Genomic DNA, 55258 nt, shown 5'->3' with positions numbered 1-55258 from the left:
GAGGTGTCGATTTGAGGCAGCACCGTTCGACTTACTAACAAAGGGAAACAAGGGAGGTATACCCAGATCGTACTAAACGATAAAAATTTTTGGCGAGGTGTCGATTTGAGGCAGCACCGTTCGACTTACTAACAAAGGGAAACAAGGGAGGTATACCCAGATCGTACTAAACGATAAAAATTTTTGGCGGAGTGTCGATTTGAGTTAGCACCGTTCGACTTACTAACAAAGGGAAGTAACAACGGGAAATAAAGGAGGCAACCCGATGAAATATTTGCTGCTGATTTACCTGGAAGAAAATGCCCTGAGCCAAACCGAACGGGAACATTGTTATGTAGAATCCGCGCAACTGGCACAACAACTCAACTCGAAGGGGCAGTATCTCGCAACCGCCCCACTCCATCCTGTGGCAACTGCAACCAGCGTTCGGGTGCGCGACGGCAAACCACTAATAACTGACGGGCCGTTTGCAGAAACTCGCGAACAATTGGGCGGTTTTTTTCTGATTAATGCTCAGAATCTCGACGAAGCGATCGCGATCGCCGCGAGGATTCCAGGCGCGCACATCGGCACCGTTGAAATTCGGCCTGTGATTGAAGTTGCAGGCTTGCCAGAAAATTTGTAACTGCACTCAACCTCAACCCAAAAGGAGAAATTCCAATGACAACTAAAAGCGCGATCGCAACTAACGAAGGTCAGATTCGCCAACTAATTGCCGAGCAACAACGCGCTATCTGCGCCAAGGATGTTGAGCAAATCATGTCCCACTATGCCAACGAGATTATCGTCTTCGATGTTAAACCTCCTTTCCAAACCCAAGGGAAAGATGCTTGGCGTCAAGTGTGGAAAGAATGTTTGCCTTACTTCCCCGACACCTTTGAGATTGAAACACGAGACCTGAAGATTACCGTCAGCGAAGACTTAGCGGTTGCACATTGGCTATTTCGCTTCACAGGAACCCAAGACCATCCGGCAATGCAGACCTGGATGCGCGTCACCGCTGTCTGCCAGAAAAATCAAGGCGAATGGCAGATATTACACGAACATCTCTCGGTTCCATTCGATCCAGAGACCTCTCAAGCTGTATTCACGCTCAACCCATAGCCCAATCTACTGAGCCAACGCCATGAAACTCAATCCTTATCTGATGTTCAACGGCAACTGTGAGGCAGCGTTCAAGTTCTACGAACACTGTCTTGGCGGCAAAATTGTCATGATGATGACCCACGGAGATGCACCCTCAGCCGAGCATATACCTGCCGAATGGCATGACAAAATCATGCACGTCTGCCTCGATCTGGGCGATCGCCTCTTGATGGGGTCTGACAGTCCGCCTGGATATTTTGAAACACCCCAAGGCTTTTACGTGCAAATCAGCGTTGACGAGCCAGCGGAGGCAGAACGCATCTTTCATATCCTGGCAGAAAACGGAAAAGTGAAGATGCCGATCAATCAAACCTTTTGGTCTGTCCGCTTTGGTATGTTGGTCGATCAATTCGGTATTCCGTGGATGGTCAATTGCCAGAAAACTGCTTGATTTATGGGGAGGTGCTTATGGGCATCTTCCCTGTAAAACCTCAGCCCTTTTTCGCCGATCTTTGACTGTGAAATAATTCAAAAAAAGAACCCATGAGTACTCAAATTTTTGTTAATCTGCCAGTTAAAAACCTCAATCAATCGATCGAGTTCTTTACTCAACTCGGCTTTGAGTTTAATTCTCAATTTACTGACGAAACTGCCACCTGTATGATTGTGTCCGAAAACATTTTCGTTATGCTCTTGACCTATGAAAAGTTTAAGACGTTTACTCCCAAAGAAATTTGTGATGCCACAAAAAACACAGAAGTGCTTGTGTGTTTATCTTCTGATAGCCGAGAACAAGTTGATGAAATGATTCGCAAGGCTGTCGCCGCTGGTGGAACAACCTACAATGAACCGCAAGATCACGGTTTTATGTATGGACATGGATTTGCTGACTTAGATGGCCACATTTGGGAAATTATCTACATGGAGCCAAGCGCAATAAATCAAGGTTGATTGCAGACATTTAAATAATACTGCAAGGCAAAATCCAAAATTACAGCTATTTTCAAATAAACAGACCACGCGGTAGGGGCGCAAGGCCTTGCATTGGTGTCAACTTAACGTGAAAGCCAGCCTAGAACCAGTTTTTACATATTGTCTCGTTTGTCTCAGTCTCGTTCCCAGTCGGAGACTGGGAATGCTGTCCTAGAGGCTCCGCCTCCCTTGCTGGCGGCAGAGCCGCAATTGAAGTGCATTTCCAGCCCAGAGCCTGGAAACGAGATTTAAACTCTTTCCCCCTGCTCCCCTGCCGTTTCAATGATAAGTCTTTAACCGGACACGATATAAGGGGTAAAGGGGAAAGGATGTATTCAAAACCTTTCCCCTTTCCCCTTTCCCCTTTAACCGAACCGTATTGAAATCACTCCTACCTTCTTCAAATCACTCTTTGCCGCACATGTCGCCCATCAAACCCTTGCTTAATCCAATTCAGACATTCATATTCAGATTTGAATAACTTTGGAGCTGCAATATTATTTAATAACTCTGGTGGGTAATGGTCATAAAAGTATTTGTCTCCTTCTTGGAAGATAATAATCAAATTGTTCCGATAAACATAGCGAGACTTAAAACTATCCCCCCGATGAACAAACTCGGAATTTTTATCGATATGCTCTTTAGCAATATCAATGATGTTACTAACGTCACTTCCATAGATTTCTGCTGGATTTTCTGCTTTATGAAATTTGCTTTTGTGCCCAATTTCAGATAGCATTTTATACGAATAAATTTCGTAATTATCCGCCTTGCCAAAAACAAATGGAATGATGAGATATCCTTTATATGAGACTGAATTTTCATAAAGAAGACGACTCATCTCAACCTCCTTTGATGGAACTACTCTAAAAAATTTTCTTTAACAGAAAAGTATTACAACCCCAATTATCTACTAAATACGATCACCATAAACTGAGTTGATTGGGGGGATGCTCAAGGTTATTCCAAGGTAGGGGTGGAATTGGTGTACCACTCTGTTCCAATAGCTGTTGGAAGTGACGGGCTGTGCTGGGCGATCGCGCTTCTATTGGACAATGGACAAAGAAATAAATTCGCACTCCCATTTGTAACCATTGCTGAATCTGCCTTACCCACTCTTCCATAAATGGCTGATTCACTGATAAATTCGGATGAGAAATAAACCGAATCAGAGTAAAAGGTGCTGTCACACTCAATTGCAATGGTAATTTAGGTTTTCGCCGTTCCGATTGCAACTGAGGGTCATCATCTCCAGTGTAAATCGGGCGCGAGTCTAACAGTACTCGTCCGACACTTAACTTTTCTAAAAGCGCCGTCAAATTACTAGCATGGGGTTCCTTGAACCAGTCGGGATGCCGAACTTCCACCGCTAGGGGTGCTTCTGTACGCGGCCAAGCTTCCAGAAAGTTGGACAAATCGTCAAGTAATGCAGGTGCATAACTGGGTGGTAACTGGGCAAAAATTGGGCCAAGATGCTTACCTAAAGGGCGCATCCCCTCCAGAAATTTTAAAGCAGCTGGAATATAAGGTTTTAGCAACCCTTGATGGGTAATATCTCGCGGTAATTTTAGACAAAATTCGAAACCTGCTGGTGTTTCGGCAGCCCAACGAGTTACAGTTTCTTGGTTAGGCACGGCATAAAAGGTAGTGTTACCTTCTACAGTGGTGAAGCGACGACTGTAGAGATTCAGAAAATCGGCAGTGCGAGTGCCTTGGGGATAGAGTTCGCCTACCCAACCTTTATATGCCCAAACAGCACAACCGATAAAAAAGTTCACAATGCCTAAAAGCCTTGATGTATCATATTCAATTTTACACGCAGGTTGTAGGGATAGATAAAGCTAGGTCAGATTCCCGACTTGTAAAAAAAAAATACAGATTTTTTATCAAAATGCTTGATTGCTTTCTCATTTCAGTAGATTCAGCAAGCAAAAAGGCATATTGCTTTCTCAAAATGCTTGATTGCTTTCTCATTTCGGTAGATTCAGCAAGCAAAAAGGCATATTGCTTTCTCAAAATGCTTGATTGCTTTCTGATTTCAGTAGATTCAGCAAGCAAAAAGGCATATTGCTTTCTGATTTCGGTAGATTCAGCAAACAAAAAGGCATATTGCTTTCTCTTTTCAGTAGATCGCGTACTCATTGTAGTGTTTTAGGCAAGCAAACAGGCATATAGCAGTTTTCAAGTGGATTGTATAGGAGTGATTTATGCACCAATACGTTTCAGTTAAGGGTTATTAGTCTGGATAATTGGTTTTTTAAGACGCGATAAATCGCGTCTCTACATGAGGGTTTTGGTGTTATGGCGCAACCTCAGTTATTAGACTTCTTGCATAAGTCGGGAAAAGGGTAAGGGGGAAGGGGAAAAGGTTCTGTATTGTCCCCTTCCCCTTTAACCTTTACCCTTTTCCCCCTCTTGCAAAAAGCACTTTTGCAAGAGGTCTATTGATAAATTGAACCATCAGGCATAATTGCCCCTGCTAAGTTAGTCCCAACTAATTTAACCAAAAGACGCTCACCAGAGCGAATCCGCGCTCCCGTCAAGTCGGCTCCTCGCAAGTCGGCTCCACTGAGATCCGCTCCAATCAAATTAGCAGCGCGTAAATTCGCTTCCCTGAGATCGGCTAAAAGTAGATTTGCCCGAAATAAATTTGCTTCAGATAAATTTGCACCTCTGAGGTTGACTTTGTGCATAAAGGTATCGCTGAGATTAGCACCGCTCAAATTGGCATAACTTAGATTTCTGCCAGATAAGTCTTTATTGCTCAAATTTGCTCGACTGTAGTCTTTGCCACTCAAGTCTGAGTTTTGCTTTGGTGGTTTCTGGATTGTTTGAGATGGTTTTTCCTGTTGAGGTGGCGGTGAGTGATGTGTGGTTTGATGTTTGGTTTTTAGAGAACGCAACTTTTCACGAGCTTCATTTATGGCTTTCAGCTTGTCTTGTGCTTTCTGCTGTAAACGGAGATTGTCTTTGGGAATGCGATCGGGATGCCAAACAAAGACTAAATCTTTGTAAGCCTGGTTCACTTCTTCAAGTGTTGCTCCAGGCTCTAATTCCAAAACTCTATAGTACCGCTCCAGATCGCTCATACGATATTTTGGTGGACAATCAACTTAATTATGAGTGATGGAGTCATTTATACGCTGCATCATTTGTTATGGATTATGGGGCTTTGGGAAAGGGAGGGGGCAGCACTTCGGCTACGCTCAGTGAACCAAGGGGCAGGAGGGAGGGGGTAGCACTTCGGCTATGCTCAGTGGGCAGGGGGCTGAAGTTTTTAATTTTTAATTTTTAATTGATTTCTCATCTTCCCATCTCTCCATTTCTCCATCGAGCGATCGCTCTAAAATATGCTGCAACTGGAATCTGATAGACTTCAATATAAATCCAAACAATAATTGATAAATGTGATAGGAAGGTTAATATCGTCCAAATATATGGCATCCAGGTAATGGGTTCTTTCAGATTAGCAGGAAAATAGTAAGCTACTATGCCAATTAGAGTGGTGGGAAGAATTATAAAAACTGCTGCTGCTATTCCATAACCCCAACCTAGTTCCACACCTTCCAACTGGCCTTCTGTCCAACTAAACCCGTTCCAACGCCAAGTTAAAGGTGGTTGCCTAGAAGGCATCTTGATTTGCTGTTGCTCTAAGTTGACTGTAAAAATCTCTTGGCAAAAGTCACAAGCCATAGCTTCCATCAATGGCATGTGAGAAATCTTACCTATTCGACAGACTGGGCAGGGGTAAGCTCCATAATAGTCGAAAGATTGGGTTAAGATTTTGGAACTGGGCATAATGAGACTGATGATCCTAAAAAATTGATCTGGTCAATGAGGACTTGGGTAATAATGTATGGCGGTTGTCAATTCCTGCAATCAGCTTTCGCAAAATGAAATCATAAGTCAGGAGAATTATATATTTTAACTTCTCAATCCTGGCTTTTTCTTCTGAGGTTATATAACTATCGTCATGTCTAATCACAAGCCGCTTTTTTCGTCTACGCAAATAAGCAACTAGTAAAATCAGAACAGGGCGTGATTTTGAATTGTGCAAAGCGTTATTAGTCTTAATCCCCAGAGTTGTACTGAGTCTATCGCTTTTTTATAGTTTGTGCAGGTCTTGACAAAGCTGACTCTTCCTGCTAGGTTTACATTAGACAGGTATATTTTTTAATTTTCCAGCAAAAAGCCCGCAAATGCTTAACACAAATTCCTACTTTTATTTTTGGTTTAAGGTGGTTCACCGGGGGTGAATTAAGTTTCCTGATGGAAACCGCCCGGTGAACCGCAGAGCAAACTCTGCGGTTTTTGTTTTTTTAAGGAGAATTTCATTGTCATGACTTATTTCATTAGTTGGTTTTATGGCTTTTACTTTTGGCCCAGAATAAATTCCGGGTAAATAGCGTCATGCCAATGAATCAGAACGCGCCCGGAACTCTTGGTTTCGGGCTTTTTTGTTGTTATCGGAGGCTGAGGAGTGGAAAACACTCTTATCCCAATGCCCAATACTTAATTTTTCAGGAGAATATAACCATGATTAATGCCAAACTGGCTGCACAAGCCCATCTCAACCACCAGACAATCGTTAAAATCTCGAAAGAAGTCGCTTTCGGCGGTGAAGAATTGGTAATTATCGGCGGCCCCTGCACTGTTGAAAGCTTAGAACAAATGGAGATAGTCGCCCAAAGGCTATCTACTGCATCAGTACAGGGGTTGCGTGGCGGTGTCTACAAACCCCGCACATCTCCCTACGCTTTCCAAGGTATGGGAGAGTCAGGATTAGAGATTTTAGCTAGGGTGCGATCGCATTACAATATGCCAGTTGTCACGGAGGTAATGTCAATTTCCCAGATTGAAGTAGTCGCCGCTCACGCTGATATGCTGCAAGTTGGTAGCCGCAATATGCAAAACTTTGATTTGCTCAAAGCTTTGGGACAAGCTGGCAAACCAATACTACTCAAACGTGGTTTAGCAGCGACTATTGAAGAATTTGTCATGGCTGCTGAATATATCCTTAGCCACGGGAATCCTGATGTGGTGTTGTGCGAAAGAGGTATCCGCAGTTTCGACGATTACACCCGTAACGTCTTAGATTTAGGGGCAGTGGCGGCACTCAAGCAAATAACTCACTTACCTGTAATTGTAGATCCTTCCCATGCTGTCGGGAAACGGGAGTTGGTAGCACCTGTAGCTAGGGCTGCGATCGCTTGCGGTGCAGATGGATTAATTATTGAATGTCACCCAGAACCAGAAAAATCTGTTTCTGATGCCCGTCAAGCACTTTCTTTAGAAGATATGGTGCATTTAGTTGCTAGTTTAAAGCCTGTAGCAACAGCTGTTGGGCGTAGTATATCAAATGTTGGGGCGGGTTTGGAACCTGCCCCGATTTTTTGGGCTGCTTAAATTTCAGCTTCAAGCGATCGCTTCAATGTCTCAGTCAAAATATTTCTTTTGGCTTAAAGATAAATAGCGATCGCTTTTGTAAAATAAACTTGTTACTTCAGCTATTCCATTTGTTCTCATTCTATATATAAATCTAACTTATCCTTTTAACAAATAAGACTATTTGATTTTATTCTCCAAGTCGTTTTATCCTGAAATCAGTAGATATTTTAACTTTTGCTAAATCGTCTAAAGAAGTTTTAGTATACCGATCTTTCAACTCTGAGAATCTAAAGAAGGACAATAACTAAATGGTAGAGCAGCAGATTGATTGCCCCATCAAGCCTAAGACAAGTGCGATGATCATGAAACTTTTTCAAATCACTCTAGTGGTCTTAGTACTTTTGATCAACTTAGCAGTTGCTTTCCCCTCTTGGGCAGACAGCACGCCTTCTTTAACTAGCAATCCTAACAACTTTCAAGTTGGGCAAAAAGTGATTTGGCTTTACAAGCCGCGCACAGATTCTGGCGATGTCCAAAGAATTCCTGCCGAAATAGTCAAGTTAAGTTCCAAGCAAGTGCAAATCAAGGTTTACAAACATAACAACGAATTTGTCAACCGTTGGGTGAATCCAAACAAGCTTGAGAATTCGACAAAAATTAAATAGTCAGTAGTCATTTGTCCTTTGTCATTTGTGATTACAAAGGACAAATGACTAATGATAGCTAACAGAAAAATATTTCAGAAATTATTTAGGACTGCTATAGTTAAAACTCCCTTATGTGGCTTTCGTTTTCATAATTAGGATCTTCAGTACCAAGCAATTTGTCCCAGAACGTAAAATACAAACCGTAGTGTACTTTATACTTGCGATGATGTATGGAATGATGCATAGAACCAATAAGCCACCTTCCAATCCAGTAACTTTTAGATGAGGAGGGAAATAGCTCAAATCCGAGATGGGTAAACACTGCCCATACTGTCATAGTTATAAGTGCGGCAACTAAGGTGACGAAATGCAGCGGAACTATGAAGCTTACACCTACAAAAAAAAGTGCTTGTACGATCGCTTCTGGTAAGTCGAAGGCAGAGGAACTCCAGGGCGTTGGCTCTCCTGAACGATGGTGTCCATAATGCATCCATCTAAAAATTCGAGGGTGGTGAAAGATCCGATGGATAAAATAAAAGTAAGTATCCTGAAGAATTAGCACTGCAATAAAGCTAACTATTAAATACCACAGTCCGTATTTCCAGATGTCAGCATATAACAGTGTTGCTCCTAAATTATACTCTGAGATCATAAACGCTCCAGAAATAGCAAAAACTACTGTGGAGATTACTGATAATTCAATATCCTTTTTAATGGAACAACTCATCAACGGTTTCAAACGCAAACTTTTGTTGGCGAGAGACTTCCCTAAAACTAAATAAAAGAGCAAGTATGCTCCGCCAGCAATCAGAAAGTATCGGGCAAGAGTGATGCCGAAGAAGAAAAAGCAATAATACCAAAATGAGTGGTTCGTCAATTAGACCCATCCGTAATATTAATTTGGTGAAATGAAAATGCTGATTATGTCCAATTGTTTTGGTTTTCATTACCAAAAATAACCAAATTAAGATTTAATTTGTTAATCGACAAAATCCACTGTTTATTTTACAGCATCAAGTAGTTCAGATAATATATATTAAATTTTATTAATAAAATTTAAACTAATTTTATCGCATAGATATAAATATAAATTATGACTATTTATAAAAAAGGTTATCGCTCAATTTAAATTGTAGTAAATAGCTAAATTTTGGAACCAAGTTACAATTTCTTTAAGTCGTTCGTTTATATTCTATATTTCAACAACAATTGAATTTATTTTGACCCATTGTGTTCTTTAACACCTAAAAAAACTTTTAAATCACTTTTCTGTTAATACGCTTGGGTTAAGGGCTAATGGCAAAAATTTTGGGTTTTGGAGACGCGATAAATCGCCGTCTCTACAAGTGTTTTTGTCTTATCTGAACTGTATTGACTTTTCCCTATGTCTACTTTTTATAAATTAATTTGCTATGGATTTTGTTCTACTTTTCTAAACTCCAGCCTAACGCTACTGCTACTTCAGTAGCTAATTCTAGAGGATTGAATGGTTTAGCGATCGCACTAATCATTCCCATCTGATTATAGCGACGGCGATCGGAAGCCTGGATTTTAGCAGTTAACAAAATTACTGGAATCGCTTTGGTTAATGGATTGGCTTGTAACTTTTCAAAGGTTGTGATGCCATCCATCTCTGGCATCATCACATCTAGTAAAATTGCATCTGGTTGGTAAGTCTCAGCTTTAATTATGCCCTCTTGACCGGAACTTGCAGTCATTACTTTCCAGCCTGCGACTGTTTCCAAGCAAATCTTGGCAACTTCTTGAATATACTGCTCGTTATCAACCACTAGAATTTGCTTTGTTGTCATCACTGCTATCCTCTTGTTGGTTCAGGGTAATTCCCTGAAGTAACTTCATCAGCCGTTGTTCAAATTCCTTGGTAGTCACACGCCCGTTGCTCAAAAATTCTGTATCTGGACTTTGTTGGCTATTTGTAGTTTGCTCGTAACTATTATGAATCATGGAGATGTTGGAAGAGTCTTCTAAATCAGTATTTTGGAAAGCCCTAAATAATGGCAGAGTGATGTAAAAAGTGCTACCTTCACCTAATACACTTTCAGCCCAGATGCGTCCGCCGTGTTGTTGCATAATGCTCTTGCAAATTGCCAAACCTAAACCAGTCCCATCATGGTTACGTGAATCTGAAGAGTCAACTTGTTGAAAGCGCTCAAAGATACTCTCAAGTTTGTCTGTTGGAATACCGCGTCCGGTATCTTTGACTGTCAACAAAACTTCATTCCCTTGGTGTTGCGCCCCCAACCAAACCGTGGATCCAGCAGATGAGAATTTAATGGCGTTACTCAATAGATTGGTCAATGTTTGGACAATGCGATCGCAATCTGCCAATACTTGGCCAGATAGGGCAGAAACAGATACTTTCACTCCTGCTTTGTCAGCCAGAGGCTGCATGACATTTACTGCTTGAACGATCAAGTCAACAATGTTGCAGATTTCTGGTTCCATCTTCGCCTTACCCGACTCAATCCGCTCAATGTCTAGGATGTCGTTGATTAAACGTACTAGGCGTTCGCTGCTATCAGTCGCAATTTGCAGTAGGCGTTTTCCCTGCTCTGAGTCTGTCGGTAGCAAACCACTGGCTAGCATTCCTAGAGAGCCGTGAATCGAAGTTAAAGGTGTGCGGAGTTCATGACTAACAACAGAGACAAATTCATCTTTCATGCGTTCAATTTGTTTGCGCTCTGTGATATCTCGTAAAATAACCGTATAAAATATTTCCTCACTCATTTCTATTTTGGAGATGGAAGCCTCCGCTGGAAATTCAGTACCATCCTTGCGGCGTCCATAGATTTCACGCCGTTCTCCCATCCGACGGGCAACATTGGGAGATTGGCCAAAGTCAACCACATGTTGACGATGGGCTTGAAAAAAACGCTGCGGTAAGAGTAAATCAAGTCCTTGTCCAATCACTTCCTGGGCCGAGTAGCCGAAAATCTTCTCTGCTCCTTGATTAAACAAAGTGATGCTTTGGAACCCGTTAATGGAAATAATTGCATCATCAGCAATATCTAAAATTCGTGCAAATCGGGCTTGAGAGAACCGCAATTCTCCCTGTGTCCGTTGACGTTCATCAAGTTGTGACTGCAACTGTTGATTCACCCGAATTAACTCAGCAGTGCGCTCTGCTACTCGCAATTCCAGTTCGTTGATCGCTTGTAAATTGAGAGATGAGGGGAATGAGGGAGACAAGGGAGAATTTACTTCTTCTGCTCCCCCTGCTCCCCCTGCTTCTCTGCTCCTCTCCCCCCCTGCCCCTCTCCCTCCCTGCACGACACGCTGCCTCAATTTCATCCGTTCTAAACGATTGACGATCCGGGTTACTAGTTCTGGCCCCACAATGGGCTTACTTACAAAGTCATCAGCACCAACGCTAAAAACTTGATTTACCATTTCGGCATCGCTATGCACAGTGAGGAATAGAATGGGTAGCTCACACCAGCGCGAATCGTTGCGTACTAATTGGCAAAGTTCTATACCATTTGTATAAGGCAATTCCACATCCAGAATCAGCATATCTGGCGTAACTACTTCCAAGGTTTCCCAGAACTGACGCGGATCTTCAAGAGCGATCGCTTTTAGTCCCCAAGGACTAAGTAAGATTTGTAAAAATGCCTGAATTTGCGGATCGTCATCCACAACCAATATTTTTGTTTCTGCATGGAGGTCATTTTGCAGTGGTTGTGTAACTGCTTCTAAAACCTGTGGGGTTGGTGATGCAGATATTGCCGCAGCTTCGTTTCCGTCAATTTCTCGACGCAATAACTTTACCCAAATTTCGAGGTTGCTAATCTCAGATTGACTCAAGGTTTGATCGGAACTCAGTAACAGTTCGATATTGCGTGCCAATTTTGAGCCAAGAGGCAAGCTAAAAGTACCTAAAGATCCCGCCAAGGTGTGCGCCTCTTTGGCTGCAAGCGATCGCAAATCGAGATTTAAACTATTTTGATTTAAAGTTGCGATCGCTTCCTCTAGAACCCTCACCTGCTCATCTACCCGCCCTTGAAATCGTTGCCAAATTTCCGCAACTGCCATTAATGTTTGCTGTTGTGATTTGAGATTGGGAACCAAGGATTTTTCACGCCCCTCCGCCCCTCGGTCACTGAGCGTAGCCGTTGGCGTGGTCACTGAGCGTAGTCGAAGTGCAGCCTCTCGTAGAGAAGTGGTGCCCCTCTGCTCCTCGGTCACTGAGCGTAGCCGAAGTGCTGCCCCCCTGCCCTTCTCCTCCTCTGCCAGTAATTTCAGCCGATAGCCAATACCGTAAACTGTTTCAACCAAATCATTGGGCGCTCCTACAGCTTTGAGTTTGTGTCGTAACCCTTTGATATGGGTGCGAACAGCTTCTTCTTGTGGAGTGTCTTCATAACACCAAAGATGTTCTAAAATCATGCCGCAGCTAAACACTCGGCGAGTATTTCGCAAGAATAGTTCTAACAGAGCATACTCTTTGGGAGTAAGTGGCAGCAGATTTCCAGCATAGGTTGCTTCACAGCTACTAGGATCTAGCCGCAACCCACCATATTCCAGCACAGGTTGCGAGGTTACGCCTTTACGACGCAACAGTGCCCGAACACGAGCAATTAACTCTTCTGCATCAAAGGGTTTAACTACGTAGTCATCTGCGCCTGCATCTAATCCGATCGCTTTTTCATGACTACTATCGCACCCTGTAAGTAACAATATTGGCATTTGCAAACCACTAGACCGGATTTGACGACAAAGACTAATGCCATCCAGCTTGGGCAACACTACATCTAGGAGGATTAAATCATAATCGTAAGTTTGAATAAAATTCCAAGCAGTATCTCCATCAGTGGCAACTTCAACCGCATAGTTTTGGTTAGTTAAAACCGTGGTGAGTGAATATGCACTTAACTCGTCATCTTCGACAACTAAAATTTTCATGTTAAAATCTTTCCAACTTAAAATGGATATAACAGATAACAATTAATAAACTTAAATTGGCAAGTTTAAGATAATATCAGTATTTAATTTTAAAACATCTTCCAAAAGGTTTATATTTGCAGATCAAAATCATTAACAAATATCAATATTGATTAATTTTAATTGGATTTTCTAGCTATCTGCTAAAGAGCAGATGGTATGGAGAAAAGAAGCATTTTCCAGACACTAGCTTTATACTACCTTACTTACAAGTTTTTCTAGTACAGAGAAGGCTCAGATCCCGAACTTTTTCAAGAAGCCGCTCCAGTTCCCCTTCTCCTACTGTTGGGAGAATGAGTTAGGGGATGATGACCCTGATAACTTGGCTGTCTTCCAATACTTGTCGGTTAAGGGGAAAAGGGTAAAGGGGAAAGGGGAAAGAAAAAACCTTTACCCTTTACCCTTTACCCTTTAACCTTTTCCCCAAACCCAATGCCGAGTTAAAAATACTTAACCGAGCAGTATTGGGCTGTCTTCCTGTCAGCGTTGCAATGGATATCGCTACAATTTCACCACTGGAATTAATCCAGATACAGAACAGATGCTACCTCTATTTAATCCACGCTAGCAAAAGAAGTCTGACCACTTTATTTGGTCAGCAGATGGTCTAACAATTATTGGCATTACTTCTGTAAGACGAGCTACAAGTAATCGTTTAGACCTCAATGATGAACGTCATAATGAAGGCTCTATTGTCAAAGCTCGTCGTCTTTGGATCAAAGGTGGTTGGCATCCACTTGATGAAGACCCGCAACAAGTAAAAAAGTATCGATCGCTAAAATAACAGAAATCGCACCTGTAAACTGTTATAGAATTTTTAGCCGCCAATTCATCCCGCATTTGTGCAACGCCGAGCATTTTAGTTATGTAGAGAATCTCATAGTAGAACAGTGGTAATCAGTAGCTATAGTTCAGCATTGAACCTTTGAAGCTCGATGTTGACCTTCTGAGGCTCAATGTTGACCTTCTGAGGCTCAATGTTGACCTTCTGAGGCTCAATGTTGACCTTCTGAGGCTCAATGTTGACCTTCTGAGGCTCGATGTTGACCTTCTGAGGCTCGATGTTGACCTTCTGAGGCTCGATGTTGACCTTCTGAGGCTCGATGTTGACCTTCTGAGGCTCGATGTTGACCTTCTAAGGCTCAATGTTGACCTTCTGAGACTCAACTAACAAATATATCTAACCATTCCTGAATTTACAGGGGTGAGGCTGTAGTAAAATTTGCTCACCTCTGTAAAGTGGAACATGGCTTTAGACTTCTCCGGTCAAAATCTTCGAGGACGCAACTTCAAAGGTAGACAAGACCTTGCGGGTGCAAACTTTAGCTATGCCGACATCCGAGGGGCAAACTTCACCAATGCTAATTTAACAGGTGCAAACTTCAGCCATGCCCAAAGGGGACTGCAACGCCGCTGGGCAATTTTCCTAGTTCTTGTCTCCTGGCTGTTGTCGGGAATATCTGAATTGTTATGGGCTTTCAACGGTTACTTGGTGTTGTCAATATTTGACAAGTTTACAAAGTACCAGATCGTAGGCTGGACTACTTTATTCGTATTGATTGTCTTTTTCTTTGTCACAATTCGCCAAGGAATAGTAGCTGGTTTAAGAGCCGTCTCCGTCTCCGTCTTCTTCGCTGTTACCGTCGCCTTCGCCTTCGCTTTCGCCAGAGCCTTCGCCTTCATCTTTGCCTTCGATGGAGCAGTCGCCGTCGCCATCTCCTTTGCCGGAACCTTCGCCGGAGCCTTCGCCGTCTCCTTGGGCGGAGCTTTCGCGGTCTTCTTTGCCTTCGCTTTCGCGGTCTTCTTAGCTGTCTCCTTCGCCGTCTCCTTTGCCGGAGCCTTCGCTCTCGCTGGAGCCTTTGCTGTCGCCGGAACATTATTTAGTATCTACATCGGTAGGCGAGCCATGAAAGAAGACGAAAAATATTCCTTGATTCGTAATTTGGCTGTCAACTTTGCTGCAACAGGAGGTACAAGTTTTCGTGGTGCTAATTTAACCAACGCTGATTTCACCAAAGCCACGCTCAAAAGTACAGATTTCCGCAAGACTATCCTGACTAATACTTGTTGGCATCAAACCAAAATGCTTGACCGCGTTCGCCCTGGCTCAACTTACCTTGAGAAATTACAAATCCGCGAATTGCTAGTTACAGGACAGGGACAGGATAAAAACTTTAACCGTGAAAATCTGCGGGGTATCAACTTACAAAAAGCTAACCTAGCAGATGCCAGTTTTATTGGCGCTGATCTCAGTGAAGCCAACTTGCAAGATGCCGATTTGTCAAGAGCAAAGCTGAAGCAAACCCAACTAGACGGCACAGATTTAACAGGTGCAACACTCACAGGCGCATACATCGAAGATTGGGGCATTACAAATACAACCAAATTGCATGGGGTAAGGTGTGAATATATCTTCATGCGTTTACCCACCAAAAAAGACCCCGACCCCCTCCGCAAACCTGATAATAAACAAGAGGTATTTGCAGACGGGGATTTTGCCGACTTTATCAAGCCAATTTTTGACACCCTCGACCTTTACCATAATCAAGGCGTTGACCCCCGCGCTGTTGCCATAGCCTTCAAAAACCTTGCTGAAAAACATCCCGAAGCAGAGTTAGAAATCGTGGCAATGGAGAAACGCGGCGATGATAAAATCTTGCTCAGAGCCAAAACCGCCGCAGGTAGCGATAAATCTCAACTGAGTGCAGAATATTTTGATGATTATAATCAACTCAAAGCTTTATCGCAGAGTCAGCAATTATTGCTGGTAGAAAAAGATAAGCGCATTATTAGTTTAGAAAATATGGTAGATACTGCTCTCAAGCAGCCGAAATTTTATACTCAAGGAGATACAAATATGTCTGATATCAGTGGCATCAATATTCAAGGTAGCAGTAATGTTAGCGGTATCGCTGGCAATAATTCTATTGCTAATCTAGGAAGCATTAGCGGTAATGTGAGTATTGCCCTCAATCAGTTACCTGATGCAACCGATGCCGAGAAACCAGGAATCAAAGAATTATTGTCGCAGTTGCAAGATGCGATCGTACAATCCACATATTTGTCAGAAGAAGACAAAGCCGAAGCGCTAGAACAGGTGAACACTTTGGCAGAAGCGGGTAAAAATCCTCAAGAATCCACCAAGCAAAAGACGGCGAAAACTGCAATCACCATGTTGAAAGGGATATTTACAGGCTTACCTGCTGTTGCTTCTCTGGTGGAAGCGGGTAATAAATTACTACCTGCGATCGCAAAACTATTCGGTTTGGGATAAGGGCGTTGTTCCAGCAAAGATACGATCAATACTAGTAACTCTGCTGGAATTAAACCCGATGTCTTTAACTGAAGAAATTCTTTCCCAATTACCCGGCGATGTTTTAGGAGGGTTGCACCAAGGCGATCGCATCTTAACATCTCTGCGCGAAAAGACTGCACCAGTACCAACGCTAGTTAAAGAAAGTCAACAGCCTTTAGGCGATACCGACTTTGATGTAATTATCTGCGGTGGCACTTTAGGCATTTTAATTGGTTGCGCTTTGGCAGTAAAGGGATTGCGGGTAGCGTTGCTGGAACGGGGAATTTTGCGGGGGAGGGAACAAGAGTGGAATATTTCTCGCAAAGAATTAGATGTATTTGTAGAATTGAACTTACTAACTGAGGAAGAATTAGAGAGTGCGATCGCCACTCAATATAACCCAGCGCGAGTTAGTTTTGCTGGCGGTACAGAAGTTTGGGTAGAGGATGTCTTGAATATCGGCGTAGATCCAGTTTATCTACTCGCTACCTTGAAAACCCGATTTCTCGCCGCAGGTGGAAAGTTGTTAGAAAACACACCCTTTACCGAAGCGGTAGTTCATCCAGATGGGGTGATGGTAAATAACCAATTCAAAACTCGCTTATTAATCGACGCGATGGGGCATTTTTCACCCATCAGCCAACAAGCACGCCAAGGCAAAAAACCAGATGCGCTGTGTTTAGTTGTGGGAAGTTGCGCTCAAGGTTTTCCAGAAAATAACTCAGGCGATTTATTATTATCATTCACATCCTTGCAGAATCAATGCCAGTATTTCTGGGAAGCTTTTCCAGCCAGGGATGGCAGAACCACTTACTTGTTTACTTATATGGATGCAGAACCTCAACGTTTGAGTTTAGAAGCTTTATTTGAGGAATATCTGCGTCTTTTACCAGAATATCAGGGAGTGGAGTTGAGCAAACTGAAATTTCAGCGGGCACTATTTGGTTTCTTTCCCACCTATCGCCAAAGTCCGTTAAAAACTCCTTGGAGTCGCATTCTACCAGCCGGAGATAGCAGTGGTAGTCAATCTCCCTTGAGTTTTGGTGGTTTTGGGGCAATGGTGCGTCACCTGAAGCGTTTAACTTATGGCATTTCCGAAGCGCTAGAAACAGAACAATTATCTGCAAAAGCCTTAGCATTGCTGCAACCCTATCAGCCGAGTTTGACTGTTACCTGGTTATTTCAAAGGGCGATGAGTGTTGGTGTAAATCAGAAAATTGCCCCAGATCAAATTAACCAATTACTCTCGGCAGTATTTCAGGAAATGCAACAGTTAGGTACACCAGTGTTAAAACCATTTTTACAAGATATCGTGCAATTTTCGGCACTAACGCAAACACTGTTAAAAACTGGTTTATATCATCCTGGAATAGTTGCCAAGATAATTCCGCAAGTAGGTTTGGCAAGTTTGCTAGATTGGATGTTACATTACAGTAATTTAGGTGTATACACTGCCTTGTTTTCGCTAAGTCCAATGCTAGAAACATGGATTAAGAATCAACCAAAAGAACAACAATATTATTGGCATCGTTTGATTGATGCTTGGAAGTATGGTTCTGGCGGTGATTACTCAGATGAAACTTAGAATAATATCGGTGTGAGGATAACATGATTGAACGGAAATCATCAGGAATCAAATACTTTGCAGTGCTGATTGGATTCCTGCGCGATCGCCAAGGATTTCTAGAGGAAATTCGCCAAGGTACGAGATTACCAAATAAAATCATTTCTTTGCTAGTTTGCAGTTCCTTATTTATCGCCGCTTATGGCGGAATCATTGGTGCATATCATAGTTGGATGCAAGCTTTGTCTTCCGCCATTAAACTCCCAGCCCTTTATTTAATCACACTTTTGATTTGCATCCCGACGTTGTTCTTTGCGAACATTATTTTTGGCTCAAAACGGAGTTTTGCCCAGCATTTAGCATTAGTTTTAACTGCGGTTTCAGTCACCAGCGTACTTTTATTTAGCTTTGCCCCAATCACGCTGTTTTTCTTAATTACCACCAATAATTACCAATTTTTAATTCTGTTAAATGTCTTTATCTTTGCAATCACTGGATTTATTGGTATTTCGTCTTTATATCAAGCCACGAGTTTAGTTTTAGAACAAGATGATGAAGGTAGTAAAACCCGCCAAAAGATTTTACAATTTTGGCTATTTCTTTATGCTTTCGTAGGCAGTCAGCTAGGATGGACTCTCAGACCGTTTTTTGGCACACCTGGTTCTGTCTTTGAACTATTCCGCGAAAGAGAAGGTAATTTCTATTTAAGCGTGATTAAATCTCTTAGCTATCTCTTTGGATTCCGTTAATTAGTCATTAGTAATTCCACAAAATATACAACCTAAAAAAAATATGCTGAAAAAGCAAAATCGCGGAATTCAACAATTTGGTGTTTTGGTTAATTTACTGCGCGATCGCCAGTCATTCTTAGAAGAAATTCGTTTGGGAGTCAGATTACAAAATAAAATCAGTTCTCTGTTCGTAACTAGTTCTATATTTTTTGCCCTTTATGGAGCAATTATCGGTGCATCCCACAGTTGGGGACAGGCATTATCGGGTGCTATTAAGCTTCCGGTATTCTATTTAATCACGCTGATTATTTGTTTCCCGACGTTGTTCTTTTTTAATGTTTTGTTTGGTTCTCGGAGCAGTATTTTACAGCATTTCGTTGTATTACTTACATCTGTATCAGTGATTAGCGTACTTTTATTTAGCTTGGCACCAGTTACGCTATTTTTTCTAATCACTACACCCGATTCTTATCAATTTTTTAAACTGCTGAATGTATTTATTTTTGGTATTACAGGCGTATTTGGCGTGAAGTTCCTATATGAAGGAATGCAATTACTTTCTCAACAAGATGAAGTTGGTAAAAAAACCCGCACCACTATTTTAAGATCCTGGTTATTGCTTTATGCCTTTGTTGGTATGCAGTTAGGATGGTTTCTCAGACCGTTTTTTGGTGCGCCTGACTCTAAATTTGAGTTGTTTCGGGCAGTGAAAGGCAACTTTTATTTGGATATTGTAACGGCGATTTCCGAAATTTTAGGTTTACGTTAATCTCAGAAAAAGATAATTATTCTAGTTCTCAGTGACAACTAGTAGTTAAAAGTTTCCTCGTTCCCAGGCTGCTGCCTGGGAATGCATTCATTGAGTCTCTGACTCAATATACCTCTTACACAAATGCAAATTTCAAAGTCCCTCTCCCAAGCTTGGGAGAGGGACTTAAGGTGAGGGCTTTAGATTCATGCAACAAGTCTAATCTGTAAAAGCTTCTTATAGACTGACTTTCAGCTTCAGCTTAAGGGTCAGTTTTCAGATATTCTTGTAATTGTTGGGTACGCAGTTTTGTGGTATCTTCCAAACAACCAAAATAAATGGTAGAAGCAATACTTCCGCCCTCATATCTGCTTCTTTCAAACTCACAATTGGTATCTCGAAACTTGATCCATGCTAGTTGTGCAGCAATCAATTTCTGTTTTCTAGGCCTTTCTAGTGTAGGTACCAATTGTTGATAAACTTGATTCAGTTTTCTATCTGCATTCTGATAAGATAACTTCGTACATTCATTAATTGCTGCTTGAGTTTGAGGATTATTGCAGTTTAACTTTTGAACTAAGCGCATCTCAGATAAATCAGGCGTTGTACCTGCTATCGTCATCGCAGGAGTATTTAAACTGCTGAGGGTTAGTATACTGGAAAAAACTAGTAATAATTGACGCATAGCAAAATCTTTGTTGTTAAGTATAGAAATTTGATATTTTTGGTAGCCTCGAACTCAGAATCAGAGTAGGAAGTGGTATGCTCCACAAAGAAGTATCATGGTTCATTCTAGCTACCAGTACACTCCAGCGATGGAGTTTTGGTTAAAAGAAGAAGACAGCAACTGCACGAAATCGAAATGGGATAAGCGATCGCTAGTATATATACTTATTGCATCATCCAGAAAAAGGGATGAAATTTTTATTTAAGCAAATAAAATATATATTTTCGTTAGAAGTATGATATCTGTGTCTAAAATATTTTTATTATACGCCAAATTCCGATAAAACTCTTGCATTGATCGTTAAAATAACTGTATTCTTTATATTGTTGAAAATTGTTTTTCACAAAATCAATAACAAAGCACAATTTCAGCACATCGCAAAAAACATTGACTGGGCAAATCGATAAATGTCGATATCAAACCAAAATCTATGTATGCCGTTGTCGCTGGCATTATGAGTAACAGGAGCAACTCCCGAAATGAAAAATCAAATATTTTGTTTATGTGTGTAGTGTAGCAAGGAATTCAAAATTTTTTCTATTCCCTATCTCTTACAGTCCATACCTAATTTGAATAGAGAAGAGTATTGGCTAAATTTTCAATCTTTTCATCTCTCTAATCGGGGCAAGAAATCTATTCTGTGCTGGCTGAGTTTGGGATTTCAAACCCATTTTATCAACGAATCAAGACCAGGAAAATTATGACCTCTGTAGATCCTAATTTTTTTGACATCCCGGACAAAAGCCTAATCATCATCGACCCAGCCGTTGATGACTATAAAAAGTTAAATGGCAACAACTTGGAAGTCATATTTAAAGACGTAGTAGATACAGAAGTAAGAACGGTAACTTCAAAAGCAGAAAAACTGTTGAAAGCTCCACCGAAGGAATTGTTAGCGCCTCCTGGTGATTTCAATCCTACACTACTACTGTTTTTTGCATCTGTGACAGTACTGGTTTCATCTCATTGTGGTTACTGGCTTTGGCAATGGCCAGACTGGCTGTGTTTTAGTTTTAATATTATTGCTTTGCATTGTTCTGGAACAGTAATTCATGATGCTTGTCACCAATCTGCCCACCGCAATCGAGTCATTAATGCCATATTAGGGCATGGTAGCGCCTTGATGCTAGGGTTCGTTTTCCCAGTGTTTACACGAGTACATTTGCAGCATCACGCTCATGTCAACGATCCCAAAGATGACCCAGATCATTTTGTTTCTACAGGTGGCCCGCTGTGGATGATTGCATTTCGATTCTTGTCCCACGAGGTGTTTTTCTTTCGACGGCGACTGTGGCGCAAATATGAACTATGGGAATGGTTAATTAGCCGCTCAATTGTTGTTGCAATTGTTTATATCTCAGTTCAGTATCATTTTTTAATGTACGTTCTCAATTTTTGGGTTGTACCTTCTGGTATCGTAGGATTAATACTGGGCTTATTTTTTGATTATTTGCCCCATCGTCCCTTTGTTGAACGCGATCGCTGGAAAAATGCTCGTGTATACCCTAGCCCAATTCTTAACATCCTGATTTTAGGTCAGAACTACCATTTAATTCATCATTTATGGACTTGTATTCCCTGGTACAAATATCAGTCTACATACTATCTGATGAAGCCTTTATTAGATGAAAAAGGCTGTTATCAAACTTCAGGTTTACTACAAAAGAAAGACTTTTTAGAGTTTATTTACGATATCTTTGTAGGAATTCGCTTTTCTCATCAAACAATTAAAAATCAAGAGGAATCCCAAAGTCGTAACTAAGCATTAACTCGTGAATTAGTCATTAGTTATTGGTCATTTGTAAATAACCAATGATATCAAGTCTACATTAATGACTTAATTAAATCCGAATCACCCCACCCCGCCAAAGCATCGGGGAGGGGTGCAATAATTTTAGAAATTATAACTATTTTATTTTTTGTAAATCAAGAAAACTGAACCAATCGGCCCAAGGTTTTCTACATAAGTTTTCTGGTTATAATACAATCCTGGAGACATACCTCCATCAAATAAAATTCCTTCTTGAATCTTACCTAAACAGTTATTGCTAGCAATACCCTCTAAGACATTATCAAACATATCTGGCAGTAACTCTTGATTAAGTTGAGATAATTCAATCTCGGAATTAGCTTTCAAGTCATTAACTAATAAGATTACATAGCCTTGATTAGTGATAGCTGCCAGAGAGCGATTAGTTGCATTTTTACAAGCAAATTCTCCCAAATCTTGACAAATATCTTTAAACTTACCCTGACGATAGAATCTGCCATTACCGCCCACTAAATTGTAATTGAGAATATCGTTTGTTCTTCTGCCAGCTTGAATAGTAGCCTGTCGCTGCTGGGGTGTACCTCCTGATATCCCAAAGGAAGAACGTTTATTTTTAAATGCTCCTGAATACTCTACGCCACGAGAAATATTTAAGCCTTGGGGTTTATCTTCAGTATCTATATAGTCCGCATTAATTGCAGCAATGGGTAGCTGTCCGTTTAACTTGGCATTCTCATCAGCGATGAGTTCATGAAACTGTTTTGCTACATATTCTTTACGTAGTTTACCTCTACTATCTTTGGCGTAAAGTTTATGAGATAGACCAACATTAACTTTGAAATCTAATTCGGCTGATTTGGGATTAAAAATAATTACATTATTAATACCTTTAGGATTTTTTTTACCTTGATTATTAGTTTTAAAAAAATCAATACTAAACTTGGCATCTTTGCCAGGGCAACTTTTAGACGCTTTTGGAACTAAATTTGCTTCAATCTTTTGACAACCTGATAATAAGCTTGCACTAATTATCAAAATAAATAACAAAAATAATTTTCTTGTAGACATAATAATACAAAAAAAACCGCTACAGAATTACTATAGCGGGGAATAATTTAAAATTTCAGTCTGGAGTCAATCTCAGAGCCAAAACTTAAGAGAACCATTCTAAGACAGCTTCTTCTTTGGTGTTGGTATTGCGAGATGGTGTCTCACGATTAAATTTCATCTGAATTGACCGAGTTTGCTCGCCATCAGCAGCTACAGCCAAAATCGGATAGTCAATTAAACCATCTTGGAAGGACATCTGGAAGCGGAATGTTCCATCTGGATTTAGCTGAATTGGACGGCCGCCAATGGTTACGGTAGCATCGGGTTCGGTTGCACCGTAGACTATCAACTCAGCATCGGCAATTAACCAGAACTTGCGCGGACGCACTGGTACGGCGGAAGCCGAGAAGCCAACACCTGACATTCCTGCACCGGAAGCGGTTAAGCCAGATACGGTAGGAGTTGCCCACAGACCTACACCAGATGGGAAAATGTAGGAGCTAATCGCTTGTTCAGGACGCGCTGCACCTTGTTGAGAGCCGAAGATAGAACCAGCAACCCGTAGTGCTTCGGCAGATTCTGCTAAACCAAATATTTCGTCGTAGATGGGGTTGCCATTCACAGCATTACCAACATTACCATTGGCAGTAGCTGCAATCTTCTTGGCAGGAGGAACTAGTTCGTACTGAGTTTTGCCACGTAAATCTTCTTCAAAATTTACAGTGATGAAGACATCCTCAATCCAGTCAGAAGGATAGACGGGGGGAATGTGTACTCTACTAGAACGAGCTAGTACTAACCAACGACCATCAGCAGCACGATAGCCGATATCGATCGTATAATCGCGATCGCTAACTGGAACTGGTAGATACCATTCTCTAGCTAGTTCATCAGCGGGATATTCTTGAATGCTATGTGGGCTTTGGTATTCAATATCGATGTCGGTGACATCATAAATCCGTAGTGCCAATTGTTGTCCGCCTTGCCGACGCAATTCCTGTTTGTGTTCATTGGGAACATCCCAGTAAGTGTAAGCCCACTGAGGATCGCGCGGTAAGAGTACAATCCGGCTTTCACCATAGCCAGAGGGCAAATCTGCCAGTCCTTCATCAACATCAGCCAAAGATCCACCAGTACGATCTTCCTGACCTAATTCAAACTTTGCAGCTTCCACGGTTTCTTGTGCCTCCAATGAACGAGATGGACTGAGTAAGGTTCTGCTACGCTGGACTTCTTGTATTGATGCCAGTAGTTGTGATTTACGCATTCGGCTATAGCGAGAGATGCTATATTCGCTAGCAACTTTGCGTAGTTGGCGTAAGGTCATCTCCTCTAGTGGCGGGCGTTCTTTTGCCATTAATTTGGCCTCCAGTAGTTTAAGCGGTAAATGATTTCCCCTGGTTAAAGAATGCTATGTAAAATCTCATCCATTCCAGATGAATTTCTTATCCTGACTCCTGGTTTTGCCCAGTTTTTAAGTTTTTTAATCTGTTTTTAAATTGAGCCAACACCCTTTCAATTCCTTCATTGTGCCAAAATTAGCATTTCTTTGGGATCGGAGGATTTTTATTTGTTAAGTCAATATTAACCACTAAGCATATCTAGGGATCAAGGGGGAAGAAGTAGGTTTTTTAGCTGTTTCACGAATTTATAAGCCCTTCTGGGATCTAATTGTCATGTTTTCATAACATTAATAGGATTTGCATGTTAAGCAATGGCAAACATATCAAGCTTTCATGACATTGCTCTTTTGGTCAGCCAAAAATCACAATCCACAAAGAAAGGAGTAGGATTCAAAGGGATTGGGCATTGAACCCACCACTAAATTCCTAGTTGGACAATACCGATCGCAAACCAAAACGTGGGGCAAACTTAGTTAATCGTTACTTTAGCGATCGCCTTTCTTCCCACCGTTATGTGAAATTAAGTCCCAAGATAGTGTGTACCCGACCATCGAAGAACTTAAGCTTGGCGTATAAGTTTAGGGTTTAGGGAAATAATTATGAATAAGGAAACAGTTCCTAGCCAGGCTGAAAAGTCTAATCCAGAAGGTGATGCGCCACAATTAAGTCCAGAAGTACTGGACAAAATCAAACACCCTGCGAGAATAGACGATGTTATTCGGGAGCAATCACCAGAAGAACGTAAAAGTAACCCAGCTTTAGTACCAGAAATGATTGACGATCCAACTGATGATTAATTGGGTTTGCGAAAGAGGAATCGAAAAGCTCAGATTCCCGACTTTTTAGAGAAGTCGGGAATTTTGGTATTTAGAGGATGTTTGAAAAGTCCTTTTCTTAGTAGCAAAACGTTTTAGATCCCCCTAAATCCCCCTTAAAAAGGGGGACTTTGATTCCAGTTCCCTCCTTGTTAAGGGGGGTTAGGGGGGATCTAAATCTAGCTTCAAGAAGTTAATTTCCACTCTACATTACTTCCAAATCTAAGATTACTTACCATCGTCATCTATACTAAGTTAGATTTTACAAAGATTAAATTTTATAACCAGAGTCGTATATACAGGTGCGAGCTTAAAGTAATTTAATCATAAAATGTTACCTAATTCCTGAAAGAGAATATCCATACCAATTCTTTTGAAGACGTACAGAAAACTCTAAATAATCTTCCTAATACCAGCAAAGTTTCCAAAATTAAAAGCAAACAAAACTAATGTCTGGTGACAAATTATTAATCGAAATATATTCAGGAATTACGCGGAATTATGAAATAACATAGACGCACCGCAAATGCGTCTTATTGGTTCAGTCTCGTTTAATAAATAGAAGCAACTTGCTGCAAAGTTCTTGCGTAAGTCCTGATATTGTGAAACCATATTTTATAACTTGCTGATACAACTAAACTAATTTGTCTTTAGCCTCACTCCAGAAAAAATTACTGGTACTAGTAACAATCATGACGCGATCGCCAAATTCAGAAAACAATCAGGAACCATCTAATCGTCGTCTGTGGCTCCTGCTTTTAGGACGTACCAGTTTGGCTCTGGGTGGGGTTTTACTAGTTGGAATTATAGTTGGTGCTTGGTGGGCTAGAAACTATGTATACAAAGATTTAGCACCGTTAGTACAGCAAAATCTTGAGCAATTACTGGGGCGTTCAGTAAAAGTTGGGAACGTTGAACGTTTTTCGCTTTCTAGTCTGAGATTTAGCTCTCTATCAATACCAGCAACTCCCAGCGATGCAGATCGGGTAGTAGCAAAAGCTCTGGAGGTGCAGTTCTCGCCGCTGCAACTTCTTCTGACCCGAAAACTGGCATTAAATGTCACCTTAATTCAACCCAACGTCTACGTTCAACAGGATAAAGATGGTCGTTGGGTGACAGCCCAAGTTAAGGCTGGAGAGGGACAAGGCTTTATTCAAACTGAGTTGCAGTCACTTCAAATTCAAGATGGCAATATAGAGTTGATGCCATTCACTGCACCGACTAAACCGAAAGGCTCAGTCATATTAGATCGAGTTGGTGGTATTGCCCGATTTTCCGATCAAAATCAAAGGATTGGTTATGATTTCAATACTCAACTCACTAGGGGAGGCGCTGTTAAAATTGTTGGCGAAACCCAACTCAAAGCTCAACGAACTAACCTCCAGCTTTCAGCACAAAATTTACTAGCATCTGATATCACTCGATTAATTCAGTTACCGATCGCTCTGCAAGCAGGATATTTAAATGCTGACTTAGGGGTTCAGATTCCACCCAAACTTTCAGACATCGCAATTACGGGAACAGCTACAGCTAATCAAATCACCGCTAAGATTCAAAATCTTCCTCAGCCGATTTCTAATTTTAATGGGAAATTTCTATTTCAAGGTCAGACAGTTACTTTAGATAATCTGAGTACGAACTTTGGCAAAGTTCCCATTCTGGCGAATGGAACAATTAATACTCAAACAGGTTTTAATGTTTCTGCTCAGATCAGACCAGTTACTGCGAAAAATATTTTAGATACATTGAAAGTGAATTCGTCAGTCCCAGCTAGTGGCGAAATTCAAGCAAATATTAAAATACTAGGCGCACTTCAGCAACCAATCGTCAGCGGTACAGTAAGTAACACAAAACCGATTCAAGTCGATCGCGTTCAATTTAAAACTATCAACACTGATTTCCGCTTGAATGCATCTCAAACTGCATCTCAACTTACTGTCTCCAATCTGAAAATAGTCCCCGCAGCTGGCGGTCAAATTATCGGCGGCGGTCAAGCTAATCTGGGAACCAAAGATGGGGTAATATTTAATGCTCAAGCTGATGGGATATCAGGAGATATACTAGCACGCAGCTATGGCGTTACTCTACCGATCGCAGTTGGAAATGTTTCAGCAAAAGCCCAAATTTCTGGCTCACTTCGCAAACAACCCTTGAAACTTGATGTTTCTAATGTTCAAGTAACGCCGCCAGCCGGGGGACAAATCACAGCCAATGGTCAAATTCAACTGGCTCCCCAAGGTCAGGTAGGCGTAGATATTCAAGCTCAAGGTATCCCAGGAAATGCGATCGCTCAAGGTTATGGGATTTCAACTCCGATTAATGTGGGTGGTATATCTGCGAACGCTAAAATTACTGGTTCTCTGGGTACACCATTAAACGTCAACGTTTCTCGCGTTCAAGCAAATCCAGATGTGGGAGGGCAAGTCACAGCTAGCGGACGAGTTCAGCTTGCACCTCAAGGTAGAGTGGCATTGAATGTCCAAGCAAAAAATATACCAGGGGATGCAATCGCCAAAGCCTACAATTCCTCACCCTCCATTACCATTGGGAATGTCTCGGCAAATGCCGATATTTCTGGCACTCTGAGCAATCTGCAAACAGTTGCGCGGGTGCAAGCGCCTAGTGCCACCTATCCCACTAGCGGACGAGTTGTTGTTACCAAACAAGGAGAGAATATCGTCTTTCCCGATGCGGTTGTGAACGTGGCAGGTGGGACAATCACAGCTCAAGGTCAACTTGCACAACAACGCTGGCAAGGATCTGTCAGAACTTCTCAAATTCAACTCAGCCGTTTTTCACCACAACTGCGAGGACGGCTGAATAGCAATATTCAGTTAGCTGGCACAACCCAATCTTTCCAGCTTGCGGATATTCGCGCCGCCGGACAAATCAGCCTTCCCCAAGGAATAGCGCAGCTGGCAAAACCGCTGACTGCGAGATTTCAGTGGAATGGACAGCAGATTATCGTTGAAAACGCAAGTACCGCAGGATTTAATGCTAATGGTGCGATCGCTATTCAGTCTCCCCCAACTGGCGCACCCCAAATTGCCGGATTTGATTTAAATGTACTGGCGCAGAATTTCAACTTACAAAATACTGGTTTTAAAGTTCCTGGGGACGTAGCAATAGCAGGGCGACTTGATTTTAATGGAAAAGTTACAGGAACTCCAGATGTACCCCAAGCTAATGGGAATATCCGGCTGCGGAATTTCAATGTGAGTAACTTGGCATTTGACCGACTTTTAACTGGAAACGTGAATTTTCAAGGCGGACAAGGAGGAAGTCTGCGATTAGCTGGGAAACAAGATCGGATTGCGCTTAACTTAGGCGCAGATTATCGTCCCACTTCATTTTTAGTTAAACGCGATGAGGCAGTTACTACGGGTAGAACTGAGGGAGATAACTTGATAATCAACGCCCAACAGTTTCCCATCGCTCTGGTTGGCGGCTTTTTACCTAACAATCAATTGAAACCACTGGGCGGGCAATTATCGGGTAATTTAGTTGTCAATCTGAATAATTATGCCATTGCGGGAGATGTGGCGATCGCAGCACCTCGCGTTGCCAGAGTTGCAGCCGATGAATTTCGCGGCAGCATCAATTATGCCGATGGTACTGCTAGCTTGGCTAATGGTCTATTGCGGATTGGGGATAGCAACATCGCTCTCAGTGGTAATGTGCAAGCAGGAAACGATCCGCAATTTCAATTCCAAGCTAATTTTGCCCAAGCCAAAATCCAGAGACTTTTACAAGCATTTAATATCTTTGATTTTCAAGACCTTAGTACTGGGTTACAGCCTCCAACGTTAGCTGGAGCAGAAGCACTTCCAACTGAATCTATCAGTTTGCCCAATGCAGACTTAAAAACACAGTTAGCATATTTCTCGAATATTACAACAGCAATTGCAAAAGAACAGCAAGCAGAAACCAAAAAAACCGCATCTTTGCCCAGCCTTGCAGAATTAACAGGTGCTTTAAGCGGAGCAATTACAGCCAATGGCTCGTTAAAATCTGGGTTGAATGTTGGCTTTAATTTTCAAGGTGCTAACTGGCAATGGGGTAATTATTCCATCAATCAAGTTGTTGCTCAAGGCACTTTCGCCGATGGTATCGTCACCCTTTCGCCCTTGAGTGTGGGGATTGATCGAGGACTAGTGGCGTTTTCAGGACAGTTAGGAACTGAGCAACTATCTGGAAAGTTGAATGTAGCCAGTCTGCCTTTATCACTTTTAGAGCCTTTTATCGAAAAATATCCCGTAGATATCACTGGTAATGTAAATGCTGATGCCACTTTAGCAGGTAGTTTGCAAGACCCCAGAGTTCAAGGGAAAGTGGCGCTAGCGAATGCGACCCTTAACAAACAACCCGTACAAACAGGACAGGTGAACTTTGATTACAACAAAGCTCGCTTGAATTTTGATAGTACCTTACTCGTAACAGGAACGCAGCCAGTCGCAATTACAGGTAGCGTACCTGCTCCTTTGCCTTTTGCCAAAGTGCAACCTGATAGCAATCAAATCAACATCGACGCCAATGTGCAAAATGAAGGATTGGCACTGTTAAATCTGTTGACCAACAATCAAGTCGCTTGGGTAGACGGTCAAGGAAAAGTAGATTTAAATGTTCGAGGTACTTTAAACGAACCAATTATCAACGGCAACGCCACACTTAATAATGCTACCTTTAGCGCTCAAGCCTTATCCGATCCTCTCACGAATGTCACAGGAACAGCGCAATTTAATGGTAGTACGGTAAGCGTTGAAAATATCCAAGGTAATTACAATCAAGGACAAGTAACTGCATCAGGCATCTTGCCAATTTTTGATGCTCAACAAACGGCAGCGAATCCCCTGACAATTTCAATAGCAGACAAACTCAACTTTAAGCTTGCAGGACTGTATGAAGGTGGTGTTGGCGGTGATGTCGTGATTCGCGGCACAGCCTTAAAACCTGTAATTGGTGGAGAGATTAAACTGAGTGATGGTAAGGTAATTATTGGCAACTCGACTACTACTGCTAAAAAATCAGCAGCTACAACTGAGGCTAATACTAAGGTCATAAATCTAGATAGACAAGAGGCTAACCCTAACGTCACACCGACAGCAGAGAATAGCACTAAGCCAGTGGCGACAGCAGACGCAAGCACTAGCGCCGCAACTCCACCCAATTTACCTGTAGAGTTTGCAGATTTAAAGTTGATTTTAGACAAAGATATTCGGGTTACAACTCAGTCCTTCCTAAGCTTTGTACCAGGAGGAGAGGCATTGAGTCAGCCTTTATTGAGCTTTGACGCTAAAGGTGACTTGACCATTAATGGTACATTAGCCAAACCACTTCCTGAAGGAGTCATTCGTTTGACAGGAGGACGACTGAGCTTATTTTCTACTGAGTTCACCTTAGCGCGGGGCTATGAACAAACTGCGCGGTTTACTCCAAGTCAAGGACTTGACCCGACTTTGGATGTCCGACTGACGGCAATTGTACCGGAAGCATCAGCAAGGAACACTCAAACTTTGGAATCACCATTGTCTTCTGAAGTCAGCGATGTTTCTGTAAACAACTTTGGGACTTTACGTAGCGTTACCGTTCAAGCTAGGGTGAACGGGCCAGCTAGTAAATTGGGCGATAATCTAGAACTGACGAGCGAACCTAGCCGTAGTAAAGGAGAAATAGTTGCTTTGCTGGGTGGCTCAATTCTGGGTTCTTTCGGTCAAGCAGATGCAGGCCAAGGGCTGACTAATTTCGCTAGTTCTACCATTTTAGGTAGTTTACAAGGAACTATCACTGCGATCGGACAGGCTGTTGGTTTCAGTGAATTTCGGATATTTCCGACTCCATCTATTAATAATGAAGAATCAAAAGCATCAAGAGCTTCAATTCTTAATTTATCAGCAGAAGGTGTGTTTGATATTAATAAAAATTTCTCTGCCTCTTTATCACGCGCTCTTTCTAGCGATGACTCTTTCCGTTTCAATGTCCTCTATCGAGTCAATGACGAAATTCTGATGCGAGGCTCAACTGATGTGGGAGATGACAATCAACTTCAAGTTGAGTATGAAACTCGATTTTAGATTGCTGCATTAGCATTGTTAGTCGGCACAATCGCATTGCTGGCCAATAAACTAACTAATATACCGGGACGGGATATCACTCAATACGGTTCGGATAAGCAATTTTCTTCTCCCTTTTGGTTTGGGAAAAGGGTAAGGGGTAAGGGGGAAAAGTTTGAATTTAGCCTTTTCCCTTTTCACTTTCCCCCTTAACCGAACCGTATTGGGATATCACTAGATTTCTTGCAAAAGTCGGGCTAAAGGGAAAGGGTAAAAAACTCAAAATCCTTTCCCTTTAACCTTTTCCCTTTTCCCTAAGAGTGCAAAAATATATTTTTGCAAGAGAGGTCTACTGATGATTAAGTTGTTGGTTTGGATGTTCTTGATTTTTTACTACAGGTGATGCTGCTGTCTCCACACTTTTTTCTTGGGCTTGTATTTCCAGTAGTTGAGGAATTGTCACAAATCTATAGCCTTCAGCTTTTAAACCTGCGATCATTTCTGGTAAAGCTTTGACAGATTTTGAACGGTTGCCGCCCCCATCGTGCAGCAGTACAATTGCACCGGGTTTTGCATATTTCAGCACATTTTTGACCAGCCCTGTAACTGGTGGCGAACGGCGTTCAGCATCTCCCGATTGTTCTGACCACATCATGACAGCGTATTTCTCGCTTTTGGCATATTCAGCTAGTCCATTATTCAAAAAACCTCCAGGAGGGCGAAATAGAGTAGTTTTTATTCCAGTAGTCTTGTAGATGATTTCTGCTGTGCGATCGATTTCACTAGCCGCAGTAGCTAAGTCCATGTGGTGATACGAATGATGCCATGTGTGATTACCAATTACGTGACCGTCAGCAGCCACTTGCTTGGCAACTTGAGGAAAATATTGCACCATTTGCCCAATCATGAAGAATGTGGCTTTTATATCATTTTTCTTCAAGATTTCTAAAATCTGTGCCGTATTTTTGGGGCCAGGGCCATCATCAAAAGTTAGGGCAATAACTTTCTCATTCGGTTTTAGTTTCCCTTGATAAACGATTGTTCCCTGAAATGCCTTTGGCACTTCATTCATCTGTTGTGTGACTGGACTTATATTCTGTGCATCTGCACTCATCAGCTTGTTATGACTCGCTTTAGCACTCTCGCTTTTTGGCTTGATAATTCCCAACAAATGCTCAAATCCGCTTGTGGTTAAAAGCAAGCTGATTCCTAAACTACTAGCACTAGTAACCAATATAACAATTATTATTTTCAGTAATAAAGATAATTTACGACTAGACACATTAAATCTCCTCAAATATTAGTTATTAGTTATTGGGGATTAGTTTCTCCCTGATGTTCCCATACCTTATATCATGTCCGCGTGATTACTTATTAAACTGGAATTACCCGGACTTGATATTATTTCTAGCTAGCCTGTTGTAATTAATATATCTACTGCTGAGAGAAAAAAGAAAACAATAAAATACCTTGAAACATTCCAGATCAAGGATGTCTCAATTTAGTCTGTACTAATTTGCTACCATTATTAAACTGAATAAAATAATACTCAGTAAATTTAGCTGACCAGTAGAGCCAACAATGATAGCAGTATAACCGTAACCTGGAGAAATGCTAGGTAGTCGTTATTCGCTATTTACTTGCGATCGCTTCCAGCGGGCGGTTACGCCATCGCAGTTTTTGCTTATCGTTGTAGAGAGGCAGAAGGTGACAACCTCCTACCTCATGTCCTCTTCAATCTTCGTCAAGGGCTGGGAAAGCTTCTTCAAGCTGCCACAACCGATCTTTATTTTCAACGAACCAAATACGAGTTTCTGGAGTTAATTTACTCCAAATGTCTTCAACAGGGATGTGAGGAGATGCATACTGGTATTGCTGACCAAGTGATTTGAGATTATCTGCTACATCACGGGGAATTCCAAATTGTTCCCAGTCAACTGTGATATGTCTTCCCGAAACTCCGGCTGTGGGGTCGAAAACCAATTGTGCCGATCTGACTAAATCAGCAAAGTGTTTCGGTTTGAGTTTGGTAATTTCCTGAATTTGGAGTGATTCGTTATGCTCTTGAGACATGATCGCCGCAGTGGTAAAGATTAGTGGTCTATTGAACTTACTGCCAGAGATTTTTATCCCAATATTTTTACTTTAGCGCAGAGCCACTAACTCGATCGTGACTTAACCACACAAGGGGTTTGAGCAAATCGTTTGAGGTGAGCAAATTTACTACAAATCTATCAGTACAATGTCTAAGCTAGTAATAGACCTCTTGCAAAAATATATTTTTGCACTCTTAGGGAAAAGGGAAAAGGTTAAAGGGAAAGGATTTTGAGTTTTTTTACCCTTTTCCCTTTTCCCTTTACCTCGACTTTTGCAAGAAGTCTAATGAAAAGTTTGTAGTAAGGACTTTAGTCCTTATTTTCTAAGCACTAAAGTCCTTACTACAAACTGTTCTCAGTATCTATTTTAGTGACGAGTGTAGGAACGCTCAAAGCGAGTTTTGAGTGTTTGAGCCATAACAGAGATGACAATTGCTGCTATAGAAACCGATATTGCTGCTATTTTGATTCTAGAATCATCTGCAAGTATTGCTACAGCAGCTAGAGCGATCGCTACCCCGATACAACCTTGTTTGACCCTATTTGTCACTTGATAAGCTCGATTGCAAGAACTACAAATAAGTGTGTGTCGCGAAAATCTGTCTGGCAAAATCGGCTTTGAATTCAAGTCGTCATTCTCAACATTTTTAAATGTGGAATAGCCTTGATAAAAAGGTAAAGATGACCCAAATTTATCTAGCCACTTGCGGAACTCAATCACTAATGTATCAGATGTTTTCAGCGGCAAATATAATTCTTTGAGACTTCTTCCCAAGCGCTCAATTTCTGCCTGTTGTCCCGCAATCAGAGGCAAATCCTGCTCCAATATTTTGTTTGTATTCAAGTGATCGAGCCAGCGCGGCCTCAGCTTGACTCCCCAAGTCATGAAATTACGATAACCTCTAGCTAAAAGACGGCATCGCCCTTTACCTAAAGGAATTGAATACAAAGCTAGTCCAAATGTCCAATCTTTTTTTTCAATATAAGCAGTGTTTAGCACAAGACTTGGAGCAACAAAATCGACATACTTCCAGGCTTCATTTGATTTGTTAGCTCCCCGCCACCTGCCTTTAACCCCCTGAACCGAATTTTCTAGCACTTCCATTTCTAGCGGTTGGGCATTTTTCCGATTACCACCCCCTCTAGTGCCATTATGGCTAATAGCAACATGAGCCGGATCGATGACGTTTTCTACTAGATATGTTTGGTCGTAAGGCAGATCCAATGTAAAGTCTGCACACACAAATCCTGACTTATCTAAATCTGGCAAAATTGGAATAATTTCATCAACAGCAGTTTCTTTTTCACCAGCCCATACCCAAATCATGCCTTGGCGTTCCACAACTTTAAAAGATGGCACGCAAGCATTAACTGGAATTTTTGTATCTGTTGCTAATTGGGGAATGTGCAGACATTGGCCATCACTGCCAAACTGCCAACCGTGATATAAGCACTCAATTTTGCCGTCAATAATTTGTCCTTCAGAAAGTTTGGCTGTACGGTGAGGACAACGATCTGCTAAACAAATCAATTGTCCATCTTTGTCTTTGAACAAAACTAAAGGTTCATCGTACAAGGAAAAGCTATAAGGGCGATTGGCAGGTAAGTCTTTGACGAAGGTGACGGGATACCAGCATTGCCTCCAGTTAAATTCTTGCTTTTCCTCTAGTTTCTCAAAGGTAGAAGTTGGTGGTGTCGCCTGTAGGGTTTCTGTTTCTAATGACATATTTTTCTCCAGGTTTCTATTATTTTAGACTTTTGGATTAGCAAATCTTTAGTCCTATAGATAGAACATTTCTAGAGTGAAACTTCAAAAATTAACCATGAGAAAGCATTCAAGCCTTTTGAGTAAGTCAAAGATCGTTTTGCTTGCGGAAAACACCAAAATGAGTAAGCAAACTGGGGTTTGAGTAAGTCAAAGGTCATTTTGCTTGCGGAAAACACCAAAATGAGAAAGCAAACTGGGGTTTGAATAAGTCAAAGGTCATTTTGCTTGCGGAAAACACCAAAATGAGTAAGCAAACACAGCTTTTGAATAAGTCAAAGGTCATTTTGAGAAAGCATTTAAGTATTTGGAGCAAGTAAACGGGTATTTTTATAAAGCAATGACGCTTTTTGATAAAGTAATCAGCGAATATACTTGACTATTAAAAATAGCGTCTGCACAAATAAAGTAGGCGCTCAAATCACTTAATAACTTTTCTATAACTTTCTGTTTCTAGAGGAATTGCCTCAGCTACTCATCTTCGATGAGAACTGTAACAGCAGCGATCGCAATCAACATTTCGTCATTTTTATCATTGAGTTCGGGAATCGCCCGCCCCTGAACTATCATTCCTCCAGATTCTACGGTGAGGGTTTTTCGCCCAAATGGTAATACAGCGAGTACTTCTTCTTCTCTAACTTGTTCTGGGTATGGCACTGCTACCTGAACCTCTATAATCATTTGATTGGGATGACTTAAACCTGCGACTTCCCAAACACCAGGTAAGGCATTGTGAGCGATCGCATTACGTACCGCCCTAGATGCTGCTACTGTTGGTTCTTGTCCGTGTTGATCGATTCCCATCCCCATCTCGATAATCAAGCGTTTACGCGCCATTACTACCTCCGGTAAATCTTGCACCTTTCACCACCAAAGGCAGCTATTCTGGTGGCAAGAGGCAAAATAAATACTGCATCCTTTCTCTGCAAGACCCTTCGCACAGAGTCTTAAAATCAGAGCTAGACATGCTAATTGCACCTTCCTGCCTCCTATTTGCTGCCTACTTTACAACAGACGTTGCAAGCGACTCAGACGCTCTGAGTAACTTCTCATCACCTCTATGGCAAACATGGGTGTTTCCTGAACGGCAAATAGAAACCCTTTATCATCAAGGAAAACCAGTTTGCTATCTACCTTAGCAATAGCTGTGTAAGTTCTATTTTTGACTCCTACAAGTACCCCAACACCAAAAACTTCGCCCGTTTGAATGGTTTCTACAACCTTTCCACTGACTAATATATCTATCTGTCCTTCCAAAATGCCGTACATATTATCACCAGGCTGTCCTTCTTCAAAGATGACTTGACCTGCTGAAAATGCTTGAGGGTCGGGTTGTTTTTGAAAGATACTGACTGTTACCACAGGACTTAACATTAGAGCAACCCCAAAATTCTTTGTTTTTCAACGAAATCTTTTGATAGCTTTAGGCGAATCCAGAAAAGTATACTACTTTCTGTTGATAAACTCTCAATCTCCGCAAAATTCCTGATTAGCTCCCTGGTTGACCTTTATTAGGATCGGACAAGGGGAAATGAAAACACGCCTTAGCACAGCACGGCGGAAATAAACATACCCTTCGGGTTCACCAGTCGCCTGCGGAGGGAAACCCTCCCGCAGCGCTGGTTCACCATTTCAAATGGCGCAAGAGCTTAAAATACAATTCTTTTGACTTTTGACTTCCGCCTTGCGGTACTAGCCTTGTAAAGGTAAATAAAATAGCAAATTTTGGTTTTCAGGCTATCTTCTATAATTAGTAAAACCTGCACACCTAATTCTAGGCATGAGACTGTGACCGAATCAGGAAGTTACAAAGATACTGTAAACCTACCCAAGACTAACTTTGATATGCGGGCAAACGCCATCAAGCGCGAGCCTGAAATCCAAAAATTTTGGGAAGAAAATAAAATTTACGATCGCCTCTTTGAAAATAACCCCGGCGAATTATTTATACTGCACGATGGGCCTCCCTACGCTAATGGCTCACTTCATATTGGTCATGCCTTAAATAAAATTCTCAAAGATATTATTAACCGCTACCAAATGTTACAAGGGTGTAAAGTTCGCTACGTTCCTGGTTGGGATTGTCACGGATTGCCAATTGAGTTAAAAGTTTTGCAGAACATGAAGTCAGCAGAACGGCAAAATTTAACATCTTTACAACTGCGGCAGAAAGCGAAAGAATTTGGACTAGCAACGGTAAACGACCAGCGCCAAAATTTTAAACGCTACGGTATTTGGGGTGATTGGGAAAACCCTTATCTAACTCTAAAGCCGGAATATGAAGCGGCTCAAATTGGCGTATTTGGTCAGATGTTCTTAAAAGGCTACATCTATCGCGGTTTGAAACCGGTTCACTGGAGTCCCAGTTCTAAAACCGCTTTGGCTGAAGCTGAGTTGGAATATCCAGAAGGTCACGTTTCCCGCAGTATCTATGCAGCTTTTGCAGTTACAAGTTTGGCGGAAACTGTAAAACCACTGTTGGCGGAATATCTGTCAGATTTGGGTGTGGCTATCTGGACGACTACACCTTGGACAATTCCGGGGAATTTGGCTGTGGCGGTAAATGCAGATTTAAATTATGCAGTGGTGGAAGTTTCACCTTCAGAAGCAAAAGCGCAGAGTCATTTCAAATACTTAATCGTTGCTGCTGATTTAGTCGAACGTTTATCTTCAACCTTGGGAGTTGAGTTAACTGTAAAAGCCACCTTCAAAGGGAATGATTTAGAACATACTACTTACCGTCATCCTCTATATGACCGCGAAAGTCCGATTGTCGTCGGCGGTGATTACATCACAACTGAATCGGGTACGGGGTTAGTACATACTGCTCCCGGTCATGGTCAAGAAGACTACATTGTTGGTCAGCGTTACGGTTTACCCATCCTTGCACCAGTGGATGACAATGGCAATTTTACCGAAGAAGCGGGAGAATTTGCAGGCTTGAATGTTCTGGGTGATGGGAATCAAGCGGTGATTGATGCACTGGCTGCGGCTGGTTCTTTGTTGAAGGAAGAACCATACCCCCACAAGTATCCTTATGATTGGCGGACGAAGAAGCCGACAATTTTCCGCGCCACGGAACAATGGTTTGCTTCCGTGGAAGGATTTAGAGAAGAAGCACTAAAAGCGATCGCCACGGTAAAATGGATTCCAGCCCAAGGTGAAAATCGGATCACGCCAATGGTGGCAGAACGTTCCGATTGGTGTATCTCTCGTCAACGCGCTTGGGGTGTACCCATTCCCGTTTTCTACGATGAAGCCACGGGAGAACCACTGCTGAACGAAGAAACTATCAACCACGTCCAAGGAATCATCGCCGAAAAAGGTTCCGATGCTTGGTGGGAACTTTCAACTGAGGAATTATTACCCGAATCTTATCGTAACAATGGCAAGTCGTACCGCCGGGGTACAGACACAATGGATGTATGGTTTGATTCTGGCTCATCTTGGGCAGCTGTCGTTCAACAGCGTCCAGAATTACGCTACCCTGCTGATATATATTTGGAAGGTTCCGACCAACATCGCGGTTGGTTTCAGTCAAGTTTGCTTACCAGCGTAGCGGTAAATGATATTGCGCCTTACAAAACTGTACTAACTCACGGCTTCGCTTTAGACGAACAAGGCCGAAAGATGAGTAAGTCAGAAGGAAATGTGGTCGATCCAAATACAATCATTGAAGGCGGGAAAAATCAAAAAGTAGAACCGCCTTACGGTGCAGATGTATTGCGATTGTGGGTATCATCGGTTGACTACTCCGGCGATGTTCGCATTGGCAAAAACATCATTAAGCAAATGAATGATGTTAGAGGCAAAATTCGCAATACGGCGCGGTTTTTGTTGGGTAGCTTGGATGATTTTGACCCGGAAAAAGATGCAGTTCCCTTCGAGGAATTGCCAGAACTTGACCGTTATATGCTGCACCGCATCACCGAAGTATTTGAAGAAGTAACGGAAGCCTTTGAGAGTTTCCAATTCTTCCGCTTTTTCCAAACAGTGCAGAATTTCTGCGTGGTGGATTTATCCAACTTTTATTTGGATGTTGCTAAAGATAGGCTGTACATCAGTGCAAAAAATGCTTTCCGCCGTCGCAGTTGTCAAACGGTGCTGAAGATAGCTTTAGATAATTTAGCACGAGCGATCGCACCAGTGTTATCTCACACTGCCGAAGATATTTGGCAATATCTCCCATACAAAACACCTTACAAATCGGTGTTTGAAGCCGGTTGGGTGCAGGTTGAGGAAAAATGGCGTAATCCAGATTTAGCAGAATTTTGGGAAACGCTGCGACAACTCCGCACCGATGTGAATAAGGTGTTGGAACAAGCCAGAATAGAAAAACTCATTGGTTCTTCCCTGGAAGCCAAAGCTTTGATTTATATCCCTCACAAACAATTAGGCGATGCTATCAAAGCCTTTAACCCGGTTAAGGGTAATGGTATCGACGAACTGCGGTATTTATTGCTGACTTCCCAAGTTGAATTATTAGATTCTGCTCAAGGGTTGCAAGGATTGGAATATACAGCGCAGACTGAAGACTGGACAATTGCTGTAGTAAAAGCAGATGGTCAAAAATGCGATCGCTGTTGGAACTACTCTACTCATGTGGGAGAATCAGCAGAACATCCCCTAATTTGCGAACGGTGTGTTGCAGCCTTAGCTGGAGAGTTTTAAAAGCAAAAATCCCACGGCGCTAGCAGACTAGAAATCACTAACCTAAAAATGGCTAAATGCACTTAGGAATTTTCAATAAATAAACGATCCAATCTTGTGGGGCGGGCATCTTGCCCGCCTCTGGCTATAGGCGGTTAATTACGAATTACACTTCGGCGGGTTGATATTCTTGTTGTCTTTCCACAAACGACTGAACACGGGTGCGGTAGTTTCTCACAGTCTCATCTACCCATTCGCGATCGTTGCTATTTGCATACAAATGCACCAGTGGTTCGCTGGCATCTGGTAAAACTAACAGCCAACTGTCATCGTAGGGTTGACAAATTTTTACTCCATCAATTAATTCTAGATTTTGCGCTGGGTGAGTTTCTACCAAGTAACGCATCAAAGCACCCTTAGCTGTCCACGGGCAACGGACTGTATAAGTTTTGTGAATTACACGGGGCAATTCTGACCGCGCAGCAGCAAGCGATCGCTCTTGGATAGTCAACATCTCAATTATCTTTGCAATGCAGAACATAGAATCAAATCCCGGATGCAGTTGCGGGAAAATAAAACCAGTCTCTCCACTACCTCCTAGAACCACATTTGGGTTTTTCTGACAAGCTTCCATTAAAGCTGTAGGGTTGGCTTTAGTGCGAATTACTCTACCATCATGGCGACGGGCAACTTGTTCAATAGCACTGGAAGCATGAACTGGTACAACTACTGTCCCTCTGGGGTTAGCGGTTAATATCATGTCTACCATCAGTGCTGTTAACATTTCCCCACGAATTGGGTAGCCTGATTCATCAACTAAAATTAGCTGTTCTCCATTAGCGGATACTTGCACCCCAAAGTTAGCTTTTAATGCCTCCACTACATGGCCTAACTGAGTTAGCAATCCTTCGCGATTGGTGATTGACATCGCCGTTTTATTGACACTGGCATTCAGTACGACTGCATCAGCGCCAAATTTATCCAACATTTGGGGTAAAACTGCCCCCGATACCGCATAAACATAATCAATCACCACTTTAGCGCGACTGTTGCGGAGTGTATGCACATGCAACAGTTTCTCAAAAGCAGTACAGTAGCGCTCCATGACTTGGCTGGGATAAGACACATCGCCAATTTCATGAATTAGCGCCCGCCGCATATCCTCCTTAAAGTAAGCCCCTTCGATTTTCTTTTCCAGGGCTTTGGAGATATTAATACCTTTTGCATCCATGAATTCAATCAGAATATAGTCAGGGCGATCGGGATGTACCCGAACGTGGATACCACCAGCTACCGACATTGTGGGTATAACTGTGCGGGCAATGGGGATAGCTGTGGCATCGAGATTTTGAATATCAATACCTACAGACATTAAACCAGCAATCAGCGATCGCGTCACCATCCGAGAAACATTACGCTGGTCGCGGGAAACCGTTACTTTAGAACCAGGTTTCAAAGTAGAACCGTAAGCAGATCCCAATTTCACAGCGAATTCTGGGGTGATGTCAATATTAGCTAAACCTTGGACACCACGTTGCCCAAATAAATTTCGTTGGGCGGTGTTCCCCCAAATCAAGTTAATGTTTAAAACTGCCCCTGACTCAATCTTTTTACTGGGCCAAACACGCACACCAGGGCTAATTTGCGCTTCTTCTCCCACCGTGGAAAGCGAACCCACCACAGCAGCTTCTAATACATGGGCGCGGCGGTCTACACGAGTCCCACGGGAAATTACACAAGCAGAAAGATGTGCTTCCTCGCCAATAAATGCCCCATTCCATACGATGGGACGTTTGAGATTAGCATCAGCACCAATAGTTACATTATCCCCAATTACGGTTCCTGCCTCAATTTGGACTCTTGCCCCGATGCGGCAATTGTCACCAATCACTGCTGGGGTTTCAATCACAGCCGTCTGGTCAATGTAAGTATTTTGGCCTACCCATAATTCATGGGAAACTTCTTTGTAGGCAAAATCTAATTGCACTTTCCGGTCTAAGGCATCATACTGAGCCTCACGATAGGCATCTAAGTGACCGACATCACACCAGTAACCTTGAGCGATGTAACCATACATTGGCTCATCTTTTGCTAGTAGTAAGGGGAATAAGTCTTTGGAAAAGTCACATTCAACGTTTGCTGGCAAATATTCCAAAACTTCTGGTTCGAGAATGTAAGTACCAGTGTTAACGGTATCAGAAAAAATTTCACTACTAGAGGGTTTTTCTAAAAATCGCCGAATCCGTGCTTCCTCATCGGTAATCACCACTCCAAATTCAATCGGGTTGGGAACCCTGGTTAAAATCAAAGTAGCTTTTGACTTATTTTGTTTGTGAAATGCGATCGCTGCCGTCAGGTCAAAATCTGTTATGCTATCGCCGCTAATGACTAAAAAAGTTTCATCAAGAAGTTCGGCAATGTTTTTCACACAGCCTGCTGTACCCAAAGGCTGATCTTCTTCGACAGCATAAGTCATCTGAACGCCAAAATCGCTGCCATCTTGAAAATAGTCTCGCAAGACATCAGGTAAATAATGCAATGTTGCAATAACTTCTGTAATTTGATGTCGTTTGAGGAGATTGATAATATGTTCGGCAATTGGTCGATTTAGAATCGGCACCATCGGTTTCGGCAGATCGCAAGTTAACGGGCGAAGCCGCGTTCCCGAACCCCCTGCCATCAGTACTGCACGCATAAATCCTCCTTAACTAGTTACAGCCTTTGCTGCTTGAAAACGTATCAGATAGATTTTGTTATTCTTTCTCTAGTCTCCTATGGATATTGATATTTGAGGAACTTCCACAAGATGCATATACATGGGGGATTGGGGATTGGGAATGGGCAAAGGGAAAGGGGTAAGGGGGAAAGGTTAAATTTATCCCTTTACCCTTTACCCTTTAACCTTTTCCCCTGCCCCTCACCTCCCCCACTCCCCACCTTATTGGCAATGATAAAGTTCATATTCGTAGCCGTCTACGGGTGGCAAAGATAGAGTATCAGACGTAACACATGTTTTCACGGTTTCTGCTATGGGTGCGTGAAAGTTTACCAGCCACAAGTCAAAAGGTCGTGGTAATTGTTTTAAAGTATTTTCCAGAGCAATGGTGGAAGCATTCGGATCTCGATCTTGATGAGCTAGGAGAAACAGAGGATTTTGGAGTGAATTTGCACGTTTAATCTCCCTCGCAACTCCCATCATTTCCCCAGTGTGTACATAAGTTTTGTGGGTGGTGGCAATCAGTACTGGTGTTGGAGATGTTTGTTGAATTAGTTGCACAAACAGGTCAGGACGATAATATTTTTGATAGCCGAGATTGCAGATTACTGTAACTGCGCTGAAAAATCCCATTAACCAAATTAACATTACGGCTTTTTTGCCGTTTATTCCCCATTTACCTACACTTGTTATCCCATTTTTCCCTTGCTCTGTTTCCATCCATTCTTGGGGAGGATGCCAACAAACTGCGAGACTTGCACCTAGTAAAACCACGATCGCGGGAAAGTAAACAAAGTTATATCTAGCACCTCTAGTGAGGTCAATACCCAAAAAGTACGTAAAGATAAAGAATAAAGCGATCGCACTGATAACTACTCCAGCAAGTACCTGAATCATCATCCGGCTTTCTGGGCGCTGTAGTTGAATTTTAATCCCACGCAGCAAAATTGGTACTGCCCAAATAAAGAAAGTCAGCATCACCACTCCAGAAGGAATCACAATCAAAGCTTGAGAAGATTCAACTGGTAATAGGGAAATCATTGCAATCAATGTTCCTAAAGCTTGAAAAATTGGACTTAACCAATCTAGTCCAACGCGCGAACCTCGAATCCACTCGGTCAAAGCACCACGATTTTCATTCTCTAACAGGGTTGGTATCCAAATTAAACCTGCCACACCAGTACCTATAGCAACGGCATAGATCCGCCGCCAGGGAGGAGAGAAGAGGAGAGAAAATTTGCTGCTAGTAGTCTGCCAACCCAAAAATGCTGGGTGAGGGCTGGGGAAAGGGGAAAGGGTAAAGGGTAAAGGATTTAAAACCTTTCCCCCTTCCCCCTTACCCTTTACCCTGCCAAGTTCACTTGGCGAACTGCTAGTTTGCAATTGATGCCAAGCCAGAAAAATCAAAACTACGGCTTCTGTGCAGAGGGTAAGGGTGAAAAAATAATGAGTAGCAATACCTAAACCATTAATTCCTATCCAGAAAAGTGCTACCCATATAGGTAAAGGTGTGCGGTTTTGAATATGACGTGTGGCAATTACTAAGCAGGTGAGGGAACCAATTACCCATAAGATTGCCAAAGTATAATGACGCGCTTCTTGTGCTAAAAATACGCCATAAGGTGATACTGCCATCATGGCAGCAGTCAAGTTTCCCACTAATCGCGAACGAAACGCTACTCTACCTAATACGTAAACACACGGGATAGAGGCAGCGCCGATTATCGCTGGTAGCAATCGCGCACCAAACAGCGATACTAATCCTCCATCGCTGGGAAATAACTTCATCCACAGGTAAGCCAGCACAAAATACAGTGGTGGATGATTATCTTGTGTGGCTAAGTTATGAATGACATCACCAATACTAGCCGCTGGGTTTGGTTGCAGTGGTTGTAATAGGATATCAGGTGCGATCGCTCGATCGAGGGTAACTGATAAAAAAGTATTCCCCAAGCTAAACACCAAGGTGGCAAACTCATCAGTCCAAGGAGGCTTTGCAGTCAAGTTGACTAGGCGCAAGCTGATGCCGACGATCGACCAGATTAAGATCGGCAAGGGATTAACCCAAAAAGGAGGAAGGCGATGCCAATTATGCCAATGCTTGCGTTGTGAGCCAGAGTTTTGATCTGCCAGAGGCAGGAAATGGGTAGCAAATGCAGGTAGCAACGAGATAATTTTTTTGTAAAAATAAAATGCACCTTGGAAAAGAACTCTCATTGCTGGGCCTCACAGTCATGGATTTGTAGATTTGACGTTTGAGATTTAAGTTCGTTCTAAAATCTAAAAACAAAAATCTAAAGCTCAAATCCCTCGTTGTGATTATTTCACGTCTGTGACGCGCCAGCTAAGTTTCAAATTAACCCAGAAATTCCAGATGGTAGCAACTGCGATCGCTATCAACTTAGCTAAATACTGATTTATTTCCAAGATATTATAGAGAAAGTTAATTATTAGAGCTTGTAATATAACTCCTGCCAAGCAGACCGCGCTGAACTTCAAGAATCGCTTGAAACGTTGATGCAAAGCACGTTGCCCCTGAGAAATATCACTAAAAGTCCATACATCATTCCATAGAAAATTATTTACGATTGCCACTCCGGCCGAAAGAATCGTACTGCGAGTTAAACCTAAATGAATTACAGTACGCAGCAAGTGAAACACCGTTAAATCCACAAACACACCACTAAAGCCAACAAACCCAAAACGGACAAATCGACCGACGGGGAAATTGACTTTTCTACTCAATCGTCCTACTTTGCCTGTGGAAAGCCGCAATCTTACTAAGTGGTGGATGTAATCTATATATTGCTTCCATGTCACTTTACTCTCGCCCTCTTTGCGTTCGCAGAACACATACCCAACCTCGGCAACTTGGTCTACTTTTCCCCGGCCAATTACTTCTAGAAGAATTTTATATCCTACTGGATTGAGTGTTGCACCTGCGATCGCACTCCGGCGCACCATAAAATAACCACTCATCGGGTCAGAAACTCTGCCCAATACCCCCGGTAAGATCACCAAGCCTAACAACTGAGCGCCACGAGACAAGAAACGCCTAACAACACTCCAGCTACTAACACCGCCTCCTTCTACATGACGGCTAGCTACTGCCAAATCTGCTCCCCGCTCAATATTATGCAACAGTTGTATTAGTACCTCTGGTGGGTGCTGTAAATCTCCATCAATCACCCCCAACACACTCCCCGTAGCTGCTTGCCACCCACGAATCACTGCTGAGGATAGCCCCCGTTCTTGTTGGCGTCGCATCACCCGCAACTGGGGGTATTCTGGCGTCAAAGATTGCGCTATCTCCCAGGTTCGGTCTGGGCTATCATCATCTACCACTATTAGTTCATAGTTTCCTGCAATAGATTCATCCAGTAATTGACTCAATATGCTGACTACATTCTTGATGTTGCCACGCTCTTTATAAGTAGGAATTACTAGAGAAAGATGAATAGAATTATCATCTGTATCCACGGGGTTGGGGGGCAACTCTGAAATTTTTAGTGGGCCAGTTGATACTGTTAACAGCGAGTTGGATGAGTTTGTTTTCATATTCCAAATTGCAAAACGAGGGTGTGTAAAGTCCGTGGAAAATAGAATCAAACATCTGCTGACTTTATTGACTGAACCTAGTTGCTCAAAAGTTGAGGAATCCTTTTGTTACAGTTAGTTGCCCTGAAACTTTAGTAATTCCCGTACTTCGATTCCCACTATTTTCCTAAATTTCATCTAAATTTTACATCTTACCCCTTGTTTTTATGATACTATACGAAAAATTACGTATTTTTTAGCAAAACATCCTGTACTTTTAAGTAAACTAAGTCAGTAAATATACATTTTATTCAGCATATCTTTATAATTTTTTAATCATACTACGGGTAATATTATCTTAATATAGACTATCGGAAGTTTTAGTAATATGCTTATACATTATTGTTTTTACAGCAAGTTAAGAATAAAGTGCAGATAATGATTACATAAGCTTGTTACACCCGTAAAAACTTATTTGTTGATGCAATAAGTATTGAATTAATTAAACACTACAAAACAAAGAAAAATTAACATATTTCTTTGATAAATGGCTATAGCTATCTCTTAAGCATAAAAGCAGTTATAAATTCCTATTTGATTTTTTAAAAGACAAACTACTCCATAAGGTAAGAGGCAGTTAATGTTTCGTTCTTACTTGTTTTTAGGAGTAATTTGATGAACCGAATGAAACTAGATATGTACAGTCTAGTTTTGGAAGATTTGTCAAGATTTAGCAATATAAGAAATCAAGCTTAACAAAAATTAATATGTTACTAAATAAGTATACTATTTAGTAGACACTGGATTGAAAATATGTCAAAAGTAACATTATAAAATCCCCCAATAGGGCATTGCAAAAAAGAGAAAAATTTTGTTTGTTATTAAAATGATGGCGTAGTTTTATTGCTTGTTTTGAGTAAATGAACCTCTAAAAATACAGGGTAGATCATGCATATTCCTGATGGATTTGTTTCTATTCCGGTGGCAGGGGCTACTGGTTTAGCGAGCGCGGCAGCGCTGTTTGTTGCCTTCGGGCGATCGCAAGAGGCTTTTGGTATTCGTCGTGCCCCGATATTGGGACTAACCACCGCCTTCATTTTTGCTGCCCAGATGATCAATTTTCCAGTAGCAGGAGGTACTAGTGGTCACTTGTTAGGGGGAACCTTAGCTGCGATCGTTTTAGGCAGTCCTTGGGCAGGAACATTGTGTCTCGCCACAGTTTTAATTATTCAAGCCGTTCTATTTGCTGATGGTGGCATTACAGCCTTGGGAGCAAATATTTTTAACATGGCAGTAGTTGGAGTTTGGGTTGGCTGGGTTTTAACCGAAACCTTGCAACGGTTGTTTGGTGGGTCTAAAGGGCGCTTACCCTTGGCTGCTGGGATCGCAGCTGGTGTGAGTGTAGTGGTAGCTGCGATCGCTTGTGCCATTGAATTAGCCCTCTCTGGAACTGCGCCGGTAGCGATAGTTTTACCAGCCATGACTGGTGTGCATATTTTGATTGGCATTGGCGAAGGAATGATTACCGGGGGTGTGCTGACTTATCTGGCCAGAGCCAGACCAGATTTGTTACCAGGCGAACAGCACGAGTTTCGCGGTTGGTCAGTGCCCATTGTCACCATTTTCTTGATTGCGGGAGTTCTGTCACTCTTTGCCTCAGCATGGCCCGATGGTTTGGAGAAAGTTGCCGAAAATACTGGCTTCATTAACTTAGCCCAGAAAGTACGGATAATTGTGCCGACTCCCTTAGCTGACTATGGAATTGAGGGTTTAGGGCCAATTGGCACTAGTATCGCTGGACTGGTAGGAGCTGCGGTTTGCTTTGCTGTTGCCTTTGGAATTGCCAAGGTAGTGAAACCGAAGAATGCTTAAACTTTCCTTACCGCTACGCTTACAACTGTCTCTAGCGATCGTGGTGGGAGCAGCTTTATTAAAGCATCATGCTTGGTATGGACTAAGTGTATATGGCGCGATCGCACTTTTCTGGGCTTGCTTCTTGCGCGTACCAATTCGCCAATTGGGAGGATTACTCGGTACAGAATTGATTTTTTTGTCCTTGCTAGCATTGCCCTTGGGATGGGAACGAGCCAGTTTTTTGCTAGTTCGTTCCCTGGTTTGTCTGGTGACGATGAATAGTTTTTTGTTAACCTTACCGCCCCACAGTTTCGGCATTGCTCTGAAAACATTGCCAGTACCAGCACCTTTAAAGGAAAACTTGTTGTTAGCTGGGCAATATATGGAAATTTTGCTCTCAGAAGTAACGCGGATGCGGCGCAGCGCCCAACTACGCGGTCTGAATGGAACTACGGGATGGTTGCGCTATGCCAGTGCTGCCATGATTGGAGCTTTATATCTCCGCAGTCTAGATCGAGCAGAGCGAGTCTATGCGGCAATGGTAGCTCGTGGTTACAACGGACAATTACCCATAGATTCTACCCTCAGACCAAAAGAACGTTTTGCCCTATTAATAGCTTGGGCGATCGCTGCTAGCGTAACCATAACTTCTTACAAAATTTAACCCACTCCTTAGTAGAGATGCGAAATCGCGTCTCTACCTAAGACGCGATTAATCGCGTCTCAATTCCCTTACATATTGAGTTTGGAAATTTTGAAATCATTAACTTCTAATCCCCAATTATCAACCGATAACCCCCATACAGCTGTAGTCGAGGTTGAGAACCTGGTATATGCATATTCCCATCAGAAGCCAGTATTACAGGAAATATCTTTTACCTTGAACAAAGGCGATCGCGTCGCATTGATGGGAGCAACTGGTTCTGGAAAAAGCACCTTATTGGAGAACTTAATCGGCTTAAAACAACCGCAAGCAGGGAAAATTACCATTAATGGCATCCCCGTAGAACTGCAAACTTTACCCCAAGTGCGTCGTCAAATTGGCTTTAGCTTCCAAGACGCCAACGACCAACTATTCATGCCCACCATCTTGGAAGATATTACCTTTGGCCCACGTAACTATGGGATGTCACCAGCAGAAGCAAGCGATCGCGCCCGCCAGTTATTAGCTGATTTTGGTCTAGAAGCCTACGCCAATCGTTCCGCCCACGAACTTTCTGGTGGACAAAGACGCCTAGCCGCCCTAGCCTCGATTTTAGCCCTAGAACCAACAATTCTAATTTTGGATGAGCCAACTAACGGTCTCGATCCAGCATGGCGGCGTCATTTGGCGCAAGTATTATTAAAGTTACCCGTACAAGCGATCTTAATTGCTTCCCATGACCTACATTGGTTAGGCAGAGTTACTCAACGCGCTTTGGTGCTGTCTGGTGGTCGTATTCAAATAGACAGCGATATTCAACCACTGTTGCAAGATGGTGCTACTTTAGACCAGTTGGGTTTGCCGATAGATTGGTGATTTCAGATGAGGGGGAGTGAAGAAGGGAATAGGTTATAGGTAATAGGGTACAGATTATTCCCTATTACCTGTTACCTGTCACCTCTCCCCTAAATCTCAATACCCAAATCCCTCTTTTACTCGTAATATTGGATACTATATTGTGGGTTGAGTTGCCGTTGGGGTGTTAATGTCTGTTTTACATAAATATACTGTTCTTGCTCCTGTTAGCCTAAGCATTGCTTTGTTCGTTACTAGTTGCACCGACAATAAAGTTTCCCAGTGCCAGCGACTGATTCGAGTTGTGAATGCTGGAACTTCTCTAATTGATAAAAATAAAGGAACGCAAGTGATAACTAGCATACAGTTATCTAAAGATTTAGACTTTGTGACTAAATCCATTGCAGAACTGAAGCTAACAGATCCGAAGCTGAAAGAATTTCAAAGCGGTTTTGTGAAGATTTTTCAAAATCTTAGTCAAGCGATCGCCAAAGCAGGTAGGGCACTTGGTGCAACCAAGACAGCACAAGCCTCAGAATCTGGGAGAGCAAAAATCCAAAAGGCTAGAGCCGAAATTGATTCAGCACTGACAACAGCTACAACTCTTGGCAAACGGTCAGATACATTAGTGAATCAGATGAATAAGTATTGTAGCGAGCCAGAATAATCAATCTGGGGCAGAGGGGCAAGGAGGAAAAACGTTACCGCACCTTCAATACTTCTCGGTTAAGGGGAAAGGGGAAAGGGAAAAGGGAAAGAAAAAACCTTTAACCCTTACCCTTTACCCCAAACCCGATTCCGAGTTAAAAATGCACAAAGCCAGAAGTATTGACTGCACCTTCTCCTCTGCTTTTTCATTCTCCCACTGATACAGCGATAGCTTTCAGAACGACAGTAACTTTTATCACTTCTTTTTCAAAAATTTTCCTGATATACACCAACTTTATCTGTCAAAAGAAGTATTGGTGCAAGTCAAATGAAATACCAGGAGTGATATGAGTCTACTGATGGCGAGTGTACTGACAACAGTGCCAATATCTGCGGTCAATTTACCAGAAAAGTCCGTAATTCTGCCAGAAAACCCGGTGCAGCAGTCAACACAAGATAATTTATCTCAAGTTGTCTCACCTGCTGAAATTACACCACCTGAATTCGTGCAACCAGATATAACCACCTCGTCAGCGATAAAAAATAAGTACGAGAATATACTGAGAAAAAGTAGAGAAAAAATTCAATTCATTAGTTCCCCTAACTTACCTGAATTAAAAGATACTCAACCTATAACAGAAGTTGTACAGAACCAGGAAAGTACAGAAGAATTTGACCAATCTCTTCATCCCCCAGACTCAGACAACCCAATGTCTCAAGTCACCTCAGTATCGCAACTCCAGGACGTGCAACCATCCGACTGGGCTTTTGGTGCTTTGCAGTCTTTAGTAGAACGCTATGGCTGCATTGCGGGATACCCTGATGGGACTTATCTGGGGAATCGCAGCATCAGCCGTTATGAATTTGCGGCTGGTTTAAATGCTTGCTTAGAGAAGATTAACGATGCGATGCCTGCGGTGGTCACTGAGCAGCTTGCCTTGAGCGAAGTCGAAAGGAGCCGAAGTGCAGGCTACGCCTACGCTAACAATAAAATTAATACTGTTAATAATGAAGATTTAATCTCGCTGCAAAGGTTGCAAGGCGAATTCAAAGCAGAGTTGCAGCAATTACAGCAGCGCGTCGAAGTTGTGGAAAAGCAGACTAGTGAATTACAAGGAAATCGGTTTTCCACAACTACTAGATTATTTGGTCAAGCCATTTTTAGCGTGCAGGGAACCAATAGCCCCGATGTCGATTTGTTTCCGAGAGATGGAGTACCTGAACGCCAGGGAAAAACCAATCTGACTTTTACAAGTAGCGTCCAACTAACTTTAGCAACTTCCTTTACAGGGCGAGATTTGCTACTAACAGGGTTGTCTGCGGGTAATTTTGGTTCTAATGCATCGTTGTTATCTACCAATATGGGGCGGTTGGGTTTCGAGTCAAATACAGACAACAATCTAGTTGTTAGTGACTTATCTTATCGATTTCTGGCCTCGAATAACTTGGGAATTGTCGCCGGTACGGCGGGAGTCAACCCCATCAACACCTTTCGCGGTATTAGCCCTTTAGAAGGTTCTAGCGATGGTGCAATTTCTCTATTTGGTCAGCGGAACCCGATTTTAAGTATTGGTAACGGCACTGGTGGTATAGGCTTTGACTGGCAAATTAGCGATCGCATCAGTTTGCAAGGCGTTTATAGTGCCGAAATACCCAGTTTTCCTGGCGACACCAAGCAGGGCGGACTATTTGGCGGTAGATATACTGCTGGCGCTCAGTTAAGTTTAGCACCCACAAATAACATCGATATCGGCGTACATTATCTCTATTCCCACTCCCCAGATGGCTTACTGGGAGGTGGTATTGGCGATTCTCAACTGATCTCACCTTTTGCAAATCCTACAGCTTTCGATACCCAAGCCATTGGCGCTACCGTTGCTTGGCGAATTAACCCTAACTTGCATTTGGGCGGTTGGGGTGGCTTTACTTCCTCCAAGCCATCCAACCTTTCTGGAAGCGTAGAAACTACTAACTGGATGGTATTCGCAGCTTTTCCTAATTTGCTGCGTTCTGGGAATTTAGGGGGCGTTCTCGTTGGACAACCGCCCAAAATTACTTCCAGTACTTTACCCGACGGCTTCAATTTTCCCAACTTTTCTGATGGCGGGACAGCAGGTGGACGTAGTGACACATCAATTCACGTAGAAGTTTTTTACCGCGCCCAACTGAGCGACAATATCGCCTTGACTCCAGGCTTATTCGTTATTTTCAATCCCGATCACAATGCTGCTAACGATGCCTTAATCGTTGGGACATTAAGAGCAAGTTTCCGGTTTTAATTTTGTACTGATGTAAACGTTATAAAATACGCTATTCAACTACTGACGAGTTCAGTATTAAATGCTTTCACGATCCATCAGGAGCAAGGAAAAGTCATGCGTAAACATACGCGTATTTTTTTTATATGTGATTAAAGGAGCAAATTTTTCATGAAATTAAATTCATCAGTTCAATTGGGTTGTGTTCTTGTTAGCAGCAGCAGTTTAGCCGCAGTCTTCATCGGTTTAAGTGGAACAAGTGCTTCTGCTCAAATCACAATTCAAAGCACTGGCACATTATCGGGTACTATCCAACTCCCCAGAAATAATCCCAATTTCAATCAAAGCATTACTCGTGTTGATACAGACGATACGGGGACTTACTCGCGGAACTTAGGTACTAAGAACAATCCTAATTATGTTCCTATATACAAGTCAGACTATGTGCAGGTACAAACACGCTCTGATGGTAGTCTGCATTATTTTGTTGACTTTAAAGGCATTCCGATTGTCTCCTTTAATGGCGTTCTTACTTCGCCGATTCTCTCTGGCGGTGAGTTGACACCCTATAAATACCAAGGACAATTGGCAGGAACCACATTTCAAGGAGTAGTTCAGGATGAATTTAATCTCACAAAAGCCTTATACACTGGTATTGTCACCGATCCAAACACTGGAAACCAGTATCAGGGCACTTTTGAAGTGAGTGGATATGGAGTCCGATATAGCGATCGCAATGGTAGCGCCACCCCCACAGTCTTTGATTTCAAATCCGATCTCCCTGGTTCGCCAAAGGTGACATCTTTGGAAATGACTAACTCACCCCTAGCAAGAATACAAATCAAAGTACCTGCAACTGCAACTCTCATACCTCCTACACCAACTACCGATAGTGTTAGTACACCTACTCCCCCACCAGTAATTAGTGGTGGTAGTACACCCACTCCCCCGCCAGTAATTAGTGGTGGCAGTACACCCATTCCTCCATCAGTAATTGATGGTAGTGCGATCGCCCCTGCACCCGTAGTTAGTGATGGAAACACATTCACTGTTACGCCAATAGTTGATGGCGGTAACACATTCACTGTTACACCAATAGTTGATAGTGGCGCTTCCTCGACACCTACAACGTACACATCTGGGTCTAATTCTCCATCAATTTCTACTACACCTAATATGGAATTGAGTAACGGTAATTTCCTAGAGGTAAATCAAGTAGTTGTCAACCCTGCAACCCTTGCTCAAGCTGCTTGTTCGCAAGATTCGGCCAAGAGTTGTACAATAACTTCACCCAAACAAGCGATCGGCCCTCGTAGTCGAGTGCTACTGCGTTAGTTAGGGACTTTCCAATAAAAAATATCCAACAACTCCTTGTGGGGTGGGCGTCTCGCCCGCCCCTAAGCAAAGGCTAACTTGACCAAAATTTTGAATGCTTCTGGAACTCTAGCAGGGCAAAGTGAAATCAATATAATAGTTAGCACAGGGGCATACATTGCAATTAAAAAAGTTCACCATCACTTATTTGCAGCGTTTTTGTTGCTCAGACTACCTTTCGATGGTATCTTTTACCCTGATAATTTTCTGGCTATACTAGTAGACTTAAGCCGATTGATTGATAAATTTCATCCTCCAGCATAAAATACACAAAAACTCTAAATTTTGGACATATATCAGTATGCATTTACTTTTAACTGACATAAAAATCTTGTTTGATGTTGGAGAAAATTAATTTTATTGGAGGCTACAAAAACTCGATCGCTAAGGTTAACACTAACACTACAAAGTGAATCTACATCAATCAAACATCTTCCGAGTAAGCACCTATGAAAGAAGAATTGATAGCCAGAGTCGTGCAGGTCTTGCGAATTAATATGAGTTGGATGACTTGGAATTTGTTTCTGGCTTTTATACCTTTGGCTTTGAGTGTCTGGCTATTTCGCATGAGGCGAGGTGGCACTTGGCTTTGGTGGCTAGGATTCTTAGTTTTCTATGCTTTCTTACCAAATGCACCATATTTGTTAACCGATGTAATTCACTTGATAGATGATATCCGCACTATTCAATCAGTATGGATGATTACTTTGGTACTTATTCCTGTGTATTTGCTAGTAATTCTCGGTGGATTTGAAGCTTATGTAATATCGTTAATTAATTGGGGTCACTACTTACATCGTATCGGTAAGAGCCAATGGATTTGGCGCGTTGAGACAATTACACATTTTCTCTGTGCTGTTGGTGTTTATTGGGGGCGATTTTTGCGTTTCAACAGTTGGGATTTTATTACTCAACCCGATGCCGTACTTACCAAGGGGGTAGAAGAAATTCTGGGAAAACAACCCCTGGTGATTATTGCTATCACCTTTGTGGTACTTGCGGGTTTGTACTGGATTATGAAACGAGTAACTTTAGGTCTTAGCCAATCAAATAGCAGAATAGGTATGAACTCAGGACGCACAAACTCTAATACGCCAAATATTTGATCGACGTGGCGATTTTGGCTTGTAAATTTGGGATTTTAATTAGTAATTCCTTTAAGAAATATTGCCTATCAAAAGAAAGATGCAACTAAACCCTCCTTGAGGTGAAATAAACTCAGAAGCAAACGGTTGAACTTCAACCGCCATCACCTGAAAATAACGTCCTATCAGATCGTTGAATATCGATGGTCTGGTCTGATGTATCTAGTCATGTTGATAGGAGGGATATAATATGCAATTAATCTCTAGAGAGGAAATCAAGACATTAATAGAACAGCCAAAAGGAAATTGTGTTTCCATTTATATGCCAACGCACCCAGCCGGGCCAGAAGTTCGACAAGATCCAATTCGCTTTAAAAATTTGGTCAAAGAAGCGGAGACTCGTTTAATTGATGCGGGTTTGGAGGAGAAAGATGCGATCGCATTGTTAGAAAAATCCCATGAACTTGATACCCAAGAGTTTTGGGAGCATAAGGGAGAGCAAGGGTTGGCAATTTTTATTTCTGAAAATATTTTTCGCTATTATCCCCTGCCAATTGATTTTCAAGAG

At 42.1% G+C, this 55258-nt stretch carries 43 protein-coding genes (1 of these 43 running past the window's edge); 24 read left to right on the top strand and 19 right to left on the bottom strand.

Annotation, left to right across the window (positions count from 1 at the left end; translation table 11 throughout):
* Positions 1–265: 265 nt before the first annotated feature.
* From V7K53_RS16365 to V7K53_RS16350, 4 genes are all read left to right on the top strand, one after another.
* Complete coding sequence (locus V7K53_RS16365) at positions 266–625, top strand: YciI family protein (RefSeq protein ID WP_335198555.1); 360 nt, start codon at positions 266–268, stop codon at positions 623–625.
* A gap of 35 nt (positions 626–660) precedes the next feature.
* Positions 661–1104, top strand: coding sequence for a YybH family protein (locus tag V7K53_RS16360; protein WP_335198554.1), 444 nt, complete (start codon positions 661–663; stop codon positions 1102–1104).
* A 22-nt stretch (positions 1105–1126) separates the two neighbouring features.
* The gene (locus V7K53_RS16355) at positions 1127–1537 is read left to right on the top strand and encodes a VOC family protein (RefSeq protein WP_335198553.1); all 411 of its coding nucleotides are present in this window, start codon (positions 1127–1129) and stop codon (positions 1535–1537) included.
* 92 nt (positions 1538–1629) lie between these two features.
* The gene (locus tag V7K53_RS16350; protein WP_335198552.1) at positions 1630–2037 is read left to right on the top strand and encodes a VOC family protein; all 408 of its coding nucleotides are present in this window, start codon (positions 1630–1632) and stop codon (positions 2035–2037) included.
* Between the two features lie 421 nt (positions 2038–2458).
* Here V7K53_RS16350 and V7K53_RS16345 read toward each other — a convergent pair whose 3' ends face one another.
* From V7K53_RS16345 to V7K53_RS16325, 5 genes are all read right to left on the bottom strand, one after another.
* Positions 2459–2899: a hypothetical protein gene (locus tag V7K53_RS16345; protein ID WP_335192949.1), complete on the bottom strand. Its 441-nt coding sequence runs from the start codon at positions 2897–2899 to the stop codon at positions 2459–2461.
* 82 nt (positions 2900–2981) lie between these two features.
* The gene (locus V7K53_RS16340; RefSeq protein ID WP_335198551.1) at positions 2982–3836 is read right to left on the bottom strand and encodes a DUF72 domain-containing protein; all 855 of its coding nucleotides are present in this window, start codon (positions 3834–3836) and stop codon (positions 2982–2984) included.
* 34 nt (positions 3837–3870) lie between these two features.
* Positions 3871–4158: a hypothetical protein gene (locus V7K53_RS16335; protein WP_335198550.1), complete on the bottom strand. Its 288-nt coding sequence runs from the start codon at positions 4156–4158 to the stop codon at positions 3871–3873.
* A gap of 341 nt (positions 4159–4499) precedes the next feature.
* Positions 4500–5147, bottom strand: a complete 648-nt coding sequence (locus tag V7K53_RS16330; protein WP_094347732.1) for a pentapeptide repeat-containing protein — start codon at positions 5145–5147, stop codon at positions 4500–4502.
* Positions 5148–5361: 214 nt separating this feature from the next.
* Positions 5362–5856, bottom strand: coding sequence for a hypothetical protein (locus tag V7K53_RS16325; protein ID WP_335198549.1), 495 nt, complete (start codon positions 5854–5856; stop codon positions 5362–5364).
* 738 nt (positions 5857–6594) lie between these two features.
* On the opposite strand from V7K53_RS16325, the gene aroF reads away from it, so the two are divergent.
* Together aroF and V7K53_RS16315 are read left to right on the top strand one after the other, a co-directional pair.
* Positions 6595–7464: a 3-deoxy-7-phosphoheptulonate synthase gene (gene aroF, locus V7K53_RS16320; protein ID WP_335198548.1), complete on the top strand. Its 870-nt coding sequence runs from the start codon at positions 6595–6597 to the stop codon at positions 7462–7464.
* A 290-nt stretch (positions 7465–7754) separates the two neighbouring features.
* Entirely contained in the window at positions 7755–8111 is a 357-nt protein-coding gene (locus V7K53_RS16315) for a hypothetical protein (RefSeq protein WP_335198547.1), read from the top strand.
* 100 nt (positions 8112–8211) lie between these two features.
* On the opposite strand, the gene V7K53_RS16310 is transcribed toward V7K53_RS16315, so the two are convergent.
* From V7K53_RS16310 to V7K53_RS16300, 3 genes are all read right to left on the bottom strand, one after another.
* Positions 8212–8970, bottom strand: a complete 759-nt coding sequence (locus V7K53_RS16310) for a sterol desaturase family protein (RefSeq protein WP_335198546.1) — start codon at positions 8968–8970, stop codon at positions 8212–8214.
* Positions 8971–9517: 547 nt separating this feature from the next.
* Entirely contained in the window at positions 9518–9904 is a 387-nt protein-coding gene (locus tag V7K53_RS16305) for a response regulator (protein WP_335198545.1), read from the bottom strand.
* Complete coding sequence (locus V7K53_RS16300; RefSeq protein WP_335198544.1) at positions 9876–13016, bottom strand: response regulator; 3141 nt, start codon at positions 13014–13016, stop codon at positions 9876–9878. The genes V7K53_RS16305 and V7K53_RS16300 overlap by 29 nt, the downstream gene beginning before the upstream one ends.
* A gap of 964 nt (positions 13017–13980) precedes the next feature.
* Between V7K53_RS16300 and V7K53_RS16295 the strand changes: the two genes are divergently transcribed.
* The 5 genes from V7K53_RS16295 (at position 13981) to V7K53_RS16275 (ending at position 19414) form a co-directional block, all read left to right on the top strand.
* A complete protein-coding gene (locus V7K53_RS16295; RefSeq protein WP_335198543.1) occupies positions 13981–14226 on the top strand; it encodes a hypothetical protein in 246 nt (81 codons plus the stop codon).
* Positions 14227–14301: 75 nt separating this feature from the next.
* The gene (locus V7K53_RS16290; protein WP_335198542.1) at positions 14302–16329 is read left to right on the top strand and encodes a pentapeptide repeat-containing protein; all 2028 of its coding nucleotides are present in this window, start codon (positions 14302–14304) and stop codon (positions 16327–16329) included.
* A gap of 58 nt (positions 16330–16387) precedes the next feature.
* The gene (locus tag V7K53_RS16285; protein WP_335198541.1) at positions 16388–17935 is read left to right on the top strand and encodes an FAD-binding oxidoreductase; all 1548 of its coding nucleotides are present in this window, start codon (positions 16388–16390) and stop codon (positions 17933–17935) included.
* Positions 17936–17958: 23 nt separating this feature from the next.
* Positions 17959–18663 carry an actin-binding WH2 domain-containing protein gene (locus V7K53_RS16280; protein ID WP_322675335.1) on the top strand — a complete coding sequence of 235 codons (705 nt, stop codon included), beginning with the start codon at positions 17959–17961 and terminating at the stop codon, positions 18661–18663.
* A 43-nt stretch (positions 18664–18706) separates the two neighbouring features.
* Positions 18707–19414: an actin-binding WH2 domain-containing protein gene (locus V7K53_RS16275; RefSeq protein WP_335198540.1), complete on the top strand. Its 708-nt coding sequence runs from the start codon at positions 18707–18709 to the stop codon at positions 19412–19414.
* Positions 19415–19655: 241 nt separating this feature from the next.
* Here the strand turns inward: V7K53_RS16275 and V7K53_RS16270 are convergent, their stop codons facing one another.
* Complete coding sequence (locus V7K53_RS16270) at positions 19656–20078, bottom strand: lysozyme inhibitor LprI family protein (protein WP_335198539.1); 423 nt, start codon at positions 20076–20078, stop codon at positions 19656–19658.
* A gap of 742 nt (positions 20079–20820) precedes the next feature.
* Here V7K53_RS16270 and crtR point away from each other — a divergent pair.
* Positions 20821–21882, top strand: coding sequence for a beta-carotene hydroxylase (gene crtR / locus V7K53_RS16265; protein ID WP_335198538.1), 1062 nt, complete (start codon positions 20821–20823; stop codon positions 21880–21882).
* A 150-nt stretch (positions 21883–22032) separates the two neighbouring features.
* On the opposite strand, the gene V7K53_RS16260 is transcribed toward crtR, so the two are convergent.
* Both V7K53_RS16260 and V7K53_RS16255 read right to left on the bottom strand, forming a co-directional pair.
* Entirely contained in the window at positions 22033–22959 is a 927-nt protein-coding gene (locus V7K53_RS16260; RefSeq protein WP_335007074.1) for a phosphodiester glycosidase family protein, read from the bottom strand.
* Positions 22960–23044: 85 nt separating this feature from the next.
* On the bottom strand, positions 23045–24298 hold the full coding sequence (locus tag V7K53_RS16255; protein WP_335198537.1) for a DUF4912 domain-containing protein: 1254 nt from the start codon (positions 24296–24298) through the stop codon (positions 23045–23047).
* 645 nt (positions 24299–24943) lie between these two features.
* On the opposite strand from V7K53_RS16255, the gene V7K53_RS16250 reads away from it, so the two are divergent.
* Positions 24944–25141 carry a hypothetical protein gene (locus V7K53_RS16250; RefSeq protein WP_289797157.1) on the top strand — a complete coding sequence of 66 codons (198 nt, stop codon included), beginning with the start codon at positions 24944–24946 and terminating at the stop codon, positions 25139–25141.
* Positions 25142–25851: 710 nt separating this feature from the next.
* On the top strand, positions 25852–31230 hold the full coding sequence (locus V7K53_RS16245; RefSeq protein ID WP_442940497.1) for a translocation/assembly module TamB domain-containing protein: 5379 nt from the start codon (positions 25852–25854) through the stop codon (positions 31228–31230).
* A 328-nt stretch (positions 31231–31558) separates the two neighbouring features.
* Here the strand turns inward: V7K53_RS16245 and V7K53_RS16240 are convergent, their stop codons facing one another.
* The 5 genes from V7K53_RS16240 to V7K53_RS16220 all read right to left on the bottom strand — a co-directional run bounded on the left by V7K53_RS16240 (position 31559) and on the right by V7K53_RS16220 (position 36444).
* Positions 31559–32491: a polysaccharide deacetylase family protein gene (locus V7K53_RS16240; protein ID WP_335198535.1), complete on the bottom strand. Its 933-nt coding sequence runs from the start codon at positions 32489–32491 to the stop codon at positions 31559–31561.
* Between the two features lie 452 nt (positions 32492–32943).
* Positions 32944–33282, bottom strand: coding sequence for a hypothetical protein (locus V7K53_RS16235; protein ID WP_289797160.1), 339 nt, complete (start codon positions 33280–33282; stop codon positions 32944–32946).
* Between the two features lie 390 nt (positions 33283–33672).
* A complete protein-coding gene (locus V7K53_RS16230) occupies positions 33673–35031 on the bottom strand; it encodes an aromatic ring-hydroxylating dioxygenase subunit alpha (protein WP_335198534.1) in 1359 nt (452 codons plus the stop codon).
* A 510-nt stretch (positions 35032–35541) separates the two neighbouring features.
* Positions 35542–35907, bottom strand: a complete 366-nt coding sequence (locus V7K53_RS16225) for a Lin0512 family protein (RefSeq protein WP_099101269.1) — start codon at positions 35905–35907, stop codon at positions 35542–35544.
* Positions 35908–36075: 168 nt separating this feature from the next.
* Positions 36076–36444, bottom strand: a complete 369-nt coding sequence (locus V7K53_RS16220; RefSeq protein WP_335198533.1) for a Crp/Fnr family transcriptional regulator — start codon at positions 36442–36444, stop codon at positions 36076–36078.
* A 414-nt stretch (positions 36445–36858) separates the two neighbouring features.
* Here V7K53_RS16220 and ileS point away from each other — a divergent pair, with 414 nt between their 5' ends.
* The gene (ileS, locus tag V7K53_RS16215) at positions 36859–39741 is read left to right on the top strand and encodes an isoleucine--tRNA ligase (protein WP_335198532.1); all 2883 of its coding nucleotides are present in this window, start codon (positions 36859–36861) and stop codon (positions 39739–39741) included.
* A gap of 145 nt (positions 39742–39886) precedes the next feature.
* On the opposite strand, the gene V7K53_RS16210 is transcribed toward ileS, so the two are convergent.
* From V7K53_RS16210 to V7K53_RS16200, 3 genes are all read right to left on the bottom strand, one after another.
* On the bottom strand, positions 39887–42415 hold the full coding sequence (locus tag V7K53_RS16210; RefSeq protein WP_335198531.1) for a mannose-1-phosphate guanyltransferase: 2529 nt from the start codon (positions 42413–42415) through the stop codon (positions 39887–39889).
* Positions 42416–42658: 243 nt separating this feature from the next.
* Positions 42659–44653, bottom strand: coding sequence for a glycosyltransferase family 39 protein (locus V7K53_RS16205; RefSeq protein WP_335198530.1), 1995 nt, complete (start codon positions 44651–44653; stop codon positions 42659–42661).
* A 102-nt stretch (positions 44654–44755) separates the two neighbouring features.
* Complete coding sequence (locus V7K53_RS16200; RefSeq protein ID WP_335198529.1) at positions 44756–45994, bottom strand: glycosyltransferase; 1239 nt, start codon at positions 45992–45994, stop codon at positions 44756–44758.
* 927 nt (positions 45995–46921) lie between these two features.
* Here V7K53_RS16200 and V7K53_RS16195 point away from each other — a divergent pair.
* The 9 genes from V7K53_RS16195 to V7K53_RS16155 form a co-directional block, all read left to right on the top strand.
* Positions 46922–47845, top strand: coding sequence for an energy-coupling factor ABC transporter permease (locus V7K53_RS16195; RefSeq protein ID WP_335198528.1), 924 nt, complete (start codon positions 46922–46924; stop codon positions 47843–47845).
* The gene (locus V7K53_RS16190) at positions 47838–48491 is read left to right on the top strand and encodes an energy-coupling factor transporter transmembrane component T family protein (RefSeq protein ID WP_335198527.1); all 654 of its coding nucleotides are present in this window, start codon (positions 47838–47840) and stop codon (positions 48489–48491) included. Before V7K53_RS16195 ends, V7K53_RS16190 begins: the two co-directional genes overlap by 8 nt.
* 90 nt (positions 48492–48581) lie before the next feature.
* Positions 48582–49346, top strand: coding sequence for an energy-coupling factor ABC transporter ATP-binding protein (locus tag V7K53_RS16185; protein WP_335198526.1), 765 nt, complete (start codon positions 48582–48584; stop codon positions 49344–49346).
* Between the two features lie 169 nt (positions 49347–49515).
* Positions 49516–49992 (top strand): hypothetical protein, encoded by a 477-nt coding sequence (locus V7K53_RS16180; RefSeq protein ID WP_335198525.1) that lies wholly within the window; start codon positions 49516–49518, stop codon positions 49990–49992.
* Positions 49993–50320: 328 nt separating this feature from the next.
* Positions 50321–52252, top strand: a complete 1932-nt coding sequence (locus tag V7K53_RS16175) for an iron uptake porin (protein WP_335198524.1) — start codon at positions 50321–50323, stop codon at positions 52250–52252.
* 150 nt (positions 52253–52402) lie between these two features.
* Positions 52403–53566: a hypothetical protein gene (locus V7K53_RS16170; protein ID WP_335198523.1), complete on the top strand. Its 1164-nt coding sequence runs from the start codon at positions 52403–52405 to the stop codon at positions 53564–53566.
* A gap of 78 nt (positions 53567–53644) precedes the next feature.
* The gene (locus V7K53_RS16165; RefSeq protein WP_335198521.1) at positions 53645–53869 is read left to right on the top strand and encodes a hypothetical protein; all 225 of its coding nucleotides are present in this window, start codon (positions 53645–53647) and stop codon (positions 53867–53869) included.
* Between the two features lie 185 nt (positions 53870–54054).
* Positions 54055–54711 (top strand): DUF1361 domain-containing protein, encoded by a 657-nt coding sequence (locus V7K53_RS16160; RefSeq protein ID WP_335198520.1) that lies wholly within the window; start codon positions 54055–54057, stop codon positions 54709–54711.
* A 229-nt stretch (positions 54712–54940) separates the two neighbouring features.
* Positions 54941–55258, top strand: the 5' end (the start) of a protein-coding gene (locus tag V7K53_RS16155) for a baeRF3 domain-containing protein (protein ID WP_335198519.1). 855 nt of this gene lie beyond the right edge of the window; only the first 318 of its 1173 coding nucleotides appear in the window; the start codon lies at positions 54941–54943; its stop codon lies beyond the right edge, outside the window.

It is taken from the genome of Nostoc sp. (assembly GCF_036917355.1).
GTDB lineage: Bacteria > Cyanobacteriota > Cyanobacteriia > Cyanobacteriales > Nostocaceae > Nostoc.
This window is presented reverse-complemented; position numbering and strand designations above follow the sequence as displayed.

What these genes read in the sequence shown, in the direction of transcription:
- V7K53_RS16365 (WP_335198555.1), top strand. Translation starts at nt 266, where the DNA reads ATGAAATATTTGCTGCTGATTTACCTGGAAGAAAATGCCCTGAGCCAA.
- V7K53_RS16360 (WP_335198554.1), top strand. Translation starts at nt 661, where the DNA reads ATGACAACTAAAAGCGCGATCGCAACTAACGAAGGTCAGATTCGCCAA.
- V7K53_RS16355 (WP_335198553.1), top strand. Translation starts at nt 1,127, where the DNA reads ATGAAACTCAATCCTTATCTGATGTTCAACGGCAACTGTGAGGCAGCG.
- V7K53_RS16350 (WP_335198552.1), top strand. Translation starts at nt 1,630, where the DNA reads ATGAGTACTCAAATTTTTGTTAATCTGCCAGTTAAAAACCTCAATCAA.
- V7K53_RS16345 (WP_335192949.1), bottom strand. Translation starts at nt 2,899, where the DNA reads ATGAGTCGTCTTCTTTATGAAAATTCAGTCTCATATAAAGGATATCTC.
- V7K53_RS16330 (WP_094347732.1), bottom strand. Translation starts at nt 5,147, where the DNA reads ATGAGCGATCTGGAGCGGTACTATAGAGTTTTGGAATTAGAGCCTGGA.
- V7K53_RS16325 (WP_335198549.1), bottom strand. Translation starts at nt 5,856, where the DNA reads ATGCCCAGTTCCAAAATCTTAACCCAATCTTTCGACTATTATGGAGCT.
- aroF (WP_335198548.1), top strand. Translation starts at nt 6,595, where the DNA reads ATGATTAATGCCAAACTGGCTGCACAAGCCCATCTCAACCACCAGACA.
- V7K53_RS16315 (WP_335198547.1), top strand. Translation starts at nt 7,755, where the DNA reads ATGGTAGAGCAGCAGATTGATTGCCCCATCAAGCCTAAGACAAGTGCG.
- V7K53_RS16305 (WP_335198545.1), bottom strand. Translation starts at nt 9,904, where the DNA reads ATGACAACAAAGCAAATTCTAGTGGTTGATAACGAGCAGTATATTCAA.
- V7K53_RS16300 (WP_335198544.1), bottom strand. Translation starts at nt 13,016, where the DNA reads ATGAAAATTTTAGTTGTCGAAGATGACGAGTTAAGTGCATATTCACTC.
- V7K53_RS16290 (WP_335198542.1), top strand. Translation starts at nt 14,302, where the DNA reads ATGGCTTTAGACTTCTCCGGTCAAAATCTTCGAGGACGCAACTTCAAA.
- V7K53_RS16285 (WP_335198541.1), top strand. Translation starts at nt 16,388, where the DNA reads ATGTCTTTAACTGAAGAAATTCTTTCCCAATTACCCGGCGATGTTTTA.
- V7K53_RS16280 (WP_322675335.1), top strand. Translation starts at nt 17,959, where the DNA reads ATGATTGAACGGAAATCATCAGGAATCAAATACTTTGCAGTGCTGATT.
- V7K53_RS16275 (WP_335198540.1), top strand. Translation starts at nt 18,707, where the DNA reads ATGCTGAAAAAGCAAAATCGCGGAATTCAACAATTTGGTGTTTTGGTT.
- V7K53_RS16270 (WP_335198539.1), bottom strand. Translation starts at nt 20,078, where the DNA reads ATGCGTCAATTATTACTAGTTTTTTCCAGTATACTAACCCTCAGCAGT.
- crtR (WP_335198538.1), top strand. Translation starts at nt 20,821, where the DNA reads ATGACCTCTGTAGATCCTAATTTTTTTGACATCCCGGACAAAAGCCTA.
- V7K53_RS16260 (WP_335007074.1), bottom strand. Translation starts at nt 22,959, where the DNA reads ATGTCTACAAGAAAATTATTTTTGTTATTTATTTTGATAATTAGTGCA.
- V7K53_RS16255 (WP_335198537.1), bottom strand. Translation starts at nt 24,298, where the DNA reads ATGGCAAAAGAACGCCCGCCACTAGAGGAGATGACCTTACGCCAACTA.
- V7K53_RS16250 (WP_289797157.1), top strand. Translation starts at nt 24,944, where the DNA reads ATGAATAAGGAAACAGTTCCTAGCCAGGCTGAAAAGTCTAATCCAGAA.
- V7K53_RS16245 (WP_442940497.1), top strand. Translation starts at nt 25,852, where the DNA reads ATGACGCGATCGCCAAATTCAGAAAACAATCAGGAACCATCTAATCGT.
- V7K53_RS16235 (WP_289797160.1), bottom strand. Translation starts at nt 33,282, where the DNA reads ATGTCTCAAGAGCATAACGAATCACTCCAAATTCAGGAAATTACCAAA.
- V7K53_RS16230 (WP_335198534.1), bottom strand. Translation starts at nt 35,031, where the DNA reads ATGTCATTAGAAACAGAAACCCTACAGGCGACACCACCAACTTCTACC.
- V7K53_RS16225 (WP_099101269.1), bottom strand. Translation starts at nt 35,907, where the DNA reads ATGGCGCGTAAACGCTTGATTATCGAGATGGGGATGGGAATCGATCAA.
- V7K53_RS16220 (WP_335198533.1), bottom strand. Translation starts at nt 36,444, where the DNA reads ATGTTAAGTCCTGTGGTAACAGTCAGTATCTTTCAAAAACAACCCGAC.
- V7K53_RS16210 (WP_335198531.1), bottom strand. Translation starts at nt 42,415, where the DNA reads ATGCGTGCAGTACTGATGGCAGGGGGTTCGGGAACGCGGCTTCGCCCG.
- V7K53_RS16205 (WP_335198530.1), bottom strand. Translation starts at nt 44,653, where the DNA reads ATGAGAGTTCTTTTCCAAGGTGCATTTTATTTTTACAAAAAAATTATC.
- V7K53_RS16200 (WP_335198529.1), bottom strand. Translation starts at nt 45,994, where the DNA reads ATGAAAACAAACTCATCCAACTCGCTGTTAACAGTATCAACTGGCCCA.
- V7K53_RS16195 (WP_335198528.1), top strand. Translation starts at nt 46,922, where the DNA reads ATGCATATTCCTGATGGATTTGTTTCTATTCCGGTGGCAGGGGCTACT.
- V7K53_RS16190 (WP_335198527.1), top strand. Translation starts at nt 47,838, where the DNA reads ATGCTTAAACTTTCCTTACCGCTACGCTTACAACTGTCTCTAGCGATC.
- V7K53_RS16180 (WP_335198525.1), top strand. Translation starts at nt 49,516, where the DNA reads ATGTCTGTTTTACATAAATATACTGTTCTTGCTCCTGTTAGCCTAAGC.
- V7K53_RS16175 (WP_335198524.1), top strand. Translation starts at nt 50,321, where the DNA reads ATGAGTCTACTGATGGCGAGTGTACTGACAACAGTGCCAATATCTGCG.
- V7K53_RS16170 (WP_335198523.1), top strand. Translation starts at nt 52,403, where the DNA reads ATGAAATTAAATTCATCAGTTCAATTGGGTTGTGTTCTTGTTAGCAGC.
- V7K53_RS16160 (WP_335198520.1), top strand. Translation starts at nt 54,055, where the DNA reads ATGAAAGAAGAATTGATAGCCAGAGTCGTGCAGGTCTTGCGAATTAAT.